Raw genomic sequence first — 57,671 nt, 5'->3', positions numbered from 1 at the left:
CTATCTCCTGATTGCACTCTGGGTGATCGCCTTCATTGGGACACTTTTCAAATTAATTTTCATTCATCGTTTTCAAAAAATTTCCCTGATTGCCTATTTGCTGATGGGTTGGACAGCTGTGTTACTTATTGATGATATGCAAAGATATTTGAGTAAAGACGCACTGATTTTTTTAGTGACTGGCGGGTTAGCTTATACGATCGGAGCATTGTTTTATGCGCTAAAAAAGGTAAGATATACCCATGCAATCTGGCATGTTTTTGTATTGATGGGCGCGGGATTACAATTCCTTTCGATCTATTGGTACGTCATCTAGTCTATTTTGAATACTATGTTCAGCGACCCTGATTGGTATTGAATATTTAGATTCGATTTCTTTCATCAGTCCTTTTTTATTCTCCTTGAGGGAGAAAAATAAAGAGCGTCTAACTAAATAGTTATATAGTTATGAAAGAAATCTACTACTCGTTATTTTTTTAAGAAATTACGCCTTTTTTAAAAAGATTACGCTTTTAAAAACAAATTTTTTTATTTTTACGAAGTGTAAGGTTCCTTTATGGCGTCATCCTCTACCTCTGCAACCACAGCACCTGCTGTTGCCAGTAACTCAAAATTCCGTGTCTTAACTGCGAGTCTCGTTGGAACAACGATCGAGTTTTTTGACTTTTATATTTATGCCACAGCGGCAGTCCTGATTTTTCCGCATCTATTTTTCCCTGCAAGCAGTGGCAGTGCTGCCATGCTACAGTCCCTAGCCACTTTTGCGATTGCCTTTATTGCTCGCCCGATTGGTGCTGCACTCTTTGGACATTTAGGTGATCGTATTGGTCGTAAAGCCACATTGGTTGCTGCTTTGCTCACGATGGGAATTTCGACCGTCTGTATTGGCTTATTACCCACTTATGCTCAAATTGGTATTGTTGCGCCATTATTGCTTGCGCTTTGCCGTTTGGGTCAGGGCTTAGGTTTAGGTGGTGAATGGAGTGGCGCTGTACTTCTCGCAACTGAAAATGCGCCAGAAGGTAAACGTGCATGGTATGGCATGTTCCCGCAACTTGGCGCGCCGATTGGTTTTATTTTAGCGGCGGGTTCATTTCTAACGCTTGGCGCATTAATGCCAGATGAAGCGTTTATGCAGTGGGGATGGCGTATTCCATTTATTGCCAGTGCAATTTTGGTTTTAGTCGGTTTATATATTCGTTTAAAACTACACGAAACCCCTGCTTTCCAAAAAGTGTTGGATAAGCAAAAAGAAGTGAATATTCCATTTACCGAAGTGGTCACCAAGCATACCAAACAACTGATACTGGGAACGATTGGTGCGGTATGTACCTTTGTTGTTTTCTACTTAACCACTGTCTTTGCCTTGAACTGGGGAACCACGCATCTTGGTTATGCACGTGGACAATTTCTAGAAATGCAATTATTGGCAACCTTGTGTTTTGCTGCTTTTATTCCACTCTCTGCAATTTTTGCTGAAAAATTTGGTCGTAAAGCAACATCGATTGGGGTTTGTATCGCCGCGGCTATTTTTGGTTTGTTCTTTTCTGATCTGCTTGCATCAGGCAATACTTTGGTGGTGTTCCTGTTTTTGTGTATTGGTTTGTCGATTATGGGACTCACTTATGGTCCAATTGGAACTGTACTTTCGGAATTATTTCCAACCTCAGTCCGTTATACAGGTTCAGCGTTGACTTTTAACCTTGCAGGTATTCTAGGCGCATCTTTTGCACCCTTGATTGCCACCAAGTTAGCTGAAACTTATGGCTTGCAGGCAGTCGGTTATTATCTAACAGCAGCGTCAATTTTATCATTGATTGCGTTTTTGCTCATCCGTGAAACTAAAAACGAAGATGTGAATAATCAGATTTAAACCAATTTGATGAAAAAACCAGCGCTTGCTGGTTTTTTTAATTTAACGCATTGAAGAAAAATTTCTTAAATCAATTCAATAATATCAATTGTGGGTGGCACCCGAAATCGAAAAGGCACACCGACCATGCCTGTACCTACGGTGACAAAAACATCTGCATGTTCATGCTCATAAAAGCCCTTTTTATGTCCTAAAATTGAGACTTTTTTCATGATGTAATTGGTGATCCATGGCAATTCAACTTGCCCTCCATGCGTATGTCCAGAGAGCATTAAAGGGCGTAAAGGAAGTTCTGGCACCATATCGACCGTATCTGGGTTATGCGATAAAATCAGCCACGGCTTATCTTGCGGTAATTCTGGCATAAATCGCATATCGGTTTTACCCGCCCATAAGTCCCCGATTCCGATCAGACGGAACTCATCAAACTCAACAATTTTTCCTTCGATATCGATCACATCATTGACATCTAGCGCATGTTTCAGCAATTCCTGAATCGGCGGGCCGGGATATTGTTCATCATGATTACCGGGTACAGAATAAACAGGAGCTTGTATCTGGCGTAATACTTGTAATTCTTCAGCGAGTTTATGTTCTGGCTCGTAGGTCCAATCCCCAGCCACCACCACAATATCGGGTTGTGCCTGATTCAGCTTTTCGACAATAATGCGTAATTGACGCTCATGACCAGAATATAAACCGACATGTAAATCTGCAATCAAAGCCACTTTGACCGGTTTTGCAAAAGGTTGATTCGGATTTAAACGGTACTGATGCTGCCGCACATGCACCAAATGCGGCTCGATAAAACGTGCATAAATCAGAAAAACACTTAATAAAAAAATGAAAACGCTTTGATGCAATGAAAAATAACCAGACCATCCCGCATAAAGCGTAAAAATAACCAGAGGAAACAGTAAATAAGATAAATAAAACACCAGCAAATGCACAAAGGCTTTAAAAGGGTGAATGGTTTCGGTACAGGCTTGACTACGCCAGGCTTGCGAAACTGCCCAAATTGCGAGAACAACAAAAATCAGATAGAAATAAAAAATAATCGAATTAAAATCCCACATAGCTATTCTCAAATGATCTTAAATAGCATCTTAAACACTGAAAGACTCATCAGGATGAGTGATTTTGTTTCAGTTATTTATCTTTGGCTAATCAAGAATTATACTCTAGGCCACATTATTGATGCATACACTATGGCAAAAACACTCCGCTTAGCTACACAATACCCTAATTTTACTGCAAAAAAGCAAATAAGTAGGCACTTTTTGCTTGGCGTCAGTTGTATGCTGGTATTGAGTTTAAGCGGATGCAATACGCTGCCCAAACCTGGTCATGAGGTCATTCAGTTAGCAAGCCAAGTCGATACATCACACACCACGCTTGCCAAAGTCGTAGAACCTCTACGTCAGCAAAATCAAGGGCTGACAGGTTATCACCTGCTTTATGATCCACTTGAAGCGCTTACAGCACGTCTAAAGTTGATTGATAAAGCCGAAAAAAGTCTGGATCTACAATACTATATCTGGGACAACGACCGCGTTGGCGCTTTAGCCTTACATGCCATTATTCGGGCTGCGGATCGTGGCGTAAAAGTACGTTTATTGATAGATGATAACAATGCCAAACAAATGGAAGCGGTTTTACTGGCATTGTCACAGCATCAAAATATAGAAGTCAAACTGTTTAACCCCTATCGCTTCCGCAAGTTTCGTGCCATCGATATGGTACTCGACTTAAAACGCATTAATCGGCGCATGCATAATAAAAGCTTTATCGCTGATGATCAGATTGCGCTGATTGGGGGGCGCAATATGACCAATCAATATTATAACAGCAGTGATAATTATCAATTTTCCGATGTCGATGTCATGTTGGTTGGCTCGGCTGTAGATGATATTGTTCATTCTTTTGATGATTACTGGAATGATAAATATGCCTACTCTGTGATTAATATCGTCAATGCTAAAACGCATTATTTACGCTATCCAGAACTAAAACGTCAGCTTGATGAACATTACGAACTGGCAAATGTACAAAACTATCTGAACTTGGCTGCACGATCACATGCCTTTGACCAATGGTTTAATAGTAATATCCAGTTTGATTGGGTTCAGGCGAAAGTGGTTAAAGACTCACCTGATAAAATTCGTGGCAAAGCCAAAAAGGAACAGCATTTAAACTTTCAGCTGATTAAAAATCTGCAAAAACCAGAAGAAAATGTTGATTTAGTTTCTGCCTATTTCGTACCTGAAAAACAGGGTGCCAAACATTTAAGTGAATTGGCACAAAATGGCGTACAGGTTCGGGTATTAACCAATTCTTTTAAAGCCAATGACGTCTCGATCGTACATGCCTTTTATGGTAAATATCGTAAGGAATTACTGGAAAATGGCGTCCAGCTTTATGAGTTTTTGCCCACGCTGGATGAAGAGGAGCTGAACAAAGATACTCGCGAATTAGCCAAAGAAGCTAAAATTAGTCTAAAAGGTCTGAGCAATTCAAGCCTACATGCCAAAATGATGACGCTGGATCAAAAACAAGTGTTTATCGGCTCTTTTAATTTCGATCCACGTTCAGCCTATTTAAATACCGAAATCGGCGTCATTTTAAATAGTCCGAGTTTAGCGAAAAGCATTCACCAAACCATGGATCAACAATTAACTCATTATGCGTATAAACTGGTGCTGGATGCCAATCATAATATCAATTGGTATCGCCAAATGCCGAATAGCACTAAAATTTATAAAAAAGAACCCCGTATGAAATGGTGGCAACGAGCAGGCGTCAAAATGTTATCATGGCTTCCAATTGAAGGATTTATGTGATGTTAAATCGCTTATAAACCCTCCAAGTTTGCACTGTTTGATCAATGATTTAACACTTTCGCATGCAGCTCTTTTAAACCTTGTTCCATTTTTTGCTGAACTTCAGCGGTTAAACTGCTCACCGTATGACCTTGTACCTCAATTTCAGGCAAAGTTAGTAAATGCGCGGTGACTTTCGGCATTTCCAAAACTTGTTGTACATGTTCTGCAAAAGTCATTTCGCCAATAAATGGTGCCACCGTATCTAACTCACCTTGTTGATTCACATAACAAATCAAACAGACTTGTACTGGACGCTGTGCTTCTATTGCGGCTCCCAAAATACGTCCATGCACTCGTTTAATACTTTTTCCATCTGTCGTTGTGGCTTCTGGAAAGAATAAAACGGGAATGTCTTTCCTTAAAAAATCTGCGATTTGTTCACGAATCCGAATCGAATCTCCTGAACCGCGTTTAATGAATAAGGTGCCACCGCCCTTCGCGAGTTGCCCGAGGACTGGCCATTTTTCAATTTCAGCTTTCGCCAAAAAGAAGACTCTCGCACCAGAGCCTAATACTGCAACATCCAACCAAGAAATATGGTTACTCACCCACAATGATGGATTCCGTGGAATTGTGCCGTGTACTTCAACCTCAATATTAAAAACTTTGCACAATTGACGACAAAAGTACTGCACATAACGGGTATTCATTGGATTATTTGGATTTTTATAGAGTCGATGACGATAGACCAAATAAAAGCCTTCACCAATCACTCCCAGACCTGTGGCCAATTTTTTACTATATAAAAAAACTTTTTCTACTGGAGTTAAGTTCTTTGAAGTCGCTGATTTCGTTTGAGCCATAAAAATATCATTTTTGTTTAAATTGCAATTTCGACCTATTTTATACTGAACTTGATGGGCTTGTATTGATGATAAAAACCGAACATGAACATTTAAAAATTCAATTTTTATTTATTATTGCGATTGATTATTATTTAACTATCGAAATTAAAGATCAAAGGAGCCATGTCATGCATACTACTCCCGTGAAACAACATCAATATTCTACAGGTTCAATGACCACCATGTTACGTCAGATTCTGGGTTGGTCAGTTTTATATGCAGGGGCCATGATTCTCACTGCCCAAGCATTTAATAGTTTAATCTAGTCCTTTTGGCTATAAAACTAGATTCAAATGCCTGCTCGGGTTATCTTAGCAGGACATTTTAGTTAAACGAATTTGGTGATCTGTGGAAGACGGTTTGGGACAAGTGCAACAAAGGGAACGCGTCATTCTGGTCAGTGTAGCTGTCAATATGCTTGATGATCTGGATGTTGAAGAGTTTCGTCTACTTGCCCAATCCGCAGGCGCGACAATACTTGAACACCTGACCGTTCAGCGAAATAAACCTGATCCCAAGTTTTTTGTTGGCTCAGGTAAAGCTGAGGAAATTGCCCAACTTGTAGAGCATTTAGAGGCTGAACTCGTGATCTTCGATCATTCACTTTCTCCTGCTCAAGAGCGCAATCTGGAAAAAATCATGAAGTGTCGCGTTATTGACCGCACAGGATTAATTCTGGATATCTTTGCACAACGTGCCCGCACACATGAAGGTAAATTACAAGTTGAACTGGCACAACTGAAGTATTTATCGACACGGTTGATTCGCGGTTGGGCAGCGGGCTTTGAGCAACAAAAAGGCGGAATTGGACTCAAAGGTCCGGGTGAAACGCAACTTGAAACTGATCGCCGCTTGATCAAAGTGCGTATTAGTCAATTAAAAGATAAACTGGTCAAAGTCCAACACACCCGTATGCAGGGTCGTGCAGCAAGGCAAAAAGCAGCAATTCCGACGGTATCTTTGGTCGGTTATACCAACGCGGGCAAATCAACCCTGTTCAACATCTTAGCCAATAGTGATGTTTATGCTGCCGACCAGTTGTTTGCCACGCTTGATCCAACATTGCGGCGTTTAGACTGGGATGGCATTGGCACCGTTGTCCTTGCCGATACGGTCGGTTTCGTTCGAGACCTGCAACACGACTTGGTGGAATCATTTAAAGCCACCTTGGAAGAAACCCTTGAAGCCACACTTTTACTGCATGTGATTGATAGTCATAGCCCTGATATGCATGAACAGATTGAAGCGGTAGAAGGTGTACTCAAAGAAATTGGCGCAGATGCGCCCGTTTTGAGGGTATATAACAAAATTGATTTAAGTGGTGATGAACCTAAAATTATATATGCTGAACCGCATTTACCTGATCGAGTTTATGTATCTGCACATTCAGGACAAGGATTAGACCTCCTCAAACAAGCCGTACAAGAATGCTTAATGGGGCAATTACAAAATTTTGAACTCATCCTAAAACCTGCGTATGGCAAATTGCGGACTCAACTTTATGCACTAAATGTCATCCAAAGCGAACATTATGATGATGAGGGAAATCTACATTTAAAGGTTTCGATTGCTCCACATAAACTTGAGCAACTGATTCGACAAGCGCATTTACCGCTTCAAGATATTCTGGGTGAACGTGCCAATCAATTCAAAAGACCACTTGAAGAATTTGAAATCAAATCCTAGATCGGTTAAAACGTGAATATTCAAATGATAAATAGATGAGCAACATGGACAGGTTAAAACAAATCGACTGGTTGGCATGGCTGGCCACCATTGCGCTAATCATTGTATTTCGAGAGGGCGCTGTGCTGATCATGGGCACATTTCATCATCCCGAATTAGGCAACTTGGTCGGACTGATTAGCCTTTTGATTGTATTGTTTATCTGGCGGAAGTTTAAAAAGGTTCCAAATCGTCTGGTCGATACTAACAATAAAATCATGAAAGAAAGTGGATTTGCTTTTTTACCCATTTGTGCAGGTTCATTGATGATGCTAGTACATATGGGCAAAGAAATTCCCTTGTTTTTATTGGTACTGGTCATCAGCACCCTGATTCCACTCTGGATTTACGCCAAAATGGCAAAACGTTGGCTTTAGGGAGAGAAGACATGTTAACCGTTCTTTATGGTTTTTTAATCACGCTGGTGGCTTATCTCTGTGCTAAACCCTTGAACAAACGTTTACCTCAAGTACCACTTTTAGTGTTTGGTATGTGTATTGTCGTCGCGATTTTGGCTGTTGTTGGGATGCCTTATGAACAATATATGAACAACGTGAATAATTTATTTAGTCATTTATTGGGCTATGTCACGGTCGCGCTTGCGATTCCATTAGCCGCCATGCGCTACGATGATCTACCGCTTAAATCCATGATTGGTATTCTAATTTTTGCCAGCACCAGCGCAGTTGCTCTACCGATGGGACTTGCATACTTACTTCACATGTCCGAACCCACCATTTTAGCTTTTGCCACACGTGCCGTTACCACTCCAATTGCTTTAAATATCGCGACTTTATTACATGCTCCATTGACTCTAGTGACATTAATTGTGATTTTATCGGGGGTGATTGGTGCGGCATTTTCTCCGCTTATTTTGCGTCATATTAATGATGAACGCGCATCGGGTCTGGCTTTGGGTTTAGCTGCACATGCCATTGGAACTGCGCAAGCATGGCAACGGGGTGCGGTAGCTGGTCGTTATGCAGCTTTTGGCATGGCCATTAATGGTGTATTCACAGCAATCTGGTTGCCAACCTTTATACTTTCTCTGCAAAATCTGTGACTTGTCAAACAAAAATAGGCATTGAATAGCAGCCAAATTCCACCTAAGATTGGAGTAGTTGTCATTTATGACATAAAAAGTTATCTGGTTACGCAAAAAAGGAATTTAAAAGATGCGAAAGCTAAAATTAGCAGCAGCGGTATTATTGTCGGGGTTGAGCAGTCTGGTTTTTGCACAAGACATTTCTGGTATCTGGCAAAATATTGATGATAAAACAGGTTCATCCAAAGCCCTGATTGAAATTCGCAAAGACTCAAATGGGGCTTATATTGGTAAGATTATTAAGGTTACGCCGCGTCCGGGTTATACGCCTAAAGAGACTTGCGTCAACTGCCCGCCGCCTTACACCAATAAACCAATTTTAGGTCTGGATGTTTTAACTGGCCTTCAGCATGATAAAGATTTAGATTACAAAGGCGGTAAAATTATCGATCCTTTAAGCGGTAAAATTTATAGTATGAAAGCCAAATTAAGTCCTAACGGCAAACGCTTACAACTTCGCGGTTACGTGGGTGTTTCGGCGTTGGGTCGTACCCAAATCTGGATTCGTCAGGAATAAAAAAAGCGTAGTTACAATTATAGAAAAGTCACCAAATGGTGACTTTTCTATTTTTAGTGAATGAATGGGTTATCCACCTGAAAAAGCTGTTGATCTTCGAGTCGATAAGCAATCAACTGATTACCCCACACCGCGCCCCCATCAACATTCTGGATTTGAGAATTCACGCTTCGGCCTTGTAGCGCGGCCCAATGGCCAAATACAATTTGATGTGTCTGTGCAGCTAAACTATCAAACTCAAACCACGGACGAAAGCCTTCAGGCATGGGGGCAGAAAGCTCATCCTTAAAACTAAATTCCAAACGACCTTCGGCATTGCTTAGACGCATCCGAGTCAAATAATTAGTAATCGCACGCAGACGCGACATACCCGTCAACTCATCTGACCACAATGTTGGTTGTTCGCCATACATCTCAGCTAAAAATGCATCCAGTTGGTGTAAATCATCACTTGCAACCTGCGCTTGTACTTCTTTGGCCAATTGATCAGTTTTTTCAGCCGTCCAAATACAGGGAATGCCAGCATGGGTCAAAATCGTGTGATCATTTGGAAATAAACACAACGGTTGCTGACGTAACCAATCAATCAGTTCATCACCGTCAATCGCATCAATCACTTGTTGGGTATTATCTTTGGCTTTAATTTTTTTAAAGCCACGCGCAGTCGCAATTAAAGTTAAATCATGATTTCCTAACACGGTGTAAGCTGCACCACGTTCTGCTAATTTTTTGACAAAGCGTAAAGTGCCGACCGAGTTTTCTCCACGCGCAACTAAGTCGCCTGCAAACCAGATCACGTCTTGATCAGGATCAAAACGTATTTCCTTGAGCAAGGCTTTTAATGCTTCAAAACAGCCTTGTACATCACCAATCACATAGTTATAACGTTTCGACATCTTAATTAGCCAACCATATGATCAGATAACGCCACAAACTGCGCCAGCGTTAAAGTTTCAGGGCGTGCCATCGGATCAACACCCGCTTGCTCGAAACCATCTTCACTCAGCATTCCTTTCAAACTGTTGCGTAAGGTTTTACGACGTTGCGTAAATACGTGTGCAACCAACCGCGATAAGGCTTTTTCATCTTGAGCCACAATCGGTTTCTCAAGATAAGGGACTAAGCGAAATACAGCGCTGGTGACTTTTGGCGGCGGATTAAATGCACCCGCAGGGACTTCAAATAAAAATGTTGGCTGACAATAATACTGAATCATCACCGACAAACGACCATATTCTTTGCTATTGGGTGCTGCGGTAATCCGTTCCACCACTTCTTTTTGCAGCATAAAGTGCATATCTTTGACTTTATCGCCAAATTCTAAGAGGTGGAATAATAAAGGAGTCGAAATATTATAAGGCAAGTTACCAACCACACGTAGCGGACGACCATCCTGTGCTAATTGGCTAAAATCGTACTTGAGTGCATCTGCTTCAACAATGGTTAAACGTTCTGGATGCGGTACACGTTCGGGTAAACCTGCTGCCAAATCTCGGTCGAGTTCGACCACAGTCAGTGCATCACACTCGCCAATCAATGGCGAGGTAAGGGCAGCCAGACCTGGCCCAATTTCGACAATATTCTCACCTGGTCGAGGGTTCACTGAGCGTACAATTTTGGCAATCACACGCTGATCATGCAAGAAGTTTTGACCAAACCGTTTACGAGCTTTATGCCCTTCTTCTTTAGGGTTTAGGGCATTAATTTGATACATAAAAACGTTCCAACAGAAATCAATTATTGACGCGCCAGATCTAGCGCCAGATCAACCGCAATTTGCAAACTTGAGCTTTTGGCTAAACCTGTACCAGCCAAGGACAGTGCCGTACCATGATCGACTGAGGTGCGAATAAATGGTAAACCTAGCGTAATGTTAATGGCTTCACCAAAGCCCTGTGATTTTAACACAGGTAAGCCCTGATCGTGATACATCGCCAAAACCGCATCGGCATCTTTTAAATGTTCAGGGGTAAATAAAGTGTCCGCAGGCAGACATAAACTCATGTTTACTCCGTTGTGACGATAGCGTTCAAGGACAGGATTGATCACTTCAATTTCTTCCCGACCTAAATAACCATCTTCACCCGCATGCGGATTCAAGCCACAGACTAAAATTCGTGGCTGCGCAATCTTAAATTTAGTTTTCAGATCATGCAGTAAAATATCAATCACCTGATGTAAGCGTTCAGCTGTAATCGCATCCGCAACAGCACGCAAGGGTAAGTGCGTAGTGGCTAAAGCCACTCGAAGAGTTTTGGTTGCTAGCATCATCACCACACGGGCAACCCCTGCAAATTCCTGATAAAACTCAGTATGTCCGCTAAAAGTAATGCCTGCATCATTGATCACTGATTTTTGTACAGGTGCCGTTGCTAATCCTACACTTTTCCCTGTCATGGCATATTCAGCAGAACGCTTTAATTGCTCAATCACATAAGCTGCATTTTGGAAATTTAATTCCCCTGCAATAACGGGAACATGTAAAGCAACATGTTCGATATAAAGCTGACCTTTTTCACAAGAGTTGGGTTGTCCATGATACTCAATCAGTTCAACCTCAATTCCCAATTGCTGGGCACGTTGACGCATTAAATCCTGATCGACCAAAACCACAAGCGGTCGTTGATCCAAACGTTCAGCAAGGCTTAAACAAATGTCTGGACCAATCCCTGCAGGTTCACCACTGGTAATATATAAAGGACGTGCCATCAAATCGCACTCGTATCAATTTTCATCCATTGCAGTATATTCAATTTTAGCGTTTCGTCGGGTAAAATAATGTGGTTTAAAATCGATTATTTCTTGTGAAAGCTGATGGATTCGTTTAGAATCTCGTCTCCTTTTGTTTGGGCAGATTCCACCGTCCAAACCAACTATAATAGGTAGTAGTAATGAAAACTCTCAGCGCTAAGCCTGCTGAAGTACAACACGACTGGTACGTTGTTGATGCTTCTGGCAAAACTTTAGGTCGTCTTGCGACTGAAATCGCTCGTCGTTTACGCGGTAAGCACAAGACTTCTTATACACCTCACGTTGACACTGGTGACTACATCGTTGTGATCAATGCTGAACAAGTTCAAGTGACTGGTAACAAAGCACTTGATAAAAAATACTATCGCCACACTGAATTCCCAGGCGGTTTAAAAGAAACTAATTTCGAAAAATTAGTTGCTCACAAACCTGAAGAAATCTTCCAACGCGCTGTGAAAGGCATGTTGCCAAAAGGTCCTCTTGGTTATGCAATGATCAAGAAGATGAAAGTGTATGCTGGTAGCGAGCATCCTCATACTGCTCAACAGCCACAAGTTTTGGACATCTAAGGGATAAAGCACATGGCAACTAATTATGGTACAGGTCGCCGTAAGACCGCAACTGCACGTGTTTTCTTATCAGCTGGTACTGGTAAACTCGTGATTAACAACCGTACTTTAGAGCAATATTTCGGTCGTGAAACTGCTCAAATGGTTGTTCGTCAACCACTTGAGTTGTTAGAAGCAACTGAAAAGTACGACCTTTACATCACTGTTAAAGGTGGTGGTATCGGTGGTCAAGCTGGTGCTATCCGTCACGGTATTACTCGTGCCTTGATCGCATCTGACGAAACTTTAAAACCAGTTCTTCGTCAAGCGGGCTTCGTTACTCGTGATGCACGTGAAGTTGAACGTAAAAAACTTGGTTTACGTAAAGCACGTAAACGTCCTCAATTCTCTAAACGTTAATACGTTTTTCGAGTTGGACAAAACCCCAGATATTCTGGGGTTTTTCTTTATCTAAAATTTTTTACTTATTGTCCTTTACAATACTCGCTAGATGCCAAGCGAATGCTCCAAACTTATTTAACGGGGTATTATCTTTTTAGATGTATTTTTAGTATCCTACACCATCCAATTTTTTAGTTTTTTGAGATATGTCTGTCGAAAATGCATCGCTTCAAGGAATTACGCTTTATAGTCATGCAGATGATTTTCGCTCACACTGGATACGATTTTTACTCGCAGAAAAACAAATCAAACATCACTTAATTTTAGTAGATCATGAAGATGAAGACCTTGCGAGCTTAAATCCCTACAATCAACTACCGATGCTACTAGAAAATGATTTAAAACTATTTTCGACTGCAATTATTTCAGAATATATTGACGATCGTTATAGACAAAATAAGCTGTATGCGGATGCACCGAGTACTCGGGCAGAACAACGCCAATATATCTGGCGTTTTGAGCAAGACTGGTTTAAGCAAGCTGATATCATGCTCAAACATGCGGATACTCTGGATATTACACAAAAAGCCAAAACCCAAAAAGAATTTAAAGATACTTTAATTTCACTTGCTCCATTGTTTCAACATTTTCCTTACTTTATGTCGGAAAACTTTGGAATTTTGGACTGCATGATTGCTCCCATGTTTCTCAGGCTGCAAAGTATGGGAATTGAATTATCGCCTCAACAATCTCGTCCTTTATTACTCTATTGTAATCGTGTGTTTAGTCGTCCTGCTTTTGTTAAATCCATGACACAGCAGGAAAAAACGCGCTATAGTGCCTTAGTAAATCGTTAAGTGAGTTTATCATGTCAAATCAGGAAATAAATTTAAGCCCTACCCGCCCATATATGGCACGCGCAATTTATGAATGGATTTGTGATAACCAACTCACGCCTTATTTATTGGTTGATGCGACTCAGCCGTATACTTCCGTTCCAGAACAGTTTGTTAAAGATGGACAAATTGTTTTGAATATTGCCCCTCATGCAGTTCATCAATTTCAAATGAGTAACGATGCAGTTAGCTTCTCTGCTCGTTTTGGCGGTGTTGCTCGTGATATTTATGTCCCTATTTCTGCTTTATTGGGAATTTATGCACGTGAAAATGGACAAGGATTATTCTTCGACCCTGACGAATATGCCAATGTGCAAACGACAGAAGATACTTTAAAATCAAATACTCAAGAACAAGTTGAATCTGAAACACCTAAGAAAAAACCAAGTTTACGATTATTAGATTAAATTTACGGAGTATCCGATGGCTTTTGATTTAGTACATTATTTTGCTGAGCAGACTGAAATTCAAAAGCCTCAGCTATTTTCACAATATTCACGTGAAAAGCGTAGCCATTATATTTTTGAACTCAATGCCTTGGTTTTGGGAAAATTGATTCAACTCTGGCGTGAAGATGAAAATAAACTTTACCAAGAAATTCATAGAATTGATCCCTTGTACCTACAAGAGATTGCTCGTCATCTTGTTACCTCCTCAAACAATCAATCAGAATTAGCCCCTAAAGAGCAAGAACAGGCGTTGATGGAGATTTTGGAACTACAATTTTCTGAGATTAAACAACTCGATGATACAGGAAATTTTGGTCCCACTGGGTTAAAAGAACTATTGGCAGGTCAAATTGAGCATTTATCTGGACAGGCTGATGATTGGGTTTGGTCAACAAATCAACTCACAGAACTCATTGGGACTAAACCTCAAGTTTCAGAAGAGCTATCATTAGATGAAACCATGAAGGAGTTTAATCAAATGGTCCATACTGCACAACAACCCACCGAAACAAATCACCATACCACGATTGAAATTCAGGAATTACCTATTCCTGCATGGTCTAAAATTGTGGCGCCAATAGTGGCTTTGGCAATTTTGGTTTTTTTATATTGCCAATATTCAAACTTAATTCATTAAGACAGATTAAAAAGACTATTTAAAAAATAAGAGAGTATATACTCTCTTATTTTTTATTTACCTTATAGTTAACAAATAATGTCACTTCATAACATTCATTATTTTTAAAAAATATAATTTGTTACACTTGTAATTTTAGCTTTTTTGATCAAATTTAATGCGATAAAAATCACATTTAAATGATCAATATGCATTTAAAAATACATTTTCCTCAATTTAACTTGGCTATTCTAATCAAGTAAAAGACTCATCATTACAGGTTCTAGTATATGTACTATTGATTTAGCCAAGACACTTTTGAATAATAAAAAACTCCTACTATTTCACTCTGAATAAAAATCAGGAGTAGTAGAAATTATAAATAATCATATCTTAATAAATAGGTAAAAATATGGCGAAATTATCACTTGATGGATTGACCAGTATTGATGGTTTCAATGCTGCGGCATTAGTTGATACTGAAAGCGGTTTAGCGCTAGCGACTCAAGGTGGGGGTAATATTGATTTAGAACTTGCAGCAGCAGGTAACACTGAAGTTGTCCGTGCTAAGCGACGCGTTGCAAATTCACTCAAGCTCAATGATGAAATTGAAGATATATTAATCACACTAGGCAAGCAATATCATCTTATTCGCCCTTTAGAGAGCAATAGCAATATCTTCTTATATCTAGTTTTAGATCGCTCAAAATCTAATTTAGCGATGGCCCGCCATGAACTAAAAACGTTTGAGAAAGAACTCGATTTTGCTTAATGATCATTAGCCCTTTAATCAATCGAATGATTTAAGGGGCTATTAATTTTGTACTGTCCAACGTTGAGATACAAAAAGATATTATGAATGGACACTGCATTAATATTGCAATTTCTGGCTTAGGATTAAAAAGTTCAGATGAATTAAAAATAGAATTAAGAAATGCTATTCCAGACCAATATGGTATTAACTGGATAAATGCGGCCGACCCTAATATTGATTTACTTCTCATTAATGAATCTTTTTTTGAAACTGACAGCATTCAAAAAATTCTAAAAAATAAAAAATTCCCATTTTTAAAAATCGTAAAAAACCATAATTTATCGGGTGATATCAATAATAATACCTTGTATTTACCTTTTAATCATAAAATTGAACCACTCAAACAGTGGATACATTTAAGATTATTAAATTATTTATCAGATGATGAAGAATTTAATATAAACGTAACTAAGCAAATCACTTCAATATTAAAACCGTCAACTTTTAAACACATGCTCAATCCTCAAAATGCGCGTTTACATTTATTTGATGATCATGGAACATTGGCAATCATTGATACACGAAGTCAAATTGCTTGGTTAGAGCCGACTCGAACCACCACCCAGACTAATCATAGCTTCCAATATGATTTTGCAATGACCGCTGATTTTGTCAAAGTTTCACGTAAATCTGAATATCTGTTAGAAAATTGGTTATGGAACCTCGTTTGGAATTCTCACGAACTACACACTTTGGCAGATGATATCCAATTTTATCAATTAGATTACTGGCCACAGCCTTTCAGCACAAAAAATCAAAAAAATATATTACGACTGAGTGCATGCTTTATTCAAGGCGCTGAACTCACTGAAATCGCAAAACAACTTAGCCTACCACTTCATACCGTGAAACAATTTATAGCGGCTTGTATTGCATCTGATAATGGAAATGAAATTGCGGCAACACAAAGTAAATTTTCACAACATTCCAGTACTCAAGATGATGAAAACCAAAGTTTTTTAAACAAATTTTTCGGTAAATTGCGCCGCCGCTTTGGAATATAAGGAAGATATATGATCTTACAGCAATATAAAATTGTTTTTGCAGGGAGCATGGGAGCAGGTAAAACCGAAGCTATAAAATCACTGTCTGAAATTCCTGTATTAGCTACAGAAGCTTTCAACACTGATCAAGCAGCACATGAAAAACAACAAACAACCGTAGGTATTGATTATGGCGAGATTACACTCGAAGATGGCGTAAAAATTGGGCTATACGGAACACCAGGTCAAACCCGTTTTGATTTCATCTGGTCTGTTATTTGTGAGGGAGCGATTGGAGTCATTTTACTCATTGATCACTCAGTTGAAATACCTTTAGAAGAACTCGAAGCTTATTTAGAAAGCTTTAAGTCCCAAAGCAATAATATTGCTATTGGCATTACCCATGTCGATCAAAACAAAGAAAAACCACTTTCTATCTATCGTGACTGGCTAAAACAAAACCAATATTCTTATCCACTATTTTTTATTGATGCACGTAAAACTGATCACATATTATTGATAGTCGAATCACTTATCGCATCATTAGAAGTCAATTATAACCTAACAAGCTGAAACTAAATTTGAGGTAATAGCCATGTTTGCTTTAAAAGAACAACGGAGAATTGCCCCTCCTGAACTTATTCAATACGCAAAGAATGAAGTTCAAGATATTATTAATAACGTGCGCGGAATCGATTTTATTATGCTCTGCTCCACTGATGGTTTTGAACTCACAACGATCACTAAAAAAAATCATTATAATGCAAGCAAACTAGCCGCTGTTAGTAGCTCTATTTTAGCAATGGTGAGTGCTTTTCTTAAAGAAATACAGCTCATTGGATGTCAAAGCATTACTTTAGATGCAGAAAATGGTAAAGCTGTCTTAACCTCAGTACCTTCAGCTCAACATCCAATGATTATCGTGACGCTGAGTAGTAAGGACGTACTCCTTGGACAACTGCTTTTTAGCTTAAAAAAAGCAAGTCAAAATATTATTAAGCAAGAAAGTTAACTGATTTTCTATTTATTGCATCTATTCTCTTGATAAAAAAAAGCACCCTCATCTGTATAAAGATGAGGGTGCCTTAGATTTAAAAGCTGGCGATGACTTACTCTCACATGGCTAACGCCACACTACCATCAGCGCGAAGAGGTTTCACTTCTGAGTTCGGGAAGGGATCAGGTGGTTCACTCTTGCTATTGTCGCCAGCAAACTGTTGTGGTGTTTTCGGGTCTTATTCACGATATATTCATCGTATGCCTTACTTACGATCCAAAGAGTTATTAACGGATTGTAAATTGAGTCGGTATTGTAACTAGTTTATTAACTAAATCAAGTTTTGTATCGAATTTATCTTGAATACAACAACTGTTTGGGTGTTGTATAGTCAAGCCTCACGAGCAATTAGTATTGGTCAGCTTCACATATCACTATGCTTCCACATCCAACCTATCAACGTCCTAGTCTTGAACGGCTCTTTAGAGGAATAAATTCCTAGGGAAATCTTATCTTGAGGTAGGCTTCCCGCTTAGATGCTTTCAGCGGTTATCCCTTCCGAACATAGCTACCCGGCGATGCGACTGGCGTCACAACCGGTACACCAGAGGTTCGTCCACTCTGGTCCTCTCGTACTAGGAGCAGATCCTCTCAAATTTCCAGCGCCCACGGTAGATAGGGACCGAACTGTCTCACGACGTTCTAAACCCAGCTCGCGTACCTCTTTAAATGGCGAACAGCCATACCCTTGGGACCTGCTTCAGCCCCAGGATGAGATGAGCCGACATCGAGGTGCCAAACACCGCCGTCGATATGAACTCTTGGGCGGTATCAGCCTGTTATCCCCAGAGTACCTTTTATCCGTTGAGCGATGGCCCTTCCATACAGAACCACCGGATCACTAAGACCTACTTTCGTACCTGCTCGACTTGTGGGTCTCGCAGTTAAGCGCGCTTTTGCCTTTATACTCTACGCGTGATTTCCGACCACGCTGAGCGCACCTTCGTACTCCTCCGTTACTCTTTAGGAGGAGACCGCCCCAGTCAAACTACCCACCAGACATGGTCCTCGCCCCGGATTACGGGGCAGAGTTAGAACCTCAACATTACCAGGGTGGTATTTCAAGGATGGCTCCAATGTAACTGGCGTCACATCTTCATAGCCTCCCACCTATCCTACACAAGTAAGGTCAAAGTTCAATGTCAAGCTGCAGTAAAGGTTCACGGGGTCTTTCCGTCTAGCCGCGGGTACACTGCATCTTCACAGCGATTTCGATTTCACTGAGCCTCTGCTGGAGACAGCGCCGCCATCATTATGCCATTCGTGCAGGTCGGAACTTACCCGACAAGGAATTTCGCTACCTTAGGACCGTTATAGTTACGGCCGCCGTTTACTGGGGCTTCGATCAAGAGCTTCGCTTACGCTAACCCCATCAATTAACCTTCCAGCACCGGGCAGGCATCACACCCTATACGTCCACTTTCGTGTTTGCAGAGTGCTATGTTTTTAATAAACAGTTGCAGCGGCCTGGTTTCTGCGGCTGCCAAGCGCTCAGGGAGCAAGTCCCATCACCCTCAGCAGCGTACCTTCTCCCGAAGTTACGGTACCATTTTGCCTAGTTCCTTCAGCAGAGTTCTCTCAAGCGCCTTGGTCTACTCGACCTGACCACCTGTGTCGGTTTCGGGTACGATTCCTGTGTAACTGAAGCTTAGAGACTTTTCTTGGAAGTATGGTATCAGCCACTTCACTGTACAAGTACAGCTTGATATCGACTCTCAGCATAGAGCACCCCGGATTTGCCTAAGATGCATGCCTACTGTCTTCCACCTGGACTACCAACGCCAGGCTGACTTAACCTTCTCCGTCCTCTCATCGCATTACACAGAAGTATGGGAATATTAACCCATTTCCCATCGACTACGCCTTTCGGCCTCGCCTTAGGGGTCGACTCACCCAGCCCCGATTAACGTTGGACTGGAACCCTTGGTCTTTCGGCGAACGGGTTTTTCACCCGTTTTGTCGTTACTCACGTCAGCATTCGCACTTCTGATACCTCCAGCATACTTCTCAATACACCTTCTTCGGCTTACAGAACGCTCCCCTACCACGTAACTCTAAAGTTACATCCGCAGCTTCGGCACATAGTTTTAGCCCCGTTACATCTTCCGCGCAGGCCGACTCGACTAGTGAGCTATTACGCTTTCTTTAAAGGGTGGCTGCTTCTAAGCCAACCTCCTAGCTGTCTATGCCTTCCCACATCGTTTCCCACTTAACTATGATTTTGGGGCCTTAGCTGGCGGTCTGGATTGTTTTCCTCTTGACTACGGACGTTAGCACCCGCAGTCTGTCTCCCGGATAGTACTCATAGGTATTCGGAGTTTGCATCGGTTTGGTAAGTCGGGATGACCCCCTAGCCGAAACAGTGCTCTACCCCCTATGGTATTCGTCCGAGGCGCTACCTAAATAGCTTTCGGGGAGAACCAGCTATCACCAGGCTTGATTAGCCTTTCACCCCTATCCACAAGTCATCCCCTGGCTTTTCAACGACAGTGGGTTCGGTCCTCCAGTTAGTGTTACCCAACCTTCAACCTGCTCATGGATAGATCGCCTGGTTTCGGGTCTACACCCAGCAACTATACGCCCTATTAAGACTCGATTTCTCTACGGCTCCCCTATGCGGTTAACCTTGCTACTGAATGTAAGTCGCTGACCCATTATACAAAAGGTACGCAGTCACCGAACAAGTCGGCTCCCACTGCTTGTATGCATGCGGTTTCAGGATCTATTTCACTCCCCTCACAGGGGTTCTTTTCGCCTTTCCCTCACGGTACTGGTTCACTATCGGTCAGTCAGGAGTATTTAGCCTTGGAGGATGGTCCCCCCATATTCAGACAAGGTTTCACGTGCCTCGCCCTACTCGTCATCATGATGTGTGCCCTTTCGTGTACGGGACTATCACCCTCTACGGTCGCACTTCCCAGAGCGTTCCGCTAAAACACACATCACTTAATGGGCTGATCCCCGTTCGCTCGCCGCTACTAAGGGAATCTCAATTGATTTCTTTTCCTAAGGGTACTGAGATGTTTCACTTCCCCTCGTTCGCTTCAATAACCTATGTATTCAGTTATTGATACCTACCTTATAGTAGGTGGGTTCCCCCATTCAGACATCTCCGGATCAATGGATATTTGCCGCCTCCCCGGAGCTTTTCGCAGGCTATCACGTCTTTCTTCGCCTCTGACTGCCAAGGCATCCACCACATGCACTTAATTACTTGACTATACAACCCCAAACAGTCGTTAATACCTACAAGTAGTATTACCAACATTACAGTTTGAAGTACTGTGCATTTAAGCACCGTACAGCTTCAATCTAAATTCATATACCAAAACGCTTGATTCAGTTAATTTGCTAGTTCTCAATTAACTCTAAGATCAGAATGACTTCTTCTCTCTTTGTTATTGAGTGAACAATTTATTTCAGACTCAATTCTCAATCTGTTAATGAATTAATGTAACCTCGTCAGCTACATTAAACTGTGATTAATCACAGAGCTTAATAAATCATTATATTTACTAAGCTCTATAATCATCTTTTCTTTCACTTTCGTGTTCGATCAGATACTGCGCGAAGCATAGCTTCTTGCTTAAATTTCAAGGAAAAGCTGCGCTTTTCTGTTCTTGAAATTTGGTGGAGACTAGGAGAGTCGAACTCCTGACCTCCTGCGTGCAAAGCAGGCGCTCTACCAACTAAGCTAAGTCCCCAGCTTATATCATTTAAGTATCTGTCATCTGCGCTTAGCTTGTGCAGTGGTGGGTCTGACAAGACTTGAACTTGTGACCCCACGCTTATCAAGCGTGTGCTCTAACCAACTGAGCTACAGACCCTGAGAAATAAAAAAAGAGATTAATAATCTCTTTTTTTATTTCGCAAGACAAGCGCAGCGCGTAGTGCATGACTTATCTCTGAAATTAAAAGAGAAAACTCGTTCCTTTTCTATCTTTCATTCAGATACCAGAAGAACAACTTGTTGTGGATTCTTACCAATCAACCAATCTTTTCGTTAAGGAGGTGATCCAGCCGCAGGTTCCCCTACGGCTACCTTGTTACGACTTCACCCCAGTCATCGGCCACACCGTGGTGAACGTCCTCTTTGCAGTTAGACTATCCACTTCTGGTGCAACAAACTCCCATGGTGTGACGGGCGGTGTGTACAAGGCCCGGGAACGTATTCACCGCGGCATTCTGATCCGCGATTACTAGCGATTCCGACTTCATGGAGTCGAGTTGCAGACTCCAATCCGGACTACGATCGGCTTTTTGAGATTAGCATCCTATCGCTAGGTAGCAACCCTTTGTACCGACCATTGTAGCACGTGTGTAGCCCTGGTCGTAAGGGCCATGATGACTTGACGTCGTCCCCGCCTTCCTCCAGTTTGTCACTGGCAGTATCCTTAAAGTTCCCACCCAAAGTGCTGGCAAATAAGGAAAAGGGTTGCGCTCGTTGCGGGACTTAACCCAACATCTCACGACACGAGCTGACGACAGCCATGCAGCACCTGTATGTAAGTTCCCGAAGGCACCAATCCATCTCTGGAAAGTTCTTACTATGTCAAGACCAGGTAAGGTTCTTCGCGTTGCATCGAATTAAACCACATGCTCCACCGCTTGTGCGGGCCCCCGTCAATTCATTTGAGTTTTAGTCTTGCGACCGTACTCCCCAGGCGGTCTACTTATCGCGTTAGCTGCGCCACTAATCCCTCAAAGAGACCAACGGCTAGTAGACATCGTTTACGGCATGGACTACCAGGGTATCTAATCCTGTTTGCTCCCCATGCTTTCGTACCTCAGCGTCAGTGTTAGGCCAGATGGCTGCCTTCGCCATCGGTATTCCTCCAGATCTCTACGCATTTCACCGCTACACCTGGAATTCTACCATCCTCTCCCACACTCTAGCTAACCAGTATCGAATGCAATTCCCAAGTTAAGCTCGGGGATTTCACATCCGACTCAATTAGCCGCCTACGCACGCTTTACGCCCAGTAAATCCGATTAACGCTCGCACCCTCTGTATTACCGCGGCTGCTGGCACAGAGTTAGCCGGTGCTTATTCTGCGAGTAACGTCCAGTAGCTGGTAGTATTAATACCAGTACCCTCCTCCTCGCTTAAAGTGCTTTACAACCATAAGGCCTTCTTCACACACGCGGCATGGCTGGATCAGGGTTCCCCCCATTGTCCAATATTCCCCACTGCTGCCTCCCGTAGGAGTCTGGGCCGTGTCTCAGTCCCAGTGTGGCGGATCATCCTCTCAGACCCGCTACAGATCGTCGCCTTGGTAGGCCTTTACCCCACCAACTAGCTAATCCGACTTAGGCTCATCTATTAGCGCAAGGTCATTACTGATCCCCTGCTTTCTCCCGTAGGACGTATGCGGTATTAGCATCCCTTTCGAAATGTTGTCCCCCACTAATAGCCAGATTCCTAAGTATTACTCACCCGTCCGCCGCTAAGATAAGGTGCAAGCACCTCATCTCCGCTCGACTTGCATGTGTTAAGCCTGCCGCCAGCGTTCAATCTGAGCCATGATCAAACTCTTCAGTTAAAATCATTTCGCGTCTTAGTTAAGACAAGACGCCAATTCTGGCTCATCAATTACTGACAAATTCTCCCAAATAAACTTCGAGTAATTTAAACCAATCAATCAATGATAATATTTCGATCAATCAATTAGTAAAAATCCACACAAGTTGTTCTTCTATATTCTTAATGATCTTCTTCATGCTTCGTCAGCATCAAGCTAGGTCGGCTATATTACTCTCAATCTCTTAAAAGTCAACAGGCAATTTAGATATTTTTAAAACTCAATCTACTCAACTAAAATACCAATCAAATCCCTCAAGACCCAACCAACACCCTGTTTTTCAACAAGTTTTTATCCGAATCACCGCCGATGAGTGCGCATTCTACAGCATTCCCAAACCAACGCAACCCCTTTTTTAAAAGATCTCACTCCATCGTCTATGTTTTGATCATACTCGACGAGTTTGATTACTTCTTAAGCAAACAAGGCTGAGCTTGAAGGAATTCATCCGCAAGAATTTGTGTTTGGTTTTTTTCTTGCCAATTTAAAGGTCGAATATCAATATATTCGCAGTACGCGCTTTCACCTTCAAAATTCTGATCGTATAAACGCGCATGATATCGAAAACTTCCGGCAAAACCCGCCCCTACTCCGAATTTATAATCCCCTCGACTTTGTGCTTTGATTTCAAAAATGGGCTGTCCATTTTCCTCTACATACCAAGAAAACTCTCGAGGAAGGTACATTTGACGATGATTTGGCGTGGTAATCTTTGGGTAAACACGATGAACATGAAAGTAGACTTTTTTATCAATAAAGAGGTTTTCTCCATTGATGCCACGCAAATAAAATCTGGAATAAATGATCTGATTCCATTGATTGCGCACCTGACTCAAAATCACTTGTGTGTTTTCATTTAGATTGATCAGTTGATGCGTATAAAATGCCAATGGAAGATAAGGAATATTTGCAGCACGGGCATAATCAAAACTTCCCATACCACTAATTTCATAATGTTGATTTTGATATTTTAAATGTCCTTGGCAATGACACAATATTGACCAATGTTCAAATAAATTCCATTTCAATGGGACAAAGTGAGTAATGTTTTCCGTCGTTTGAATTTTGAGATTCAACTCTAACTCACGATCCTGACGTTGAATTTCAAAATGTGGAAAATTTCCTTTGAACTGGTCAATTTGATCAAATTGGTAATGGTGTGGATGGATTTGACACTGCTGGTTAAGCCAATAACTTTTTAAATGTCCTATCTGATGTGGGCTGATTGCCATCATTACGCTGGCTGTATTAGAAGCTTTATCTTTGATAATACTTGGATTATGAAACAATGGAATTTTGGGTTGACCCAGCAAATTAATAAAATTAAAAAAGTGAAGCGGTGCTGGTAGATTGGGTAAAATCAGCCCATGATAAACGACTTTAAAATGTCCTTTCGGCGGATGATAAGCCAGCAAAGTGGTTTGGCTGAATTTGAGGTTCAGGCGTGTAGACTGTTCTAGCGAACTCATCAACATTTGCATACTGAACCTCACTCATAAGCATTATGTCTTTATAGTAGGACTTTGTTTACGTGCGAACAAGGTGGTCACAAAACCTGAAATTGCATAAATAATGGATACGATTAAAATCCCCATTGGAATATTGTAAGTAATTGCTGCAAAAATCAGCACAACAGGCAACATCACCACAAATGGCACACGTTTACGATCCATTTGTTTAAAAGAATAATATTTAATATTTGAGATCATTAAGATCGCAACAATGACCATGTAGATTGCATAAGCAATTTGTACTTTAATATCACGAATATCGAAAACAAACGGATAATCTCGACTGACCCAAATCAGGGTAATCACCAATATTGCAGCCAATGGACTGGCGATACCGATAAAGTAGCGTTTATCCACCACACCAATTTGCACATTAAATCTCGCCAAACGAAACGCAGCGCAAGCGGTATAAATAAAGCAACACGCCAAGCCAATACGACCCAGATCATGCAAGCTCCAGCTATACATTAAAATAGCAGGCGCAACACCAAACGCTAATAAATCGGACAATGAATCGTATTGCTCACCAAACGCACTTTGCGCACCAATTGCTCGTGCGACACGTCCATCAAGTCCATCGAGTAAGGCTGCAAGAAAAATCGCATAAATGGCTTGCAAAAATTCACCATTCATACTCGCAGTAATCGAATAAAAACCTGAAAGTAACGCAGCAGTCGTGATCAGATTTGGCCATAAATAGATCCCACGGCGTTTAATTTTTTGGCCTTCCTGAGTCTGTTCCTCTTCAACCACCTCAAAGGTAATACCATCAAAAGAATGATCATTCTGAGTTGATTCATGGTTAGGCTTTTGTATGTTTGTCATTGTTGTTGATCTCAAATATGCTTTGAATGATAAGTTTTACTCACCTACAAGCCAGCGAACTGCGGCATGACCGCCATTTTCCTGCATACGCAAATGTGGAAATAACCATTGTAAGGCCTGATCGGCATCTTCTGAAAATTGCCAAGGTGGATTAATCACCAATAAACCACAACCATTTAAACCTACTGGCGTATCATCGGGCCAAACACAAATCTCACAGATGAGCTGACGGCGAATGCCGGTTTTCATCATTTTCTTTTCAAAACGTTCAATCATGGCGCGATCCTTAATCGGATACCAAACAGCAAACACGCCTGTTGGCCATTTTTTATAGGCATTTTGCAAAAGCTCAACCAATTGTGGAAAGTCCTTACGCTCCAACTCATAAGGCGGATCGATCATGACCAAACCACGTTTTTCTTTTGGCGGAATCACACCAAGTAAACCCTCGTAAGCATCACGCTCATGCAAACCCATGCGTTTATCGCGAATATTTTGACGAAGTTGTTGGAAGACATCGCGTTGCATTTCAAAAACAGTGGCTTTATCTATCTCACGCATCGCTTGCAGGGCAAACCACGGCGATCCAGGATAAGTTCCCTTACCTTGTTCAGCGCGGATATTTTCAACCAGTTTGAGATATTGTTGTACGCCCTCTGGAGCCTGACGTTTTTCCATATCTCCCAGTTGAACCAGTCGATGAATACCCGTTAAAAACTCACCTGATTTTTGTGCAGGTGCCAGAGATAAATCATATTTTCCCGCACCAGCATGCGTATCAATATAACGATAAGGCTTATCTTTCGCGTTTAAACGTGTTAACAATTGAAGCAAGAGTACATGCTTCATGACATCAGCAAAGTTGCCCGCATGGAAATGGTGACGGTAATTCATTTTTTACATTAATTCCTCAGATTAACGTGTATTTTAACATGAAAAAAAGCAGTTACGTGTGCATGAGTTGTTTTAGAATAGCGAAAGCTCCCACTGGATAAGTTTTCTTTGGTGGGTTTATTTGATGATTGAGAGGCAAAATGCAGCAAATTTCTGAATCGATTCAGCATGACATCGAACAAATTCTGGATGATTTAGACCAGCATGGCTTTGCTATTGTCAACCAAACACATTCAGCACCATTTACCAGTCAATTGCTAGATGAATGTCTATTCAATTTAAATCAGTTTCGCGAAGCTGCCATTCAAAATGGTATCGTCAGTAAAATTCGTAGTGACCATATTCTCTGGATTGATGAAAAATTAAAGATTGCGCAACAGCATATCGACTTGCTCCAAAATTTTTCACAGGCATTTAATCGTGCTTTTTTTCTTGGGATTCAATCTATTGAAGCGCATTTTGCTTGTTATAATGCGGGCGAGTTTTATGCCTTACATCGCGATAATCCTCAACAAAAAAATGATCGAATGATTTCAGCCGTTTATTATTTACATCCAGAATGGCAACCCGATTGGGGCGGACAACTGCGCTTACAAGATAAAAATGAGCAATGGCATATTATTGAACCTGAACCTAATCGTCTGGTGATTTTTCAAAGCGATTTATTACACGAAGTATTAAGTTCTAAGCGGCAGAGACTTTCCATTACAGCATGGCTACGCAGTGGCAACTCCATTTGGTCTTCTAAATAGTCATCTGGATAAATAGTGATCTGGAAATATGCCATCAAAGCTGCAACACTGCGTTTCACCCTTGTACACTTTTAAAATCGCCGAATAGCCTCATATAATGACGATAAACCCAGAGGATGAACCACATGCTAGATACAAGCAAAATGATTGTTGAGCGCATCGGAGAAACTGATCAACACTACCTTGCGGGCAATACACCTGAACTTGCACTGGAACGTGGGGACTTACGCTTACAATTGGTTGAGATCAGCCGCAACCGTCAGGAACGTGTGCATTTTTTACATGAAGCGATTGCAATTTTAGAGACATCCCGCGTTGAATTTGATGAAATGCCTATGTCGCTTTATATAGATTTGTCTTTACAATTGGCCAAAGCCTATATGATGTATTATGAGCTGAATCGTGAAGCAAAATTTGCCACCATTACTCAGCAAATTTTAAAACCTTTGGCGCATTTACAACATGGTGATGTGTTGTTCTTTTTGGCTTATGCGTCTGCGGTTAAAACCGAGTATGCACTGGCACGGCATTGGCTAGAAAAATATAGCCAGTGCACTGAGTTTGATCTGGAGTTAATGCAACATCATTCAGCTTTTACTCAAGTGCATCAACACGATTGGTTTAAAACGCTGATCCGTTCAAAAACACATTAAACTGAATCGTGGATCCTAAAGCCTAGGCTTTAGGATTACTATCGATATGTAACTGTTGATTGAGTTCATCAATGACAATCGCCCAATCATCATCTTTATCAATATGGCTTTGTAAAAACTGACGCTGTCCTTCGCTCCAGAATTCTGCATCATGCAGCTCTACATCTGCCGAAAGTTGATGTTCTTTAATGAATTGATCCATCGCACTTTCACTGGCATCCAATCCAAGCTGCTCAAATAATAATTCTAAAGTGGGTTGTTGTTCGAACATTGTTATTCTCCATGAATCAACTGACCTAAGTTAAGCTTCACGTTAACCACAATACGCTGTTTTGTCATCTATATCCGTTTAATCTTCTTGTTATTTTTTGTTTTAAATCATCATTATGCAAAAAACAAGATCATAAAAAAAGCACCCCTTTAAGGAATGCTTTTTGACGATTAGAAATCGTTTTTAATTATTTTAACATGTCTGCAATTGCAGCACGTTCTTCTTCAAGTTCTTGAAGTGTTTTGTCCATACGTTCACGACTGAATGCGTCAATTTCAAGACCTTCAACACGTTTGTATTCGCCATTTTCACAAGTAACAGGCACACCATAAATAACGCCTTCTGGAATACCATAAGAACCGTCAGAAGGAATACCCATCGTTACCCACTCACCGTTTGTACCCAAAGCCCAATCACGCATATGGTCGATTGCAGCATTTGCAGCAGAAGCAGCAGAAGACAAACCACGCGCTTCGATGATCGCAGCACCACGTTTACCAACAGTTGGAAGGAATACGTTCGCATTCCAGTCAGCATCATTGATTTTGTCTTTTAAGTTTACGCCATTTGCAGTTGCAAAACGGTAGTCCGCATACATGGTTGGAGAATGGTTACCCCAAACTGTAAGGTTTTTAATATCAGCAACCGCAACGCCTGCTTTTTGCGCAATTTGAGTCAAAGCACGGTTGTGATCAAGACGTAGCATTGCAGTAAAGTTTTTCGCTGGAAGATCTGGAGCAGATTTCATTGCGATGTATGCATTGGTGTTTGCTGGGTTACCCACAACCAATACTTTCACGTCACGGCTTGCTACTTCGTTAAGCGCTTGACCTTGACCGATGAAGATTTCACCGTTCACTTTCAACAAGTCAGCACGTTCCATACCAGGACCACGTGGACGAGAACCTACCAACAATGCGTAGTCTGCATCTTTAAACGCAACTTTAGGATCATCAGTACCGATCATGCCAGCCAACAATGGGAAAGCACAGTCGTCAAGTTCCATCATTACGCCTTTAAGCGCTTGTTGAGCTTTCTCAACTGGAATTTCAAGCAATTGCAAAATCACTGGTTGATCTTTGCCTAACATTTCACCGCTTGCGATACGGAATAACAAGCTATAACCAATTTGACCTGCAGCGCCAGTAACGGCAACACGAACGGGTTGCTTCATGTAATTATCTCCAATTGAGGATCGTTAAGATGATTAAACAGATAGTCTATTTAATCTAATAATCATAAACGGCAAAGATTGTACTCCAAACCCGCAACAGATGCATTTAAAAGAGAATGAATTTCAACAAAAGTCTGATAGAAAATACAAATCAATTGCGACCAAGTGATTAATAACTACCTTTAATTGTGAACTCATTTGGACAATTGGACACTACATGACTAGAACATTGTTTATAGGTTCCATTGACCTGATAACAGACCTGAACTTCTGTCAAAATCTGCTCTGAACGTGAAGATTCACAACTCAATCGAATACCATTGGCAGGTAAAGAAGGATTTAAGCGAACAAACTGTTGTTGTAGATTATTTTTCTGAATTTCCTTATTGATTCCACTGGTTAAATCCGCAGGAATTTTCAAACGCTCTGCATAATTAATAATCATCCTAAAATACTGACTGGCGGACATAGGAATACATCCACCAATACTACGCCACAATTGTGCGCGGGCATTTTCATCTGGCATGACACGTGCCACAACTTTGGCTTGTAAAGGCGATAATGTAGGAGCAGAAGTAGTTTCACAACTCGAATGACTGGTTTCAGGCAGCAAGCCTGTAATGGTTAGGGAATATCCTTCCAGACATTTACGCTGTTTTTGCCGCGAAGAATCTAGCGCACATACCGCAGGTGTCATTTGAATTTGCATGACATAGCCTTGTAAGCGTGGTGATTCGGCATATAAATTCGGAGCAAATAAAATAACATTTACCCACAATACGCATCCCGTCAACCATGAAAGACAATGGTATGTAAAACTTTTCTTTTTCATCGAACTAAAAACTTAACCGTTATCATAAGAAGCGCCATCCTGTTTTAAGGTGTACTACGAACAGGAATGGGAAGCATGCGTTGTTCTATCGATTGAGGCCCCCGCCCCAACAGAACACCATAATGTGCAGCATTGGTCATAACATGCTTTACATAATCTCGTGTTTCAAGTAATGGAATACTTTCCGTATATTGATCTGCTGACAAAGCTTGAAAATCAGGCTGCCAACGGCGAGCACGATTTGGTCCAGCGTTATATCCTGCGGTTGCCAGCACCGGATTACCACTTAACTGCCCCTGAATCATGGATAAATAAAATGTTCCATAACGCACATTGGTGTTCATATCAGTCAAAGCAGCAGGATTGTAAGTCTCACCCATTTGTCGGGCAATCAGTTTTGCTGTATCGGGCATAATTTGCATGAGTCCACCTGCCCCGACATGCGAACGTGCAGAGGTTACAAAGCGACTTTCCTGACGCATTAAACCATAAGCCCACGCAGGATCAATTCCTGCATTTTGACTATGATTCACCACCGTGACTTGATGAGGCATCACATAACGATAGGCATAATTATGTTTATTGACCGTACGGTCTGCCGCGTAAATTGCACGATCATACCAACCCATTTCACTGGCACGTTGCGCAGCAGCCAGCAATAAACCATCATCTTGTTTCAAGTACGCCTGACGTACTGCCCAGTTCCATTCGCGATTGACATAGTTATCAGGCGCATTGACATTGCGCAAAGTAAAAGCACGTCGAAAATGAATATCTTGACTCAATCGCTGTAAATCATTATTGGTCGCTTGGGTGTAAGCTGGAATATCATTGTATTTTTTTCCCAAATGATCCCGCGCCAACAAATTATGATAGCCATCACCTGACTGAGCCAATTTTTGATAAATCTGCTGCGCTTGTTGTTTTGCCTGCCGATCATTGCGCTGTTCTAAAGCACGCGCTAACCAATATTGCCAGCGATCTTCTTGCTTTTGACTGACCGACATGCCATCAATGGCACGAATCACACTTTCCCATGAACCAAAGCGGATGGCTTGGCGCGCATACACTTCCGCTTCTTCTGGACTGAAGGGATAGCCATAACTTAAATCAAAACTATTTAAAACTTCACGATTAAAGTTATTTTTCATGACTGTGGTACCGCCGATATACCCCACCGTGCGATATAAATATTTTTGAACATCGGGCGGTGTGCCTTCTGCAACCCGCTTTACATTGCCCAATGCTGAAGTTAAATCACTATCTGCTAAACGACCTAAAGCAAAAATTAGATAGGCATAATCGGTCTGGGAAGTTTTAGGCGCAGACCATAAATAATTCAGTGGATTGGATTGAATCTGATTCAATTGTGCAAGAGATAAACTCATGCCTAAAGTCTGCGCAGTGGACAGAGCCAGTCCCGATTGACCTGCTCGTAACTGCCCCCACAAACGTTGTTGTTTATCCTGCGCAGACATCAGTGGGCTGGATTGCATCATGCGTCCCAATCCATTACAGGACTCGGGTTGGCTATTGGTGGTGAGCCAGACATCTTTATATTCAGCAAATACCAGTGGATCACCTGAACTGGCGCGAACTTGTGCCACAGCACAGCTTTCAGCACGATCTGGATTGGTCACATACGGCAATACAGGTTGAGCAGTTGCCAAATCTCCTTGTTTAACTTTTTCTTCTACATAATCTGCCGATAATTTTTCAGCCATCGCAGAGTTAGGATAACGCTTGGCAAAATTAATAATGGTGGTGGCAGGCTGCAACCCTAAATCAGTGTTAAGTTTCCAATATTCTGGATAATAACCTAGCACATCATTTTGCATGGAAAATTGGTATTGATCGAGCGCAGTTAAATCGCCTGCATTGGCGGCACGTAATGCATCGTTAAATTGTTCCTCAGCAGCAAAAGCCACAGATGCTGAAAGTGATGTTAAGACACTGATCGCACTGGTATAAATCCATTTATTTTTAAAGAAAACTGCCACTGAAAATTTACTCTTTTTTTTCCATGCCATAGACGCTTTTTTAAACCCCAATCACTTCTGCGCTCTGCTAGTGTAATTACTCTTGACGCCCGCTACTGTTGTGTTATGTAAACTGCTGATTCAGCAACAGTAATATTCACATTTTTTTAATTGAAAAATCAACCATATTAGCGAATCACTTACTTATCACAGTCTGCAAAATTTCTTGATTTAAAGCTCAATATCTAGCCACTTCATTTATTTCGCGATCTTTGTCGCAAATACTGCTACAATTGCGCGCTTTCGTCGGATCAAATCCCGATAGACCGGTTTACTTTATTTAGGAGCCTACATGACGGTTCAAACTTTCATTCCTAATGGTGCCAAAGCTGCCTCAGAAAACACTGTCACCCAGCCAGCGCACACCCAAGATGTCTCAATCAAGAAATTGTATATTGAAACTCAAGGGTGTCAGATGAATGAGTATGACAGTCATCGTATGGCAGATCTTTTAGGCGACTCTCATGGCTATATTCTGACTACAGATCCGAAAGAAGCCGATATTCTACTGATGAATACCTGCTCGATTCGTGAAAAGGCTCAGGAAAAAGTATTTAGTGAGTTAGGCCGCTGGCGCAAGCTTAAAGAACATAATCCTGACCTGATTATTGGGGTTGGGGGCTGTGTTGCTTCTCAGGAAGGCGACAACATTCAAAAACGTGCGCCCTATGTCGATATGGTCTTTGGCCCACAGACTTTGCATCGCTTGCCACAGATGCTAGATCAACATCAGGATCAGGTCGAAAAACCCAAAAAAGATAAAATCAAACTGGTAGACATTTCTTTTCCAGATATCGAAAAGTTTGACTTTTTACCTGAACCCCGTGTCGAAGGCTTTAAAGCGTTTGTTTCGATTATGGAAGGTTGTTCAAAATACTGCTCATTCTGCGTCGTGCCTTATACTCGTGGCGAAGAAGTGTCACGTCCTTTGGATGATGTATTGGCTGAAATCGCAGGATTGGCTGAAAAAGGTGTTCGTGAAATTTCATTGCTCGGCCAAAACGTCAACGGTTATCGTGGTGAAACTTTCGAAGGTGGAATTTGTACCTTCCCTGAATTGTTACGACTCGTTTCAGAAATTCCGGGCATCGGACGTTTGCGTTATACCACTTCGCATCCACTTGAGTTCTCTGATGACCTGATTCAATGCTACCGAGACTTACCACAAATGGTGTCTCATTTGCATTTGCCTGTACAAAGTGGCTCAAATGCCGTGTTACAAGCAATGAAGCGTAACCACACCATTGATGTGTATATCGAGAAGATTGCAAAACTCCGTAAAATCCGCCCAGACATGCATTTATCCAGCGATTTTATTATTGGCTTCCCGGGCGAAACCGATGAGCATTTTGAAGAAACTTATCAATTTATCAAGGATTTGGATTTCGATCATTCTTATAGTTTTGTGTACTCAAAACGCCCTGGGACACCCGCGGCTGAACTAGAAGATACGACATCCGAAACAGTCAAAAAAGAGCGTTTAGGAAAAGTTCAACACTGGATCAAACAGTCTAGTATTCGTAAAACTGATGCCATGTTAGGTACAGTACAACGAGTATTAATTGAGAATGTTTCCGAGAAAAATCCAGATCTTTTAGTCGGGACTGCGGACAATACACGACTGGTTACATTTATCGGAGATCCTTCATGGGTGGGACGCTTCGCGGAGATTGAGATTACCGAGATCAAAACTTTGAATTTAGTTTATGGTGAACTCTTGAATCTTGAGCCTGACGTGGCGTAATGTAAGGGTATTAGAACAAGGCTAGAAAAAGGATAACTCTTTGACTGCAGCGATTCGACGTACCGTTACTTTTCCCGGCGTTTCAATGACCCGTTTAAAAAGCATGTTAGGTGCATACAACGGTCACTTGAAGCAGATTGAACAGCGTTTAGATGTACAAATAACTCATCGTGGTGACGCGTTCTACATCGATGGTGACATTGATGCAGTCGAACGAGCAGAATCACTGCTCCAGCGTCTTTATGATGAATCAGAAATTTCCAGCCAGATTAGTGCCGATATCTTACACCTGATGATTCAGGGCAGTCAGACTGATCGAGAGCTTATGGATGATTCCGAACAGGAACATACAGGTCTGGATAATGTCTGGCTACAAACTCCCAAAGGTCGTATTAACCCTCGTGGTACCAACCAAAAGCGTTATGTGCAGCGTATTTTACAAAGTGACATTTCGTTTGGAATCGGGCCAGCAGGAACAGGTAAAACCTATCTTGCCGTTGCTGCGGCTGTCGACATGCTGGAACGCAATGAAATCCAGCGTATCCTCCTTGTTCGACCTGCCGTTGAAGCAGGTGAAAAACTTGGCTTTTTGCCAGGTGACTTAGCTCAAAAAATCGATCCATATTTGCGCCCTCTTTATGATGCCTTATACGAAATGTTGGGTTTCGAAAAAGTAGCCAAACTGATTGAACGTCAGGTGATTGAAGTCGCACCACTTGCTTATATGCGTGGTCGCACACTGAATCATTCTTTCGTGATTTTGGATGAAGCGCAAAATACTACGCCTGAACAGATGAAGATGTTTCTCACCCGTTTAGGCTTTGGTTCACGTGCTGTCATCACGGGCGATATCACGCAAGTCGATTTACCACGCGGACAGCAATCTGGTTTAGCGCATGCTTTACGTGTACTAGAACCGATTAAAGAAATTCACATTACCCGTTTTCATTCACGTGATGTGGTACGTCATCAACTGGTTCAGAAAATTGTTGAAGCCTATGAAGGCTGGGACTCTGAACAAAATCGCTTAAGTGCAGAAGCACGTGCTGAACGCAAAGCACGACAAGAAGCCTTGATGAATGAACATGATGCCGCGGCAGATGCCCAGCATCAGGAAGTTTAATATATTCATCAAGTTGTCTATCAACTTACAAAATCAGGGGATTGCCATGCATTCCCCTATTTTTATGAAGGATCAGGTTTGAAGCTTAATCTTAGTTTACAACAAGAATTTAAATCTTCTGATTTAGTCTTGAAGCGTGTTCAACTTAAAAAAACCATTGAAGTGACATTACGTCATGTGGATATTGACAGTGATTGTGAAATTGGGATTGCCTGTGTCGATCATGAAGAGAGTCATCGTCTAAATCTGGAATATCGCGGTAAAGATAAATCGACCAATGTACTGTCTTTTCCGAGTGATATTCCTGAAGAAGTTTTACCTTTACTGGATGCCCGCCCTTTGGGTGACTTGGTCATTTGTATTCCTGTTGTGCTACAAGAAGCCATTGAGCAAGATAAAACAGCACACGATCATTTTATGCATATGCTGGTACATGGCACTCTGCATTTACTGGGTTATGACCATGAACTGAGTGATGAAGACGCAGAAGAAATGGAAGCGCTAGAAATCGAAATTTTAGCCAAGTTGGGATTGGAAAATCCATATTTGGAGCGGTAGCTTTCAGTATTTCAATGAATACGTCTAATGCACTTCAAACTCAGCCTGTGCTGGGTTAAATTTCCATGTTCGGATAATCCGTAATTCGGAAATATCTTTCATTCCTGCATCAAAACGACCAAACGGTGCGCCACGGCGTACCGATGCTTTGGCAGCCTCATCCAGTATTGGATGTCCAGAACTCTCGATTAAACGAATCGCACGAATGCCGCCTTGTGCATTCAGCACCACCATGAGTCGAACTTCACCTGCTAAATTTTGTTGTTTGGCTTCATCTGGATAATAACGGTTGCCATAAAGTTCCACTTTTTCACGAAATTTATTTAAATAGGCTGCTGATGCATCTTGCTTGGCTTGAATACCATCTACGGTTTTAATCCGTTGCTGTCGGCTAAAATTCTGCTGACGCTGTAAATATTGCGCCTCAATGCTCGCGACCATGGCTGCTTTAGCTTGAAACTGGCTTTGTAAATCATCCTGTGCTTTTTTTCGCTGGTTTTCTTCCGCTTGTTTTTGCCAGCTTAATACCGTCATCAGCACTTTTTCTTCAAATTTTAGCTCACGTTGTTGCTGAATATGGTCAAGGGTTTGTGTTGGTGACTCACCTGAGCTTTGATCAGGCATGGCTTTGGGCAGATCACTCGACATACGGTGTGAATCATGAAATTTTCCAGATCCTTTTTGATTTGCCTGTGCTAAAAAGTCGGCATGCTCAACCTGATCGGTACTTGGACGGATCGATACCGCAATTTCTTTGGTCGCAGTATCCGATGGCGCAGGCATGGCGAAATGAATCAGCAAAACGAAAATATGCAGCACGATTGCAATCGCAATTGCAGCCAATAAAATAGAATCCTGCCACCAGTGTCGAATCACTGGAAAATAACCTACATTTTTTTTAAACATTGTGTTCAACTAACAAAATGTTGCATCCCCACCTGTGAAAACAGGATAAAATAAAACCATTATTCATTTTTAAATAAAAGCGTGACCCACTTCAAAGCCAATAACAATAAGGTTTGAAGTTTTAAAAATGTAGCAATTAATTTTGCTAAACTGCAACAAATAAACTCATTTTTTTCATGTTTTAGATTAGATTGTAATTTTGCAATCGACCAAAACAGCTATTTTTTGGACAGCCTTTATGCCAACATTACTGTCATCGATTTCTAAACATTTGCGTCGAGCTTATGAAAAAGCCGAAGAATTTATCGAAGAAGAACGCGAAATTCCAGTTTCACAAGTATTCTTAAATGCCACCTTTAAACGCTATGTAACGGATAATCTCAGTTTTCTGGATGATTTACATGCCGATGTCTACGAGGGTTGGCTACGTTTGTATGCCAGTTTACATTTTAAAGGATTGAGTACCACACTTTCGGTCGATTTAAAGTTGATCCAAATGGAGCTCAATAAAGACACCCAACTTCTAGTCTTTGAACAAATTAGCGACACACAGGTTGTTGAAGCCAAATTTAAAAATACCTTACAGAAAATCGCATTTAACAGTTATGTTTTTTTCTATCACAAAATATTGCGCAAAGATCCGCTCGGCCCGATTCTTGAGCGTTTCGAGGTAGTCAAAGTCAAAGATGAGCTTTTATTTTTAGATTTAAATCGCTGGTTAGGCAAAAACCGTAGTGTGATCGATGCACTTTCCAAAGTTCATGTTAATCATGCACAACTGAGAGAAGCAGAGCTGGTGGTACTGGGCAATGTCAACTTTATGGCACTCTTTAATAAAGGACTGAGTAAGCCAAGAGATCAAGAGGATGCTGCCGAAGAAGAGTTAGAACTTGCAGAAACCACGGTCACTCCGATACGACAAAAAAATGAATAAGCTCAGAAACAAAACACGCATAAAGACATTAAATATCAACATAATGAAACAATGCATACGGAAATACTGCGTTTTTCTTCATCACGAAATGTAATACTATCTGGAATGATTGAAGACTCTTTCACTATTTCATTTATGACATCAGGAACTTTCTTATGGCACTTCATGTAACGAAAACCATGACTTTGGCAGCTAGTCTGACCACAGCACTGTTATTTACAGGCTTTTCCAGTCATGCACTCGCCATGAGTCCTTTTAAGGCAAGTTATCAATTTTCCTATAATGGGAAAAATATGGGTTCAGGAACACGAACCTTAAGCCAACAAGGCAATAACTGGACTTATGATTTTTCTGCGAAAGCAGGTGTGATTGCTTCTGCCAGTGAAATTAGTAAATTTAGCTTTAATAATGGGCAAATTAGTTCACAGCAATTTAGCCGTAGCAGTAAGATTCTGGTGCATAACAACACCATGAATATCAATTTCAACCCATCCAGCAAAACCATTAACACTCAAAAAGATGATAAAAAACGGTCGTTTGCTTGGAAAGCGGGGGTACTTGATGAACTCAATGCTGAATTACAAATTCGCGAAGATTTAAAGGGAAATGGTATAAAAGCCACCTACCCAATTGCGGATGCCAAAGGTATTGATACACGCCGTTTTGTGAAACAAGGGACTGAAAATATCAAAACCCCTTATGGTACATTCAATACCATTAAAGTCATTATTCAATATGACAATAAACCAGGTCGTAATACCACGTTTTGGTTAGCCCCTAAACTGGATTACTTACCTGTGAAAGTCAGTCATGTCGATGAGAAAACTTCTTATGGACTGCTCTTAACAGGTTATTCTGGTAAAACTAACTAAGAATTGTCGATTTTGGCTTGCATTTTTTTGGATGCTTTTTAAAATACGCTTTTGCTGAAAAGGCATCCGCCCTAGAGGATTCTCCCGTGCATGCACTAGAACAGAAAATCTTAACAGAAGGTATCGTTCTATCTGATCAAGTTTTGAAAGTCGACGCTTTCTTAAATCACCAAATTGACCCTGTACTGATGCAGAAAATTGGTAAAGAGTTTGCTGCTCGTTTCAAAGATGCAGGCATCACCAAGATTATTACCATTGAAGCATCTGGTATTGCGCCTGCGATTATGACAGGTCTTGAACTGGGTGTTCCTGTGATTTTTGCACGCAAATATCAATCATTGACTCTGAAAGATGACTTGTACCGTGCCAAAGTATTTTCATTTACCAAACAAACTGAAAGTACCATTGCCATTTCCAATAAACACATCAACTCAAGCGATAAAGCTTTAGTGATTGATGACTTTTTGGCAAATGGTCAGGCTGCTTTAGGTTTGATTGATTTGATTCATCAAGCGCAAGCCGAAATTGTAGGCGTTGGAATTGTGATTGAAAAATCATTCCAGTCTGGTCGTGATCTACTGATCGAAAAAGGTTATCGCGTTGAATCTCTAGCACGAGTTCAATCATTAACCGATGGTAAAGTGACTTTTGTCAAAGAATAATTCGAGCAGAATTCCTTGAATGATCTAAAAGAGCGCTTCGGCGCTTTTTTTATTTCTGTCAGATTTTAAACAGCGTCATTTAACGCTCATCACGCATTTTTCTGCTATTTTCATCATTTCATTTACAACTGCGCTAAACTATTGAGCTATGATTCGGCTAGAATGATTTGAAGAAAAATAGGAAATTGAATTACATGGGTAAAGCGCAAAAAGAAACGGAAACAAAAGTAGTCTGCCCTAAATGTGGTTCGACCGATCTTGAACAACGCAATCATGAACAAGTTTTACAAAAAGCTGGTGGTGTACTTTTAACCTCAGCAGGCGCAGCCGCTGGAACAGTAGGGGGTGCGGCCTCTGGTGCATCGATTGGTGCGGCCATTGGCACTGTCGCAGGACCTTTAGGGGTGATTGTAGGGGGAACAGTCGGAACCTTTGTCGGTGCGATTAGTGTTGGAATTACGGGTGGTTTTTTAGGTAATCGTTTTGGGAAAAAAGCGGGCGTAATGATCGATAAAAATATTTTTCAAGATTATAAATGCCTAAAATGTGGTTATCGTTTTAAGCAGTAGATTTCTTTCGGAAGTGCTTTTTATCTCTCTGCTACGCAGAAAAAAAAGAATAGTCCAACCGTTTTGAAAGAAATCTAGCCATTTGTCGCTTTAAAGTTTGTCCATTTGAAATGGCTCATTTTAAAAATCGATACATCGCGATTGGAATATAATTTAACACATCACTATGATCTGGATTTCAAGATAATTTCAGCGCAACTTCAGCCAAACGCTTGCCCATTGCTTCACACAATATTTTTTCATCCTGACTTAATTCCTGATCATGTCTTGGACCACTGACATGACTTGCGCCATAAGGGGTGCCGCCTGTTTTCGTATTAGATAGCGCGGCAATCGAATTAGGTAAGCCCAAAATCATCATACCGTGATGAAATAAAGGCGGAAGCATGGTCAACAGAGTACTTTCCTGACCACCATGCATAGAACCCGATGCAGTAAATACACACGCAGGCTTGCCATGTAATGCTCCATTTAGCCAAAGGCTCGTGGTTTGATCCCAAAAATACTTCATTTCACTGGCCATATTGCCAAAACGAGTGGGTGAACCCAGTGCCAGACCTGAACAATGTGCCAAATCATCTAAAGTACAATAGAGATCGCCTTCTGCTGGCACACTTGGCTGTGCCTCTGTAACGACCGTAGCCAGTTGCGGCACGGTTCGAATTTTTACTGGCATACCTGCGGCTTCTACGCCATTGGCAATGAGATGTGCCATCTGTTTGGTTGAACCATACTTACTGTAATAAAGGACAAGAATATAAGACTGCATAATTTTAAAATGAGGTATTAAAAACAAAACTATACGATATTTATGGCCTTTTTTGGTTAAGCTTTACATGGAAAACCTAAAAAGATCAAAAAAATGAGACTTTATTTTTATGCTGAATTTTTTAAAAAAGTTACCTTTTTACGATAAAACATGGTTTCAGTTTATCCTGTTTGTACTGCGTCGTTTTGAAGCAGATCGTTGTCGTGAACATGCAGGGGCACTGACTTACACCACGTTATTTGCAGTGGTTCCAATGTTGACGGTTTTTTTGGTGATTATCTCCTCCATTAAAGCACTTGAACCTGCTAGACAACAATTACAGCAGCTCATTTACAGTAATTTTCTGCCCAAAAGTACCATTGCCTTTGATCGAATCTTAAATTCATTTACCGAGAAATCCAGTAATTTGACTGTCATCGGGGTGTTATTTTTGTTTGTTACGACCGTGATGATGCTTAGTACCATTGAAACCGCATTTAACCGTATTTGGCGGGTGCGTGAAACCCGTGGTGGCATCGTCGGTTTTATGCGTTATTGGACCATTATTTCACTTGGGCCTATTTTATTAGGAAGTGCCTTCGTCATTTCTTCTGCTGTCGCATCCATGAATATCCTCAGCAATAATTTTGCAGGCTATGAGCTAAATGGTGCTTTTGTGCTATGGCTGATTTCATTTGGATTGACGATTATTGGATTTTTCTTTTTATATTGGACAATTCCAAATCGAACGATTCCCATTTATTCAGCCATCATTGCGGCTTGTTTTAGTGCCACACTCTTTGAATTACTCAAAAACATTTTTAGTTTCGCGATGTCTAATTTTACCAGTTATGAACTGGTGTATGGTGCTTTTGCTGCGATCCCCATCTTTTTATTGTGGATTTTTCTTTCATGGAATATTGTGCTTCTTGGCGTTGAAGTCAGCTATGCATTGACCGCCTTTCATTCACAAAAAATTCAGACTCGACACCCTGTGCTCATGCTATTGGATGTACTGGAACTTTTTTATAAAAAACAGAAACTAGGTGAAAGTGTGACGGATCTTGAAGCACTGGATATTATGGGGCGTGGTGAAATTGGACGCTGGCCAGGCTATGTGGAAATGCTAGAAAAGCAGAACTTGATCAAACGTACTGATAAAGATGAATATGTTTTAGTCAGAAATTTATCACAAGTCGATTTCTGGTCATTTTATACCGCTTTACCTTTTTCCTTACCGCGTCGTCAGGATGTTGGAAATATTCACCCTGATGATGAATGGATGCAAAAACTAGGGCCTGCCTTGATTGAATCGGATGATTATCTGGCTGCCAAACTGGCTATTCCTCTTTCAACTATTTTTGAAGAGAAATAATAATTTGAAGATATCGTTTGATTTAAAACGGTATCTTCATATTTAGATTTTAAGCCTCTTCGATTGTATCCAACCTGGCAGACTGACCACAATCACACCCAGCAACACCAAAGCCGTTCCAATCAAGAAATTTAGTTCCAGTTTTTCATTGAGCAGGTAAACACCAAATCCCATCCCAAAAATCGGGGTAAGAAATGAAAATACCCCTAAACGTGACGCCAAATATGTTCTTAATAGCCAGAACCACGCCAGAAAACTCGCAAAAGAAACGACAAATGTATGAAAAATCAGACTCCCCACTGCCAATGGAGTAAAGTGAATCTCAGTTTGCCCTGTAATCCATGCCACAATCATCAATACAATGAAACCACCCAACATTTGATAAAACATGGTTTGGGTAGCAGGTGCTTGGGAAAGTGGTGTCAAACGTATCGAAATGGTCGTTGCAGCCCATGCGATTGCAGCCATAAGTGCTAAACCGTCGCCCCACAAAATCGACTGTGTATCAATCCCCTGCACGGTCTGTGGTCGAATGAAAGTAAGGATGACTCCCAAAAAAGCAATGCCAATTCCTGACCATTGTAAAATGCTTAAACGTTCAGCGGGAAGTTTCCAGTGCAAACCCAATGCAACAAAAATGGGGGCTGTATAAAGTAATACTACGGTATGCGAAGCATAGGTATGCCGAATGGCTTCAGCGAGTAAAAAGAACTCAAGCGCAAAGAAAAAAGCCACCAATAGCCCTGAACGCAAATAAACGGGTGCCAAAAGTTGGATATTTTTTTCTCGACACAAAAGTGGTAAGACTAAAACTGCGGCTAGCCCTGAACGTAATGCGATTTGCATGATGGGTGAAATATCGGGAGCAGCCATTTTTAAAATGACTTGCTGTAAGCCCCAGATCATGCAGAGCACGACCATGAGACCAGATGCACGTGCATCTAACGCCTTCCGATCATCCACCGTCTATTCCTTTATTCAATCAATGAAAATGGACTATAGCGCTGACCTATTTAAATGATATAGTTCAAATCAGACAACTTATCACCCAATACAGGCAACTCAACTCAAATACCGCTATGAAAAAAACAGCGCATCTCATCAAAAAATTTTTGGAAATCCCTGCCTGTAATGATATTCCCGCACCGCTCTGGTGTCAGGTGAGAGATGCGCCTGCCGAAACCATTTATCCGCAACATGAACACGCATGGGGAGAATTTATTTACGCATATCATGGTGTTTTGGAGGTAAATGTCGATTCAATTCATTATTTAACCCCGCCGCCTTATGGTTTGTGGCTACCACCGCATTTAAAACATAGCGGACTGAATCGGACAAAAGTGACACATTGTACGGTGTATATTCATGAATCTTTATGTCAGCACATGCCAAAACATGCAGGAATTCTCCTTAGTTCTGCACTGGTTCCTGCGATTATGGAACACCTTAAAAATAATGTAGTGGCACAGACAGACCCAGATGAACATTTACGATTATTGTATGTGTTATTAGATCAACTTCAACATGCTCAAATTGTAGGAAGTTATCTACCTACAACGTCACATCCATTGTTACAGCCTTTACTTGACCATTTAAAACAAAATCCGTCTGATCATCGTTCTTTGGCAGAATTGGCACAACTGGTTAATACCAGCGAGCGAACGTTGGCACGCTATAGTCAAAGTGAACTTGGCATGTCATTACATGAATGGAGACAGCGCTTACGCGTCATGCAGGCTCTCCCCTTACTTGAAAAAGGTCATACGGTAGAAAGTATCGCGCTAGATTTAGGTTATGCCAGTGCAACAGCTTTTATTAATCTATTTAAACGCTGGATGGGCCTTACTCCTGATCAATTTAGAAAAACATTTTCGGCAGGGTAAATACATTTAATCGTTTTTCAGTAAAGACTGAATAAGACTAGAAAAATTGATCGCAGCTTGGGCATGCGTATTTCGTCGATAAGCAAGAGAGAACCCCACTACGGGTTTAGGTTCAGCCACTTGTAAATACTGTACGCCTTTAATGCCTAATTGCATGGCGGAGGCTGGCACCAATGACACCCCCAAGTTTGCGGCTACCAGTGAAACAATTGATACAATTTGTGGGGCACTTTGTCCAATTTTGGGTTCAAGTCCATGACTACGGCAGGCATCCAGTACAGCATCATGCAAACCTGCACTCACCGAATGTGCAGCCATAATAAAATTTTCATCTTTTAACAATTTAAGCTGGATGTCTTGTTGCTGATCAATCACATGTTCTAAAGGCATCACTACCACTAGCGGCTCGTACATTAAAGTCTGAATATGAATATCTATAGGCACATGGTGGGGTGGACGAATTAAAGCAATATCAAGCTGATCATTCAGCAATCGATCAATTAAAACCAAAGAATTTCCTTCTTCTAAACGAAGTTGGACTTTAGGGTATTGCTGCTGAAACAAACGAATACTATGAGGTAAGACTGGATTAAGCATGGCGGTTCCAGTGAAACCCAGACGTAATTGCCCTAGTTCACCGTTCGCCATTTGTTGAGCCAAACTCACAGCATCATCCACTCGCTGTTGAATCGGCTGTACCGCATTCAAAAAAACCTGCCCTGCGGCGGTCAATTCTGCACCATGCGACGAACGATAAAATAACTCTGTTCCAATCTCATCTTCCAGATTTTTGATTTGCATGCTTAAGGGCGGCTGACTAATCCCCAAACGCTGTGCTGCACGAGTAAAACTTTTTTCTTCTGCAACCACCAAAAAATAACGAATATGACGCAGTTCCATATATAAAACATATAGTGATTGATATTTATATATATTAGACAAATAATACTCAAATTGCTATTCTCACCCTGTTGGCAGCTAGGCAAGCACTGCCAACACACTCTCTTCTTTTTAAAAAACTCTGGTTTATTTCATGACGATTCCTTCAACAGTAAGCGAGTCTGAACGCGGTATTGATTCACCTCAAATTATTCATAAGGCCAATACTGAACATTGGATTAGCCGTGGCACAGCTGCTTATCTAAAAGCAGGGCTTGCACTGTTTTTACTCGGTTTTGCAAGTTTCTCCATGATTTACTGCGTACAACCATTGTTACCTGAATTTACCCATACATTTCATATCAGCCCAGGTACCAGTGCGCTTGCCTTGTCACTGACCACTGGATTACTGGCAGTTTCCATTTTATTGTCCAGTGCTTTTTCTCAAGCCTTAGGTCGCAAAGGACTGATGTTCGTTTCGATGGGCTTAGCCGCACTGCTGAATATTTTGTGTGGCTTTGCACCCAATTGGCATATTTTACTCATTGCCCGTGCGGTACAAGGTTTTGTGATCGGAGGCGTTCCAGCCGTTGCAATGGCATGGATTGCTGAAGAAATTCATCCAGCTCATTTGGGTAAAACCATGGGGCTATATATTGCAGGAACTGCGTTTGGCGGCATGATGGGTCGTGTTGGAATGGGTTTACTGACACAATATTTCTCATGGCGTGTTGCACTGGGTGTATTAGGTGTAATCTGCCTGATCTGCGCTTTAGGATTCTTATGGTTACTACCTAAATCTCAAAATTTTATTGCACAAAAAGGGATACAACTTCAGTTTCATTTATCTGCTTGGAAAAATCATTTAAAAAATCCTCGACTGGTTCGTATTTATGCGATCGGTTTTCTCATTACCAGTATTTTTGTCACCTTATTTAACTATGTCACTTTTCGCTTGGCTGCTACACCTTATCAACTCAGTCAAACCCAGATCAGTCTCATCTTTTTATCTTATAGTTTAGGGATGATTTCCTCATCGCTTGCAGGTTCTCTGGTAGACAAATTTGGCAGAAAAATGGCAATGTTGATGGGTTTTGGTTTTATGTTGGCGGGAATTCTGCTCACCCTAAACGCTGGTTTATTTGCGATTATTATTGGAATTGCAGCCATTACCACAGGGTATTTTATTGCACATGCTATTGCCAGCAGCAACGTTGGACTGGAAGCAAAACAGGCCAAAGGGCATGCAACTGCACTGTATTTGTTATTTTATTATTTGGGTTCAAGCATCATTGGTTCTGTAGGGGGATGGTTCTGGCAATACGGCGGTTGGCATGCTGTTGTATATCTGACACTGGCACTCGTTGCTGTGGCCATTTTTATCGTGATAACTGCGCTAAAACCTTTGCAAGCATCATCAAATCAATGATTTAAAAAAAATGGAGATCAGATTATACGAATTTCTCATCTTGATCATTTAGTGCTGACTGTTGCAGATATTGAAGCGACCTGTAACTTTTATCAACACGTATTAAATTTTGAAGTGATTGAGTTTGGGGAAAATCGCAAAGCGCTTAACTTTGGTTCTCAAAAAATCAATCTACACCAAGCAGGGCATGAATTTGAACCGAAAGCCGCTTTCCCAACCCAAGGTTCTGCCGATCTTTGCTTTATCAGCGAAACGCCGATAGAACACATCATTCAACAGTTAAAACAACTGCATATTAATATCGAACAAGGCCCGATCCAGCGTACAGGTGCAATGGGTGCTATTTTATCGGTCTATATTCGTGACCCAGATCAAAATCTGATTGAGATTTCAAATTATCTTTAAGTAATAAAAAGCCTGCTGAATATTGCAGGCTTTCTTCATCACAGCAAAATTAGGCTTTAACAAAGGTTTCCCAAACAAATTGTTGAGTTTTACCATTGAGCACCATTTTGAGCTGATCACCACGTTCCAGCGGCCCTACGCCTGCGGGTGTTCCAGTCATGACGACATCCCCAGCTTCTATCGTAAATGCCTGACTCATATCGCACAAATATTCACCAATACTCAATAGTAAATAGGCTGTATCACCCTGTTGGCGAACTGCATCATTAATATAAAAACGATAGGTCACATGTTTCCAGTCTTCAATTTCACTGACATCGACCCAATCGGCCAATACGCATGCACCATCAAAAGCTTTAGCTCGCTCCCACGGCTGACCTTTATTTTTTAGCTCAGTTTGTAAATCCCGCAACGTCAAATCCAGACCAATCGTGACCGCACCAATCGCGGTTAAGGCTTTTGCTGGATCAGTTTCATTCTTGAGCGGCTGATCGATTCGCAAGGTCAATTCACATTCAAAATGACAACTTCCATTCGCTGGATTCCATTCAATTCCATCCTGTAAACCAATCAAGCTACTTGGTGGCTTAATAAATAACACTGGACGATCGGGAATGGCATTGCCGAGTTCTTTGGCATGCTCAGCATAACTTCTACCCACACAAATAATTTTTGATGGTCGTGCGTTCATAAGACTTCCCTTTACATGGCGTTACGTGTTGATTATTTTTTAAAGGTGTTTTCAAACTGAGTTTGTTGTGTACTGTCGCTAAAGGCACGTTTTGGCACAATCACCACGGTACGATTTTTCAGTTCAATCATATAGGTCAATTTACCTTTGGCAAAATTGACCACTTCACTATACGCGAATTGTTGCTTATGACCATTCGCATAAAGTTCCATACGATCTTGATACAAGTCGATGCCCTGTTCACTTTTACCAAACTGATATTTGACAAACTGACGTTTAAACATCATCGGTAAAAACCAGTAACGCATCAAAATTTGCATCACCAGAAAAAAAGCACCGAGTGCCACGTAATAACGTCCAACACCAGAAAATCCGAGATAAAAACCCCAAATGATAATCGCAATACTAATCACGGGCGTAATAAAGCGAGTTAATTGTTTTTTTCCAAACGTCGCAAGTGCAAAGCCGTCTTGAGATTCTTCTAAATTGAGTTGATAACGCAATGAAATGGCGGGTTTCAGTTCTGACATAAAATGTTCAACATAAGCGATGAATTACCCTCAAAATACTACACCAGTTCGACTATTTTATTTAGCGCTTGATCACATTTGATTAAGAATTTAATCCCCCTGACATTGATCAGTATTTACATAAAATGGCTTTTTTTTGAAGCCAAAACGTTTTAAACACTTAAGACTCAATCAAAACAACGATAAGTTTCGAGGATGTTATGCAACGCTTTGCCTATGGATGCGGCATTTTTTTTAGTCTTTTGAGTTATAGCAGCATCATTTCTGCCCAATTTGTCACGTGGAATGAAAACATTCCGAGCAGTCTGGCATTATTTCAACAAAACCCCCAACAACTGGCGGATTTGGCTCAAAACAATATTTTAATTTATGCACAACCTTATACCAAAACCAATGTACCTACCCAAAAGAAAAACCCTCAACCGACCGTTCAGTTTGTCAGTTCAGCCATTATTGTGCCTGTCAGCACACAGGAGGTTGCCAAAGTATTAACCGATTACAATCATTATGTTGGCTTATTCCCTACGTTAAAATCTGCGAAAATTGAAGAAAAAAACGGTAATACCACGCGGGTAAAATATAAAATTCAAATTCCTACCCCCATTCCAGTGCTCAATTTTAACGAAGATATTTCCATGCAACATCAAATAGGAAATAACAGTATTGCCAGTTTGATTACCGATGCACCTGTACCCTATGGCCTAGGAAAATTTGAATGGTTTAGTTTAGGCCCACAAAAAACGCTGATTACCTTGACGCAATGGGGCGATCTGAATCAGATCAATGGTTTTCTACTTCGCAAGATTTTGTCTGCTGTACCTGATGCAAAACTCGGTATCCCGATTGGCAGTAATGCTTTTATACTTGAGTCTTTACAACGTAAATGGACAAAAACTCAAACCACGGCACTTGATGCGAATCAATTACCGCCGTTACAACTGACGAGCAATCAAATTAGAAAAATAAGTGAAATAAGCCGAAGTACGGGATATCCAGTGTCTTTTATTCAACCTGCGTCCTCGATACCTTATCCTCAAGGACGTGAAACAATGCGTTTCACCACAACATATCAGTATTACGCAAAAACACCGCAGCAACTGCAAAACTGGCTCAATCCTGTGTCTTTTCAAAGTTTATTTCCAAGACAAATTAAAAAAGTGGAATTGAGCTCTCCTGCCCCCCAATTACAGGACGCTCATTTTCGGGTTTCGGTAGGATTAGGGGTTATTAATATTCCATTTGATTTTAAAATGCGTTTTAACCATATCGACTCCAATCAATCACAATATAATGCCATTGGTGGTGATTTACGCTTTGTTAAAGGAGGGATGCAATTACTGCCACAGAATAATGGCACACTATTTAAAATGACCAGTGCCGCCAAAATTGATGAAAAAGCGCCGTTTTTATTACGCGCAATGCGTAGCTTGCCTTATCACGATATGTTGCCCGCAGCCAGTGGCAATGCGGTCTTTAGTCTAAAAATTAAAGAGAAAATGAAATAATTTTGTAAGAAATGCCATTTATGATAGGCACAAAAAAACCACTTAAAAAGTGGTTTAATTTAACTCATATTGAGTTCAAGTTGGTGCGCTCAGAGAGATTCGAACTCCCGACCCCTTAGTTCGTAGCCAAGTGCTCTATCCAGCTGAGCTATGAGCGCGTACTTGATGGAGCGCATTATACGCATTTTTTTTGCATTGATAAGTCTTTTTTCACAAAACTGTCACCAAACGTTTAGTTATTAGGCATTATTTTAAAATTTATACTGATGAAAGATTATCCTATCATTCTGAGTTCATGATTTATGCTTGGAAGATGAGTTTGATCGATAGGCAAACAAATTGTAAATATGGTCCCTTCGTCCTTTTGCGTTGTCACTTGTACATTTCCACGATTTTTTTCAATGAACTGTAAACACAGCAAGAGTCCTAAACCAGATCCTTTTTCGCCATCCGTACCTTTTTCACTGCGAATCTGCTTTCTCTGGTTAAAGTTTTGAAATGATTCATCTGACATACCAACACCTGTATCACGGACGGTAATTTCGACTTGTCCATTTTGGGTTAAGGCTGATATATAAATTTGACCACCATTCGGTGTAAATTTGAGGGCATTGGAAATAAGATTCTGAAATACCGAAAGCATCATGTTTAAATCGACAAAGCAATATAAATCCTTTTCGATATTACATTCGATCTGAATACTTTTTTTCTGTGCAACTGCCTGAAGAATTTCACAAACATCTGACATCAGTTCTGCCATATTGACAGATTGCGGGTTATAAACAATTGCGCCACCTTCCGACATCGCCCACTGCAATAAATTTTCCAGAAGCTTAAACGTCGCTTGGGCTGTACTGCGCAAATAACCTGCAATATCACGAATGCCCTGTTCATCCAGTGTTTCGATTTCTGTCTCTAATACATCAGAGAAGCCTAAGATGCCATGAAATGGTGCGCGTAAGTCATGAGCAATAATGGAAAAAAACTTATCTTTACTTGCATTTAAGTATTCTAATTCTTTATTTTTTTGCTGTATTTCAAAATTGGATTTACGCAGCTCAAACTGTTGGACGACTTGAGCTGCTAATACAGCAAGTGCCTGACACTGATCAGAAGTTAATTGACGTGGTTTAGAATCAAGAACACACAAGGTACCCAGATTAAAACCATCATAGGTTTTTAATGGCGCGCCTGCATAAAAACGAATCCCGAGATCACTTTTTACTGTTGGATTATCATGGAATCTTTCATCAAGCAAAGTATCTTCTATAATAAAGATGTCCTGCTGCAAAATCGCATGGCTACAAATACTGTATTTTCGCTCAACTTCTCCACGCGGTACGCCATAAGAGGATTTAAACCAACTGCGGCTTTCATCGATCAAACTAATAATAGAAACTGGTGCCTCACAAATTTTTGACGCCAACAAAACAAGATCATCTAGACATTGTTCAGCCATGGTATCCAAAATCTGATACTCATTTAAGGCATGCATCCGTCCCAATTCATTTTCAGGCAGTTTTGCTTCAATCATTTTAAGTCTCAGTTATGATCTAGTTCGGTTTTAAAAAAAGCTTAAAACAACTACTATAGTTTGTAACAACCCACCTATAATTATGTATTATTATTGATAATACAACGATTTATACACGCGTCATATGTATAAAATGCGTAATTAAGATAAATGGTGTATACATTTCCCGTATAAATATATCTACGTTTGAACAATTCTATATTTAATGCATTGAAGTTAAGCGTGTAAGTTTTTATCTTTTTAACGCGTTATGATGCGGTTTTACGATGATTGATATAAACGGCTAGAAATAGAAACAGAGAGTCCTTATGGATCTTTCACATTTGCAAATTGATAACCATCCCGTATTTCATGCATTCATAGCTTGATATCTTGTTTTAACTATTTCATCTTGTTGCGACAACATCAAATCATTTCCAAGCAAGTAAATTCTCACAATCCTTTAAAGATTTTCGAGCTTGTTGTTGCTCAGCTAATTTTAAATCCTGAAACTCAGAAAAGACCAGACGCGCAAATCGTGTTTTAAAAGTGGGCTTATGCAATGCGTAATCTGGATAAGAGTGTTTTTGCACTTTTTCCATTTCCATGAAAATCTGATCTTTTTCTGTTAAATCATCTTTTTGAATCACCAAGCAGAATAATGCGCGATAATCTTCATATTGGGCTGGCGAAGGCTGCCAAATTTTATACGCAATCAAACTCAGAACGGAAATGGACAAGACGATTAAGATAAGTTTAATCAATGACATGAAATAAATAACAGATCAATTTTATCGATATTATAAAACAAAAAAACCGCAATTAAGCGGTTGATTGTTTAAGTTGGTGCGCTCAGAGAGATTCGAACTCCCGACCCCTTAGTTCGTAGCCAAGTGCTCTATCCAGCTGAGCTATGAGCGCATTACTTGTGTGCCTATAATAAAGGCTTCGTTAATTTCGAATACTTGTTAAATTGGTGCGCTCAGAGAGATTCGAACTCCCGACCCCTTAGTTCGTAGCCAAGTGCTCTATCCAGCTGAGCTATGAGCGCATCGTAAGTATTCGTTGGCGGTGAGAGAGGGATTCGAACCCTTAATTTTGATTTTATTTTCTACATATAAACCAATTATTTATTGATATTTTTTAGCTAAAAATCATGAATATGGGAATTTTATAGGGAGTATCTCAATAAAATCATTTTTTTGATTTCGTCAAGTTATTTTTATATTTATCAATACTTTTTTGTTTAATTGACCATTTTGACAGAAAAATTTTAATAATCAGTTTGTTTGATTGGTTCCGAGTAATAGAGTAATAAATAAAAAAAAGTGCTTATAAAAATAAGCACTTACTTTTTGATTGGGTTGTAATTTTTAGGTAATTTTCAAGTCATAAATATTACTGGTTGATATAGTTGTTTATTTTGGTGAGGTAGTCGGGCATATCATCTGCAATGAGTTTGCCATAGTGTTTGTAAATCATGGATGTATCTGTATGCCCAAGCTGATCTGCAATCCATTCTGGAGGAACTTGGCCACTGGATAATAGTTGGCTGGCGAATGTATGGCGTCCTTGGTTGACTCCTCTTTTTCGGACATTGGTTTTACGTAGATGTTTGTTCCATCTGTAGCAGAGCTCGTGGTATTTAAAGTGGTTATTTTGTTCATGGTTGATCCATACGAAGCGGACTTGTTCTTTTTTATAAGTTTGGTTGTCACGTTGTAATACGTTAATGATTCTAGGGCTGTAGTGACCTGTAATTTTATGTTGTTTACGCAATGCATCTATTGCAGGTTTTAGCAATTTCAACTCTCGTTTTCTACGACGATTTTTGGTGACTCGGTAAATATTTTTGACGAACGAGCGATTGATATAAATAAGACCTTTATCTAGATCTATGTCTTCCCATGCGATGGGAAGCTGCTCTGAAATAGAGAGACCTGTCCACATAATACATGGAAGTAAATTTTCGATATCTAGATCGGTGGAAGTATTTAGGATCAATGCTATTTCAGTTTTTGTAAATGGATCAGGTTCAGGACCATCTAGCTGTTGAATATTAATGGATTCAAATGGGTTATACGAAATCTGGTGCTCGTGTCGCCAGATGGCATGGATAGTGGCCAGGCGTGTGACCACTTCTCGGATCGTTTTTGGATTTAGGGTTTCTTTGAGTTTGTGAATCCATTTTTTTACTGAAACGGTATCTACATCTTTGGGGTGAGTTTTGCCCCATCGTGGTAAGACATGGAGATTAATTTTACTGAGATAGTTGTCGTATGTGATTGGAGCAACTTCTTTAACAGCCATAGTTTGCCAAACTTTTGCATAGTATGCGATTTGATTTTTTTTGATGTGTTTTGAGTTTGGGAAGTGTTTTCCCAAGTCGAATTGGTCGAGTTGGATCTCAAGTTTAATGAGATCCGCCAGTTTTTTTGCACGTTCTATATTTTCTGGTGTATGTGCCCAGTCGAGGGTTTCTTTGATGGGTGTTTCTGTTGATTTGGTTTTTATCCAAATCCGCATGGATTTACCACGTATTTCGAGTCCTGCAGACATGATTTTACCTACATTTAAGTATTTTAAAGTATTGGGGATATTTTATGCGGTTGCACCTCCAAGTGGAGGTGCTTTTGAGGTGATTAAAAGGTGTGGAATTATATAAACGGAAGCTCTTCGTTTTCGCTTATATTATGTCGTTCTTCAAATTCATTTTGCAGTGAAATTCGAAGATATGGTTCATCTGTTCTCTGCAGTAACCAACCTAAGTCATAATCGTCCATGTCCTTGATCGCCCAACCTTTATATTTTCCATAGAATATGTGGGTTGGGTATCTAGCCAGTTCTGAAAATTCCCATAACTCCTCTAAACTGGTGATATTCTTTTCACAAATAATACGTGCAACCAGTGAGAATGTAGTTTTACAATCCGTTAATGCTGAATGTGCATTGCGTAGGCCACGTCTTGTCGCTTTGCGATCGGAACTAATGTGGTAAGCCAATGCCGTTAAATTATGCGCTTCCAATGTTGGCCATATATATCGCGCCATTGCCAATGTACAAATTGCTTTGATGCCATTGGTTTCTGTCCCTGCACGATTGATGGCTGCAATGTCATAGTCAATATTGTGACCAATTAAGTATTTAACATCATCTTTTGGCATTTGAAACTTAGTAAATGATGGGCATTTGACCAAGTCTTCATCGACTATATGATGAACTGCCATTGCACCTAAGCCGATCGGCTCACTTGGCTTAAAGCGTTTTTGGTACTCAAACATAGTAGGTAAAAATTCCTTTCTGCCAGATAACTCCCAAAAATATGCTTCCATCGCAGCTGCTTCGATAATATCGCCATGTAATTTGTGGGTTTCAGTGTCGAAAATCAGGGCTGTCATTAGCTTTGCTCCTGTGTATCAATAATATTTAAAATTGCACTCTCAGCAGCAGTGTAATGATCAAACCAAGTTGAAGGTTTGCCAGTTTCGTTGTACACAGTAGATGTTTTTTCATCACACATAGCATCACTAGCATTGGAAATAACTTCACGGATGTCTCTAATTTTCACCAGAACAAAATCTTTTGGTATTACATTTGCTTTAGCAGATTGCCAAAACTGCCAAAGTTGATGCGCCTGTGTTTTCATCCAAAATATTTCATTTTCGTTATTCACAGCATAAGCAAATGGATCTGAATTGGTATATGAGTTTGCCCAACATGCAACAACATGCGTTTTCAGTGCTTCGGCTTTGAATAATTCAATTTCAGCTCTTAATTCTTGTTTGACTTCTTCAATGATCATCACGCCACCTGCTCGATATTTTTATAAGTTTGGATTGCTTCATTGACCTTTTTGATGCCCTCTAATCCGCTATTTCGAATGACTTTTTTGACAAAGTTAAATTCTTTTAAGCATTCATAGTTGGTAAAACCTGTGACGCATGTGAGTTTTGCATCACTGCGAACTCGTTCGTAACCTTCAGGAACTTCTGCCAGTAGGAGATCATTTAGTTCTTCGTTGATTCCTTTCCATCTTGTTTTAAGCCCATGACCACGATCTACTTTCAATTTACTGCCGAATTTGAACTCATTGAATGGCATTTTTTCCATTTCAAATTCAACAGAAACTGTCATTTCGTCTTCTGATTCGTGGTTTAAATAATAACTGTCAACTTCGAGATGCCATTCCTGTTCCAAAGGTATGAGGATATTTTTCAGGCAAATGATAAGGTCACCGTGGTAAACCGAGTAAGCAACATGCTCTGGTGTTTGTTCTGCATCTTGTAAGCCAGTTTCTGCACGGTATTTATCAATCACCGTGTTTACTTCATCTACACAAAAAGACATGCTCAATGTATATGGTCCAGCAGCTGCAGCTTGTTGTTTTTGACGTTGGATTTGGACACTTTTTTTCACAGACTTAGAAGGTTTATTTCGAAAGCCATTTAATCCAACAAATTTATCAGCACGAAATGATTGATGAATCATTGATTTTCTCCAACAAAATAAATAAATGTAGATGCGATAATTGAAACAATCGCATTGATGAACATTGCATTTTTAAAGTTAAAGCTCATGCTGTATGTTCCTGGTCTTCTTCACGTTTTTCTTGAATGCACTCTTCCAGATATTGAATGCATTCAGATTTGGAATTAAATGGACCTTGCCAACAGTCGCCAAAGTGAATATCCCATTCGTTGAATTCTTTCAAAATCTGTACAGTGCCAAAAAATGGAACATCATCTGCAAACCAATTTTCATTGTCATCTGTGCCAAATTTAATTTTGGAATTTTGAGCGATCACTTCAGCCTTATAAATTTCTTCCGCATGTTTTATCAGATTAGCTACTGGTGTGCCTTTCATAAACCATGTTTGACCGATCATGCAGTGATTATCGAGCGTTAAAGACTGAATTGAGTTCAGAAATGTTAGCCAACAAATTTGAGTTGTATAGTCGTCATAACATTCAAGATCTTCGTTCCAGATAAAATCTTTTAAGTCATTACCCATTATTGATTCAAATTTCAGATGTAATTCTGTTTTCTCTGACATGGTTTATCCCTCCAAGCCTTGTTCTTTACGTGCTTTTTGTTCTTCCTCATCATGTATTGCTTCTGCGATTTTTATGGCTTTTTCGGCTGCATCAACCATGTTTTTGGCTAAAATCCATTGAAGTCTAAAATAGCCACCTAGACTATTAGATCTATATTTACCGTTTTCATCGAACTTGAAGTTATATGGCATCCTAGTTTCGAGTTTAATTAAAAATTCAAATTCACCGCATTGATTGACAATATCTTCCGCAACTTCCCCTGCGTAATCTTCGATATCATCATTTTCTTTAATTTCTACCAATGTCGATTCAAGGTTTGGACACTGTTTTTTTAAATCCTCATTTTGCCAATCTTCAAAGGCATCACTCAAAAATTCTTGGAAACTATCAGATACTTGTGTCGAGTTTGAAGCCAATAATGTTGGAATATGTAAAATCGTTTCAAAAAAAACATTTGAATTCCACATGTCCTGAATTAGGTTACGTGGAAATTTTGAAATTTCTGCTTCTGCATTTTGTACGTTAGAATCATGTTGCATTGTTTAGTCCTCTGACTGGGTGATGTAGCACATACGGAAGTGGCAGCTTTCGTATGTGCGCCTTTAATTAATGTTTCGAATTTGATTTAAAAATATCTGATTTTTCACCAAATACTTCGTCAAACATATCTTTCAAACTGTTGCCTTTTGAATTTACTTTGTGAACATGTACCTCAACCGCTGCATCGGATAATGCCTCGAATAATCCTTTTAAACCTTTGATCAGTTCCGATGGATCTGGACGCTTTGGTCGTTCTGGAAATTCAGGAAGGTTCAACTGATTGTAAAAATCTTCTACATACGCCCACTGATGAATTTGGCGAACATTGATATTTCCATGTTGGGTATGCCAAGCATCGTGTTTATTGCAATATTCCGCACTGATGATGTCTTTATCTTTAAACACAACTATTAAAGGTTTATTGGCAATTGGTAGATCGTCTACTGAGTAAAAAATCTTCTGATACGCTGGAATTGCCTCAATTTGGACTGTAAATGTTGGTGAATTGGATTCAGCTAAAATTGCATATGCAAAGTTGTAAACACTGTCCAAAAATGAACCATTTTGGCTACCAACACCTTTTGGATAACCAATTTGTTTTAATAGCTCTTTACGTTCAATTGAGCCGTGATTGACCAAACGTGTAGCTAAATAATTGGCAACTTCACTAGATACTGGCAAAGTGGCTTTCATACATGATGGTGTAGAAATATGTAGTTGATACATGGCTTGATTCATGGTTTTTTCCTTTAAAGAATGGGATTAATCCCGTTGTGATGTTGGTTTTTCAAAGACCCAACACCGTTTTGATTTACCATCGATTTTACTTGCCACCATTTTGTTGGCTTCGATAAAACGATAATGAACACTGTGACGGAGCGCATGTTGCAGCTCGTCCATATTTGGCAATTGATAGCGATAATCCGCTGCGACTCGATAAAGTTGAGCAAAATTGATCGCGAAATATAGGTGTGATTTAGCGTGATGATTGACGACAGAATCCTTGGTGGCTATAGGTGTAATTGAATTTTCCATCTCCTCCACGGTGTTCCAGAAGTTCTGCACGATGATAGGATCAGACTTGAGCACCTTGTCGCGTTTCTGTGCCATTTCAAATAATTCAGTACGTACTCTCTTTTGAATGTCTTCAGTAACAAGGCTTTTCGCTATACCTTTGGCATCTTTTTCAACTAAGACATGCAGACACAAAGCATCGAATAATGCTAAAAATTGAGCGTGGTTATGAATAACACGTGAACTTTTGATGTCGTATTTGTCTTGATGTAAAACTTCATCATACTTTTCCATACCCAAGCGGTAGGCTTCCATGATGGCTTTTTCTTTTTCGACACAGAGTAAAATAAATTGACTGATTTCACTCTGTTCATAACGTTCTAAATTTCGAGATGCATACAAGCCCTTTTTAGACATTTGTTCTTTGCTGAATTTGTACTGAACGATACGTCCCATGACTGCTTCGGTCGATACGATTTCCGCATTTTGGCTGATGATGAGGGTTCCGTTGAATGGTGGTTCGTAAGTTTCATTGCCCCCATTTTTTACCCCTTTTGCACCCAATGAGCCATTGAAGTCGTATAAGGTTTTTAGGAAATTCCAGTCAAACTGTTTTACAGTACCTTTGTCACCTTCACGATCTGACTCGAGTAGAACCACTGGAAGATTAGAAACTTGGCGGAATGTTCGCAATAGGCCTGCCATGGATGTTTTGCTTGGATCAGGGTCAATGCCTTCATA

At 40.5% G+C, this 57,671-nt stretch carries 59 protein-coding genes, 5 tRNA genes and 3 rRNA genes (2 of these 67 running past the window's edge); 31 read left to right on the top strand and 36 right to left on the bottom strand.

The window, feature by feature from the left end:
• Positions 1-316, top strand: partial view of a PAQR family membrane homeostasis protein TrhA gene (trhA, locus tag EGS47_RS10200; RefSeq protein WP_005002113.1) — the final stretch only. Its footprint begins 326 nt before the window's first position; 316 of the gene's 642 nt are visible here — the last part of the coding sequence; its start codon lies off the left edge, out of view; it ends in the stop codon at positions 314-316.
• Positions 317-556: 240 nt separating this feature from the next.
• Positions 557-1,873 (top strand): MFS transporter, encoded by a 1,317-nt coding sequence (locus tag EGS47_RS10195; RefSeq protein ID WP_005002112.1) that lies wholly within the window; start codon positions 557-559, stop codon positions 1,871-1,873.
• A 65-nt stretch (positions 1,874-1,938) separates the two neighbouring features.
• Here EGS47_RS10195 and EGS47_RS10190 read toward each other — a convergent pair whose 3' ends face one another.
• A complete protein-coding gene (locus tag EGS47_RS10190; RefSeq protein ID WP_005002105.1) occupies positions 1,939-2,949 on the bottom strand; it encodes a metallophosphoesterase in 1,011 nt (336 codons plus the stop codon).
• A gap of 222 nt (positions 2,950-3,171) precedes the next feature.
• Between EGS47_RS10190 and EGS47_RS10185 the strand changes: the two genes are divergently transcribed.
• Entirely contained in the window at positions 3,172-4,713 is a 1,542-nt protein-coding gene (locus tag EGS47_RS10185; protein WP_228128595.1) for a phospholipase D family protein, read from the top strand.
• 41 nt (positions 4,714-4,754) lie between these two features.
• Here EGS47_RS10185 and EGS47_RS10180 read toward each other — a convergent pair whose 3' ends face one another.
• Entirely contained in the window at positions 4,755-5,558 is an 804-nt protein-coding gene (locus EGS47_RS10180; RefSeq protein WP_004992421.1) for a lysophospholipid acyltransferase family protein, read from the bottom strand.
• Positions 5,559-5,728: 170 nt separating this feature from the next.
• Here EGS47_RS10180 and EGS47_RS18675 point away from each other — a divergent pair, with 170 nt between their 5' ends.
• The 5 genes from EGS47_RS18675 to EGS47_RS10155 all read left to right on the top strand — a co-directional run bounded on the left by EGS47_RS18675 (position 5,729) and on the right by EGS47_RS10155 (position 8,947).
• The gene (locus EGS47_RS18675; protein ID WP_227546612.1) at positions 5,729-5,866 is read left to right on the top strand and encodes a hypothetical protein; all 138 of its coding nucleotides are present in this window, start codon (positions 5,729-5,731) and stop codon (positions 5,864-5,866) included.
• Positions 5,867-5,960: 94 nt separating this feature from the next.
• Entirely contained in the window at positions 5,961-7,286 is a 1,326-nt protein-coding gene (hflX, locus tag EGS47_RS10170; RefSeq protein ID WP_005002102.1) for a ribosome rescue GTPase HflX, read from the top strand.
• Between the two features lie 44 nt (positions 7,287-7,330).
• On the top strand, positions 7,331-7,702 hold the full coding sequence (locus EGS47_RS10165) for a hypothetical protein (RefSeq protein WP_005002101.1): 372 nt from the start codon (positions 7,331-7,333) through the stop codon (positions 7,700-7,702).
• An 11-nt stretch (positions 7,703-7,713) separates the two neighbouring features.
• On the top strand, positions 7,714-8,388 hold the full coding sequence (locus EGS47_RS10160) for an LrgB family protein (protein WP_005002100.1): 675 nt from the start codon (positions 7,714-7,716) through the stop codon (positions 8,386-8,388).
• A gap of 112 nt (positions 8,389-8,500) precedes the next feature.
• Positions 8,501-8,947, top strand: coding sequence for a DUF2147 domain-containing protein (locus EGS47_RS10155; RefSeq protein WP_004992409.1), 447 nt, complete (start codon positions 8,501-8,503; stop codon positions 8,945-8,947).
• Positions 8,948-9,000: 53 nt separating this feature from the next.
• Here EGS47_RS10155 and EGS47_RS10150 read toward each other — a convergent pair whose 3' ends face one another.
• Genes EGS47_RS10150 through pdxA form a run of 3 tightly spaced genes read right to left on the bottom strand, consistent with a single transcriptional unit; the run spans position 9,001 to position 11,656 of the window.
• Positions 9,001-9,843, bottom strand: coding sequence for a symmetrical bis(5'-nucleosyl)-tetraphosphatase (locus tag EGS47_RS10150; RefSeq protein ID WP_005002099.1), 843 nt, complete (start codon positions 9,841-9,843; stop codon positions 9,001-9,003).
• A gap of 5 nt (positions 9,844-9,848) precedes the next feature.
• Complete coding sequence (gene rsmA / locus EGS47_RS10145) at positions 9,849-10,661, bottom strand: 16S rRNA (adenine(1518)-N(6)/adenine(1519)-N(6))-dimethyltransferase RsmA (RefSeq protein WP_004992406.1); 813 nt, start codon at positions 10,659-10,661, stop codon at positions 9,849-9,851.
• Positions 10,662-10,684: 23 nt separating this feature from the next.
• On the bottom strand, positions 10,685-11,656 hold the full coding sequence (pdxA, locus tag EGS47_RS10140; protein ID WP_005002098.1) for a 4-hydroxythreonine-4-phosphate dehydrogenase PdxA: 972 nt from the start codon (positions 11,654-11,656) through the stop codon (positions 10,685-10,687).
• A 182-nt stretch (positions 11,657-11,838) separates the two neighbouring features.
• On the opposite strand from pdxA, the gene rplM reads away from it, so the two are divergent.
• The 9 genes from rplM (at position 11,839) to EGS47_RS10095 (ending at position 17,418) form a co-directional block, all read left to right on the top strand.
• A complete protein-coding gene (rplM, locus tag EGS47_RS10135) occupies positions 11,839-12,267 on the top strand; it encodes a 50S ribosomal protein L13 (protein ID WP_004992400.1) in 429 nt (142 codons plus the stop codon).
• A 12-nt stretch (positions 12,268-12,279) separates the two neighbouring features.
• Positions 12,280-12,666: a 30S ribosomal protein S9 gene (gene rpsI, locus EGS47_RS10130; RefSeq protein WP_004992397.1), complete on the top strand. Its 387-nt coding sequence runs from the start codon at positions 12,280-12,282 to the stop codon at positions 12,664-12,666.
• A gap of 188 nt (positions 12,667-12,854) precedes the next feature.
• Positions 12,855-13,505: a glutathione S-transferase N-terminal domain-containing protein gene (locus EGS47_RS10125; RefSeq protein WP_005002097.1), complete on the top strand. Its 651-nt coding sequence runs from the start codon at positions 12,855-12,857 to the stop codon at positions 13,503-13,505.
• A gap of 11 nt (positions 13,506-13,516) precedes the next feature.
• Complete coding sequence (locus tag EGS47_RS10120) at positions 13,517-13,951, top strand: ClpXP protease specificity-enhancing factor (RefSeq protein ID WP_005002096.1); 435 nt, start codon at positions 13,517-13,519, stop codon at positions 13,949-13,951.
• A gap of 16 nt (positions 13,952-13,967) precedes the next feature.
• Positions 13,968-14,630, top strand: coding sequence for a hypothetical protein (locus EGS47_RS10115; RefSeq protein WP_005002095.1), 663 nt, complete (start codon positions 13,968-13,970; stop codon positions 14,628-14,630).
• 391 nt (positions 14,631-15,021) lie between these two features.
• On the top strand, positions 15,022-15,381 hold the full coding sequence (locus EGS47_RS10110; RefSeq protein WP_005002094.1) for a hypothetical protein: 360 nt from the start codon (positions 15,022-15,024) through the stop codon (positions 15,379-15,381).
• An 83-nt stretch (positions 15,382-15,464) separates the two neighbouring features.
• A complete protein-coding gene (locus EGS47_RS10105) occupies positions 15,465-16,427 on the top strand; it encodes a hypothetical protein (RefSeq protein WP_005002093.1) in 963 nt (320 codons plus the stop codon).
• Positions 16,428-16,436: 9 nt separating this feature from the next.
• Positions 16,437-16,979, top strand: a complete 543-nt coding sequence (locus tag EGS47_RS10100; RefSeq protein ID WP_005002091.1) for a GTP-binding protein — start codon at positions 16,437-16,439, stop codon at positions 16,977-16,979.
• A 22-nt stretch (positions 16,980-17,001) separates the two neighbouring features.
• Positions 17,002-17,418: a roadblock/LC7 domain-containing protein gene (locus EGS47_RS10095; protein ID WP_004995040.1), complete on the top strand. Its 417-nt coding sequence runs from the start codon at positions 17,002-17,004 to the stop codon at positions 17,416-17,418.
• A gap of 84 nt (positions 17,419-17,502) precedes the next feature.
• Here the strand turns inward: EGS47_RS10095 and rrf are convergent.
• The 8 genes from rrf to EGS47_RS10055 form a co-directional block, all read right to left on the bottom strand.
• Positions 17,503-17,617, bottom strand: a 5S ribosomal RNA gene (gene rrf / locus EGS47_RS10090).
• Positions 17,618-17,790: 173 nt separating this feature from the next.
• A 23S ribosomal RNA gene (locus tag EGS47_RS10085) occupies positions 17,791-20,683 on the bottom strand.
• Between the two features lie 408 nt (positions 20,684-21,091).
• Positions 21,092-21,167 (bottom strand) — tRNA-Ala (locus EGS47_RS10080).
• 46 nt (positions 21,168-21,213) lie between these two features.
• A tRNA-Ile gene (locus EGS47_RS10075) sits at positions 21,214-21,290 on the bottom strand.
• 177 nt (positions 21,291-21,467) lie between these two features.
• Positions 21,468-23,006: ribosomal RNA gene (locus EGS47_RS10070) — 16S ribosomal RNA — on the bottom strand.
• The 16S, 23S and 5S rRNA genes sit together here with 2 tRNA genes alongside, the layout of an rRNA operon.
• Before the next feature lie 446 nt (positions 23,007-23,452).
• Positions 23,453-24,526, bottom strand: coding sequence for a DUF6670 family protein (locus EGS47_RS10065; RefSeq protein ID WP_005002086.1), 1,074 nt, complete (start codon positions 24,524-24,526; stop codon positions 23,453-23,455).
• 21 nt (positions 24,527-24,547) lie between these two features.
• Complete coding sequence (gene pssA / locus EGS47_RS10060; protein ID WP_005002083.1) at positions 24,548-25,381, bottom strand: CDP-diacylglycerol--serine O-phosphatidyltransferase; 834 nt, start codon at positions 25,379-25,381, stop codon at positions 24,548-24,550.
• 36 nt (positions 25,382-25,417) lie between these two features.
• Positions 25,418-26,275, bottom strand: coding sequence for a 23S rRNA (adenine(2030)-N(6))-methyltransferase RlmJ (locus EGS47_RS10055; RefSeq protein ID WP_004985467.1), 858 nt, complete (start codon positions 26,273-26,275; stop codon positions 25,418-25,420).
• A gap of 140 nt (positions 26,276-26,415) precedes the next feature.
• Here EGS47_RS10055 and EGS47_RS10050 point away from each other — a divergent pair, with 140 nt between their 5' ends.
• Positions 26,416-27,027, top strand: a complete 612-nt coding sequence (locus EGS47_RS10050) for a 2OG-Fe(II) oxygenase (protein ID WP_005002081.1) — start codon at positions 26,416-26,418, stop codon at positions 27,025-27,027.
• A 125-nt stretch (positions 27,028-27,152) separates the two neighbouring features.
• On the top strand, positions 27,153-27,680 hold the full coding sequence (locus tag EGS47_RS10045) for a hypothetical protein (protein WP_005002080.1): 528 nt from the start codon (positions 27,153-27,155) through the stop codon (positions 27,678-27,680).
• Between the two features lie 22 nt (positions 27,681-27,702).
• On the opposite strand, the gene EGS47_RS10040 is transcribed toward EGS47_RS10045, so the two are convergent.
• The 4 genes from EGS47_RS10040 to EGS47_RS10025 form a co-directional block, all read right to left on the bottom strand.
• Entirely contained in the window at positions 27,703-27,951 is a 249-nt protein-coding gene (locus EGS47_RS10040) for a DUF2789 family protein (protein WP_004985459.1), read from the bottom strand.
• 187 nt (positions 27,952-28,138) lie between these two features.
• The gene (locus tag EGS47_RS10035) at positions 28,139-29,125 is read right to left on the bottom strand and encodes a malate dehydrogenase (RefSeq protein ID WP_004985458.1); all 987 of its coding nucleotides are present in this window, start codon (positions 29,123-29,125) and stop codon (positions 28,139-28,141) included.
• Between the two features lie 169 nt (positions 29,126-29,294).
• Positions 29,295-29,957 (bottom strand): ribonuclease T2 family protein, encoded by a 663-nt coding sequence (locus EGS47_RS10030; RefSeq protein ID WP_034698970.1) that lies wholly within the window; start codon positions 29,955-29,957, stop codon positions 29,295-29,297.
• 44 nt (positions 29,958-30,001) lie between these two features.
• Entirely contained in the window at positions 30,002-31,987 is a 1,986-nt protein-coding gene (locus tag EGS47_RS10025; RefSeq protein ID WP_119686864.1) for a lytic transglycosylase domain-containing protein, read from the bottom strand.
• Between the two features lie 301 nt (positions 31,988-32,288).
• Between EGS47_RS10025 and miaB the strand changes: the two genes are divergently transcribed.
• From miaB to ybeY, 3 genes are all read left to right on the top strand, one after another.
• Complete coding sequence (gene miaB, locus EGS47_RS10020) at positions 32,289-33,740, top strand: tRNA (N6-isopentenyl adenosine(37)-C2)-methylthiotransferase MiaB (RefSeq protein ID WP_119686865.1); 1,452 nt, start codon at positions 32,289-32,291, stop codon at positions 33,738-33,740.
• Positions 33,741-33,780: 40 nt separating this feature from the next.
• Entirely contained in the window at positions 33,781-34,863 is a 1,083-nt protein-coding gene (locus EGS47_RS10015) for a PhoH family protein (RefSeq protein ID WP_004985450.1), read from the top strand.
• Positions 34,864-34,941: 78 nt separating this feature from the next.
• On the top strand, positions 34,942-35,421 hold the full coding sequence (gene ybeY, locus EGS47_RS10010; RefSeq protein WP_004985442.1) for an rRNA maturation RNase YbeY: 480 nt from the start codon (positions 34,942-34,944) through the stop codon (positions 35,419-35,421).
• 24 nt (positions 35,422-35,445) lie between these two features.
• Here ybeY and EGS47_RS10005 read toward each other — a convergent pair whose 3' ends face one another.
• The gene (locus EGS47_RS10005; protein WP_119686866.1) at positions 35,446-36,327 is read right to left on the bottom strand and encodes an energy transducer TonB; all 882 of its coding nucleotides are present in this window, start codon (positions 36,325-36,327) and stop codon (positions 35,446-35,448) included.
• A gap of 238 nt (positions 36,328-36,565) precedes the next feature.
• Here EGS47_RS10005 and EGS47_RS10000 point away from each other — a divergent pair, with 238 nt between their 5' ends.
• The 4 genes from EGS47_RS10000 to EGS47_RS09985 all read left to right on the top strand — a co-directional run bounded on the left by EGS47_RS10000 (position 36,566) and on the right by EGS47_RS09985 (position 39,364).
• Positions 36,566-37,261, top strand: coding sequence for a hypothetical protein (locus tag EGS47_RS10000; protein WP_004985437.1), 696 nt, complete (start codon positions 36,566-36,568; stop codon positions 37,259-37,261).
• Between the two features lie 155 nt (positions 37,262-37,416).
• Complete coding sequence (locus EGS47_RS09995; protein ID WP_004985435.1) at positions 37,417-38,133, top strand: DUF3108 domain-containing protein; 717 nt, start codon at positions 37,417-37,419, stop codon at positions 38,131-38,133.
• An 86-nt stretch (positions 38,134-38,219) separates the two neighbouring features.
• The gene (locus tag EGS47_RS09990) at positions 38,220-38,795 is read left to right on the top strand and encodes a xanthine phosphoribosyltransferase (protein WP_004985432.1); all 576 of its coding nucleotides are present in this window, start codon (positions 38,220-38,222) and stop codon (positions 38,793-38,795) included.
• Positions 38,796-38,989: 194 nt separating this feature from the next.
• The gene (locus tag EGS47_RS09985) at positions 38,990-39,364 is read left to right on the top strand and encodes a hypothetical protein (protein WP_004985429.1); all 375 of its coding nucleotides are present in this window, start codon (positions 38,990-38,992) and stop codon (positions 39,362-39,364) included.
• 178 nt (positions 39,365-39,542) lie between these two features.
• Here the strand turns inward: EGS47_RS09985 and wrbA are convergent, their stop codons facing one another.
• Positions 39,543-40,133 carry an NAD(P)H:quinone oxidoreductase gene (wrbA, locus tag EGS47_RS09980; RefSeq protein ID WP_004985428.1) on the bottom strand — a complete coding sequence of 197 codons (591 nt, stop codon included), beginning with the start codon at positions 40,131-40,133 and terminating at the stop codon, positions 39,543-39,545.
• Between the two features lie 109 nt (positions 40,134-40,242).
• Here wrbA and EGS47_RS09975 point away from each other — a divergent pair, with 109 nt between their 5' ends.
• On the top strand, positions 40,243-41,487 hold the full coding sequence (locus EGS47_RS09975; protein WP_004985425.1) for a YhjD/YihY/BrkB family envelope integrity protein: 1,245 nt from the start codon (positions 40,243-40,245) through the stop codon (positions 41,485-41,487).
• A gap of 42 nt (positions 41,488-41,529) precedes the next feature.
• Here EGS47_RS09975 and EGS47_RS09970 read toward each other — a convergent pair whose 3' ends face one another.
• The gene (locus EGS47_RS09970; RefSeq protein ID WP_004985423.1) at positions 41,530-42,450 is read right to left on the bottom strand and encodes a DMT family transporter; all 921 of its coding nucleotides are present in this window, start codon (positions 42,448-42,450) and stop codon (positions 41,530-41,532) included.
• Positions 42,451-42,566: 116 nt separating this feature from the next.
• On the opposite strand from EGS47_RS09970, the gene EGS47_RS09965 reads away from it, so the two are divergent.
• Entirely contained in the window at positions 42,567-43,370 is an 804-nt protein-coding gene (locus EGS47_RS09965; RefSeq protein WP_125269610.1) for an AraC family transcriptional regulator, read from the top strand.
• 6 nt (positions 43,371-43,376) lie between these two features.
• On the opposite strand, the gene EGS47_RS09960 is transcribed toward EGS47_RS09965, so the two are convergent.
• The gene (locus EGS47_RS09960; protein ID WP_004995071.1) at positions 43,377-44,270 is read right to left on the bottom strand and encodes a LysR family transcriptional regulator; all 894 of its coding nucleotides are present in this window, start codon (positions 44,268-44,270) and stop codon (positions 43,377-43,379) included.
• 133 nt (positions 44,271-44,403) lie between these two features.
• On the opposite strand from EGS47_RS09960, the gene EGS47_RS09955 reads away from it, so the two are divergent.
• Both EGS47_RS09955 and EGS47_RS09950 read left to right on the top strand, forming a co-directional pair.
• Positions 44,404-45,678, top strand: a complete 1,275-nt coding sequence (locus tag EGS47_RS09955; protein ID WP_119686868.1) for an MFS transporter — start codon at positions 44,404-44,406, stop codon at positions 45,676-45,678.
• A 24-nt stretch (positions 45,679-45,702) separates the two neighbouring features.
• A complete protein-coding gene (locus tag EGS47_RS09950; protein WP_035271815.1) occupies positions 45,703-46,083 on the top strand; it encodes a VOC family protein in 381 nt (126 codons plus the stop codon).
• A gap of 49 nt (positions 46,084-46,132) precedes the next feature.
• Here the strand turns inward: EGS47_RS09950 and EGS47_RS09945 are convergent, their stop codons facing one another.
• Both EGS47_RS09945 and EGS47_RS09940 read right to left on the bottom strand, forming a co-directional pair.
• Positions 46,133-46,774: a fumarylacetoacetate hydrolase family protein gene (locus EGS47_RS09945; RefSeq protein ID WP_005002057.1), complete on the bottom strand. Its 642-nt coding sequence runs from the start codon at positions 46,772-46,774 to the stop codon at positions 46,133-46,135.
• Positions 46,775-46,806: 32 nt separating this feature from the next.
• Positions 46,807-47,304: a YcxB family protein gene (locus tag EGS47_RS09940; RefSeq protein WP_005002056.1), complete on the bottom strand. Its 498-nt coding sequence runs from the start codon at positions 47,302-47,304 to the stop codon at positions 46,807-46,809.
• A 200-nt stretch (positions 47,305-47,504) separates the two neighbouring features.
• Between EGS47_RS09940 and EGS47_RS09935 the strand changes: the two genes are divergently transcribed.
• Complete coding sequence (locus tag EGS47_RS09935; protein WP_005002055.1) at positions 47,505-48,809, top strand: hypothetical protein; 1,305 nt, start codon at positions 47,505-47,507, stop codon at positions 48,807-48,809.
• An 81-nt stretch (positions 48,810-48,890) separates the two neighbouring features.
• Here EGS47_RS09935 and EGS47_RS09930 read toward each other — a convergent pair.
• The 13 genes from EGS47_RS09930 to EGS47_RS09870 all read right to left on the bottom strand — a co-directional run.
• A tRNA-Arg gene (locus EGS47_RS09930) sits at positions 48,891-48,967 on the bottom strand.
• Positions 48,968-49,083: 116 nt separating this feature from the next.
• On the bottom strand, positions 49,084-50,343 hold the full coding sequence (locus EGS47_RS09925; protein ID WP_005002053.1) for a GAF domain-containing sensor histidine kinase: 1,260 nt from the start codon (positions 50,341-50,343) through the stop codon (positions 49,084-49,086).
• 410 nt (positions 50,344-50,753) lie between these two features.
• On the bottom strand, positions 50,754-51,092 hold the full coding sequence (locus tag EGS47_RS09920; protein ID WP_005002051.1) for a hypothetical protein: 339 nt from the start codon (positions 51,090-51,092) through the stop codon (positions 50,754-50,756).
• Positions 51,093-51,166: 74 nt separating this feature from the next.
• Positions 51,167-51,243 (bottom strand) — tRNA-Arg (locus EGS47_RS09915).
• Between the two features lie 53 nt (positions 51,244-51,296).
• A tRNA-Arg gene (locus tag EGS47_RS09910) sits at positions 51,297-51,373 on the bottom strand.
• A gap of 347 nt (positions 51,374-51,720) precedes the next feature.
• On the bottom strand, positions 51,721-52,881 hold the full coding sequence (locus EGS47_RS09905) for an Arm DNA-binding domain-containing protein (protein ID WP_125269609.1): 1,161 nt from the start codon (positions 52,879-52,881) through the stop codon (positions 51,721-51,723).
• A gap of 98 nt (positions 52,882-52,979) precedes the next feature.
• Positions 52,980-53,720, bottom strand: coding sequence for a 3'-5' exonuclease (locus EGS47_RS09900; protein ID WP_125269608.1), 741 nt, complete (start codon positions 53,718-53,720; stop codon positions 52,980-52,982).
• On the bottom strand, positions 53,720-54,124 hold the full coding sequence (locus tag EGS47_RS09895) for a hypothetical protein (protein ID WP_125269607.1): 405 nt from the start codon (positions 54,122-54,124) through the stop codon (positions 53,720-53,722). Before EGS47_RS09895 ends, EGS47_RS09900 begins: the two co-directional genes overlap by 1 nt.
• Positions 54,124-54,810 (bottom strand): hypothetical protein, encoded by a 687-nt coding sequence (locus EGS47_RS09890; RefSeq protein ID WP_125269606.1) that lies wholly within the window; start codon positions 54,808-54,810, stop codon positions 54,124-54,126. Before EGS47_RS09890 ends, EGS47_RS09895 begins: the two co-directional genes overlap by 1 nt.
• A gap of 85 nt (positions 54,811-54,895) precedes the next feature.
• Complete coding sequence (locus tag EGS47_RS09885) at positions 54,896-55,375, bottom strand: hypothetical protein (protein WP_125269605.1); 480 nt, start codon at positions 55,373-55,375, stop codon at positions 54,896-54,898.
• Between the two features lie 3 nt (positions 55,376-55,378).
• Entirely contained in the window at positions 55,379-55,915 is a 537-nt protein-coding gene (locus EGS47_RS09880; protein WP_125269604.1) for a hypothetical protein, read from the bottom strand.
• Positions 55,916-55,982: 67 nt separating this feature from the next.
• Positions 55,983-56,654: a hypothetical protein gene (locus EGS47_RS09875; protein ID WP_125269603.1), complete on the bottom strand. Its 672-nt coding sequence runs from the start codon at positions 56,652-56,654 to the stop codon at positions 55,983-55,985.
• Positions 56,655-56,678: 24 nt separating this feature from the next.
• Positions 56,679-57,671 carry the final stretch of a toprim domain-containing protein gene (locus EGS47_RS09870; RefSeq protein ID WP_416376705.1) on the bottom strand. Its footprint extends 1,785 nt past the window's final position, so 993 of the gene's 2,778 nt are visible here — the last part of the coding sequence; its start codon lies off the right edge, out of view; it ends in the stop codon at positions 56,679-56,681.

Source organism: Acinetobacter sp. FDAARGOS_515 (assembly GCF_003938865.1).
In the GTDB taxonomy this organism is placed as follows: Bacteria; Pseudomonadota; Gammaproteobacteria; order Pseudomonadales; family Moraxellaceae; genus Acinetobacter; species Acinetobacter ursingii.
The sequence above is the reverse complement of the archived record's forward strand: the minus strand, read 5'-3'. Positions and strand labels throughout refer to the sequence as shown.

Coding starts and splice junctions, on each gene's coding strand:
- EGS47_RS10030 (WP_034698970.1), bottom strand. CDS start 29,957: ATGAAAAAGAAAAGTTTTACATACCATTGTCTTTCATGGTTGACGGGA.
- EGS47_RS09895 (WP_125269607.1), bottom strand. CDS start 54,124: ATGATCATTGAAGAAGTCAAACAAGAATTAAGAGCTGAAATTGAATTA.
- EGS47_RS09940 (WP_005002056.1), bottom strand. CDS start 47,304: ATGTCAGAACTGAAACCCGCCATTTCATTGCGTTATCAACTCAATTTA.
- EGS47_RS18675 (WP_227546612.1), top strand. CDS start 5,729: ATGCATACTACTCCCGTGAAACAACATCAATATTCTACAGGTTCAATG.
- EGS47_RS10160 (WP_005002100.1), top strand. CDS start 7,714: ATGTTAACCGTTCTTTATGGTTTTTTAATCACGCTGGTGGCTTATCTC.
- EGS47_RS10035 (WP_004985458.1), bottom strand. CDS start 29,125: ATGAAGCAACCCGTTCGTGTTGCCGTTACTGGCGCTGCAGGTCAAATT.
- EGS47_RS10055 (WP_004985467.1), bottom strand. CDS start 26,275: ATGAATTACCGTCACCATTTCCATGCGGGCAACTTTGCTGATGTCATG.
- EGS47_RS10180 (WP_004992421.1), bottom strand. CDS start 5,558: ATGGCTCAAACGAAATCAGCGACTTCAAAGAACTTAACTCCAGTAGAA.
- EGS47_RS09945 (WP_005002057.1), bottom strand. CDS start 46,774: ATGAACGCACGACCATCAAAAATTATTTGTGTGGGTAGAAGTTATGCT.
- pssA (WP_005002083.1), bottom strand. CDS start 25,381: ATGACAAACATACAAAAGCCTAACCATGAATCAACTCAGAATGATCAT.
- EGS47_RS09935 (WP_005002055.1), top strand. CDS start 47,505: ATGCAACGCTTTGCCTATGGATGCGGCATTTTTTTTAGTCTTTTGAGT.
- EGS47_RS09960 (WP_004995071.1), bottom strand. CDS start 44,270: ATGGAACTGCGTCATATTCGTTATTTTTTGGTGGTTGCAGAAGAAAAA.
- EGS47_RS10095 (WP_004995040.1), top strand. CDS start 17,002: ATGTTTGCTTTAAAAGAACAACGGAGAATTGCCCCTCCTGAACTTATT.
- wrbA (WP_004985428.1), bottom strand. CDS start 40,133: ATGCAGTCTTATATTCTTGTCCTTTATTACAGTAAGTATGGTTCAACC.
- EGS47_RS10125 (WP_005002097.1), top strand. CDS start 12,855: ATGTCTGTCGAAAATGCATCGCTTCAAGGAATTACGCTTTATAGTCAT.
- EGS47_RS09985 (WP_004985429.1), top strand. CDS start 38,990: ATGGGTAAAGCGCAAAAAGAAACGGAAACAAAAGTAGTCTGCCCTAAA.
- EGS47_RS09900 (WP_125269608.1), bottom strand. CDS start 53,720: ATGACAGCCCTGATTTTCGACACTGAAACCCACAAATTACATGGCGAT.
- EGS47_RS09885 (WP_125269605.1), bottom strand. CDS start 55,375: ATGTCAGAGAAAACAGAATTACATCTGAAATTTGAATCAATAATGGGT.
- EGS47_RS10165 (WP_005002101.1), top strand. CDS start 7,331: ATGGACAGGTTAAAACAAATCGACTGGTTGGCATGGCTGGCCACCATT.
- EGS47_RS09965 (WP_125269610.1), top strand. CDS start 42,567: ATGAAAAAAACAGCGCATCTCATCAAAAAATTTTTGGAAATCCCTGCC.
- EGS47_RS10155 (WP_004992409.1), top strand. CDS start 8,501: ATGCGAAAGCTAAAATTAGCAGCAGCGGTATTATTGTCGGGGTTGAGC.
- EGS47_RS09890 (WP_125269606.1), bottom strand. CDS start 54,810: ATGATTCATCAATCATTTCGTGCTGATAAATTTGTTGGATTAAATGGC.
- EGS47_RS10195 (WP_005002112.1), top strand. CDS start 557: ATGGCGTCATCCTCTACCTCTGCAACCACAGCACCTGCTGTTGCCAGT.
- EGS47_RS10115 (WP_005002095.1), top strand. CDS start 13,968: ATGGCTTTTGATTTAGTACATTATTTTGCTGAGCAGACTGAAATTCAA.
- pdxA (WP_005002098.1), bottom strand. CDS start 11,656: ATGGCACGTCCTTTATATATTACCAGTGGTGAACCTGCAGGGATTGGT.
- EGS47_RS10120 (WP_005002096.1), top strand. CDS start 13,517: ATGTCAAATCAGGAAATAAATTTAAGCCCTACCCGCCCATATATGGCA.
- EGS47_RS10185 (WP_228128595.1), top strand. CDS start 3,172: ATGCTGGTATTGAGTTTAAGCGGATGCAATACGCTGCCCAAACCTGGT.
- EGS47_RS09920 (WP_005002051.1), bottom strand. CDS start 51,092: ATGTCATTGATTAAACTTATCTTAATCGTCTTGTCCATTTCCGTTCTG.
- rpsI (WP_004992397.1), top strand. CDS start 12,280: ATGGCAACTAATTATGGTACAGGTCGCCGTAAGACCGCAACTGCACGT.
- EGS47_RS10025 (WP_119686864.1), bottom strand. CDS start 31,987: ATGGCATGGAAAAAAAAGAGTAAATTTTCAGTGGCAGTTTTCTTTAAA.
- EGS47_RS10105 (WP_005002093.1), top strand. CDS start 15,465: ATGAATGGACACTGCATTAATATTGCAATTTCTGGCTTAGGATTAAAA.
- miaB (WP_119686865.1), top strand. CDS start 32,289: ATGACGGTTCAAACTTTCATTCCTAATGGTGCCAAAGCTGCCTCAGAA.
- EGS47_RS09905 (WP_125269609.1), bottom strand. CDS start 52,881: ATGTCTGCAGGACTCGAAATACGTGGTAAATCCATGCGGATTTGGATA.
- EGS47_RS10005 (WP_119686866.1), bottom strand. CDS start 36,327: ATGTTTAAAAAAAATGTAGGTTATTTTCCAGTGATTCGACACTGGTGG.
- EGS47_RS10150 (WP_005002099.1), bottom strand. CDS start 9,843: ATGTCGAAACGTTATAACTATGTGATTGGTGATGTACAAGGCTGTTTT.
- rsmA (WP_004992406.1), bottom strand. CDS start 10,661: ATGTATCAAATTAATGCCCTAAACCCTAAAGAAGAAGGGCATAAAGCT.
- EGS47_RS10065 (WP_005002086.1), bottom strand. CDS start 24,526: ATGCAAATGTTGATGAGTTCGCTAGAACAGTCTACACGCCTGAACCTC.
- EGS47_RS09955 (WP_119686868.1), top strand. CDS start 44,404: ATGACGATTCCTTCAACAGTAAGCGAGTCTGAACGCGGTATTGATTCA.
- rplM (WP_004992400.1), top strand. CDS start 11,839: ATGAAAACTCTCAGCGCTAAGCCTGCTGAAGTACAACACGACTGGTAC.
- EGS47_RS10190 (WP_005002105.1), bottom strand. CDS start 2,949: ATGTGGGATTTTAATTCGATTATTTTTTATTTCTATCTGATTTTTGTT.
- EGS47_RS10000 (WP_004985437.1), top strand. CDS start 36,566: ATGCCAACATTACTGTCATCGATTTCTAAACATTTGCGTCGAGCTTAT.
- EGS47_RS10050 (WP_005002081.1), top strand. CDS start 26,416: ATGCAGCAAATTTCTGAATCGATTCAGCATGACATCGAACAAATTCTG.
- EGS47_RS10100 (WP_005002091.1), top strand. CDS start 16,437: ATGATCTTACAGCAATATAAAATTGTTTTTGCAGGGAGCATGGGAGCA.
- EGS47_RS09880 (WP_125269604.1), bottom strand. CDS start 55,915: ATGCAACATGATTCTAACGTACAAAATGCAGAAGCAGAAATTTCAAAA.
- EGS47_RS10110 (WP_005002094.1), top strand. CDS start 15,022: ATGGCGAAATTATCACTTGATGGATTGACCAGTATTGATGGTTTCAAT.
- EGS47_RS09975 (WP_004985425.1), top strand. CDS start 40,243: ATGCTGAATTTTTTAAAAAAGTTACCTTTTTACGATAAAACATGGTTT.
- EGS47_RS10040 (WP_004985459.1), bottom strand. CDS start 27,951: ATGTTCGAACAACAACCCACTTTAGAATTATTATTTGAGCAGCTTGGA.
- EGS47_RS09995 (WP_004985435.1), top strand. CDS start 37,417: ATGGCACTTCATGTAACGAAAACCATGACTTTGGCAGCTAGTCTGACC.
- EGS47_RS09875 (WP_125269603.1), bottom strand. CDS start 56,654: ATGAATCAAGCCATGTATCAACTACATATTTCTACACCATCATGTATG.
- EGS47_RS10045 (WP_005002080.1), top strand. CDS start 27,153: ATGCTAGATACAAGCAAAATGATTGTTGAGCGCATCGGAGAAACTGAT.
- EGS47_RS09925 (WP_005002053.1), bottom strand. CDS start 50,343: ATGATTGAAGCAAAACTGCCTGAAAATGAATTGGGACGGATGCATGCC.